General features: G+C 32.6%; 44 protein-coding genes and 1 tRNA gene. 29 read left to right on the top strand and 16 right to left on the bottom strand.

Translation table 11 applies throughout. The features are described 5' to 3' along the window. Positions 1-128 precede the first annotated feature (128 nt). Positions 129-629 (bottom strand): DUF456 domain-containing protein, encoded by a 501-nt coding sequence (locus ACNQGO_RS13385; RefSeq protein ID WP_417985569.1) that lies wholly within the window; start codon positions 627-629, stop codon positions 129-131. A gap of 52 nt (positions 630-681) precedes the next feature. Here ACNQGO_RS13385 and ACNQGO_RS13380 point away from each other — a divergent pair, with 52 nt between their 5' ends. Both ACNQGO_RS13380 and ACNQGO_RS13375 read left to right on the top strand, forming a co-directional pair. Further along, positions 682-1,071 (top strand): hypothetical protein, encoded by a 390-nt coding sequence (locus ACNQGO_RS13380; protein ID WP_417985568.1) that lies wholly within the window; start codon positions 682-684, stop codon positions 1,069-1,071. Between the two features lie 42 nt (positions 1,072-1,113). Next, a complete protein-coding gene (locus ACNQGO_RS13375) occupies positions 1,114-1,590 on the top strand; it encodes a hypothetical protein (protein WP_417946464.1) in 477 nt (158 codons plus the stop codon). 121 nt (positions 1,591-1,711) lie between these two features. On the opposite strand, the gene ACNQGO_RS13370 is transcribed toward ACNQGO_RS13375, so the two are convergent. After that, positions 1,712-2,812: a glycosyltransferase family 2 protein gene (locus ACNQGO_RS13370; protein WP_417985567.1), complete on the bottom strand. Its 1,101-nt coding sequence runs from the start codon at positions 2,810-2,812 to the stop codon at positions 1,712-1,714. Between the two features lie 7 nt (positions 2,813-2,819). Continuing rightward, the gene (locus ACNQGO_RS13365) at positions 2,820-3,794 is read right to left on the bottom strand and encodes a hypothetical protein (RefSeq protein WP_417985566.1); all 975 of its coding nucleotides are present in this window, start codon (positions 3,792-3,794) and stop codon (positions 2,820-2,822) included. A gap of 55 nt (positions 3,795-3,849) precedes the next feature. Here ACNQGO_RS13365 and ruvC point away from each other — a divergent pair, with 55 nt between their 5' ends. The 15 genes from ruvC (at position 3,850) to ACNQGO_RS13290 (ending at position 18,881) form a co-directional block, all read left to right on the top strand. Further along, positions 3,850-4,404, top strand: coding sequence for a crossover junction endodeoxyribonuclease RuvC (ruvC, locus tag ACNQGO_RS13360; protein ID WP_417985565.1), 555 nt, complete (start codon positions 3,850-3,852; stop codon positions 4,402-4,404). Positions 4,405-4,444: 40 nt separating this feature from the next. Continuing rightward, positions 4,445-5,323 carry a hypothetical protein gene (locus tag ACNQGO_RS13355; protein ID WP_417947838.1) on the top strand — a complete coding sequence of 293 codons (879 nt, stop codon included), beginning with the start codon at positions 4,445-4,447 and terminating at the stop codon, positions 5,321-5,323. Positions 5,324-5,379: 56 nt separating this feature from the next. Then, positions 5,380-6,516 carry a radical SAM family heme chaperone HemW gene (hemW, locus tag ACNQGO_RS13350; RefSeq protein WP_417985564.1) on the top strand — a complete coding sequence of 379 codons (1,137 nt, stop codon included), beginning with the start codon at positions 5,380-5,382 and terminating at the stop codon, positions 6,514-6,516. 53 nt (positions 6,517-6,569) lie between these two features. Next, the gene (locus ACNQGO_RS13345) at positions 6,570-6,947 is read left to right on the top strand and encodes a GxxExxY protein (protein ID WP_417947769.1); all 378 of its coding nucleotides are present in this window, start codon (positions 6,570-6,572) and stop codon (positions 6,945-6,947) included. 55 nt (positions 6,948-7,002) lie between these two features. Continuing rightward, the gene (locus tag ACNQGO_RS13340) at positions 7,003-7,785 is read left to right on the top strand and encodes a cyclase family protein (RefSeq protein ID WP_417947767.1); all 783 of its coding nucleotides are present in this window, start codon (positions 7,003-7,005) and stop codon (positions 7,783-7,785) included. Between the two features lie 26 nt (positions 7,786-7,811). Then, on the top strand, positions 7,812-8,177 hold the full coding sequence (locus ACNQGO_RS13335; protein WP_417947766.1) for an MmcQ/YjbR family DNA-binding protein: 366 nt from the start codon (positions 7,812-7,814) through the stop codon (positions 8,175-8,177). 112 nt (positions 8,178-8,289) lie between these two features. Beyond that, positions 8,290-8,703 (top strand): response regulator, encoded by a 414-nt coding sequence (locus tag ACNQGO_RS13330; RefSeq protein ID WP_417947765.1) that lies wholly within the window; start codon positions 8,290-8,292, stop codon positions 8,701-8,703. 4 nt (positions 8,704-8,707) lie between these two features. Continuing rightward, complete coding sequence (locus ACNQGO_RS13325; RefSeq protein WP_417985563.1) at positions 8,708-9,250, top strand: heme NO-binding domain-containing protein; 543 nt, start codon at positions 8,708-8,710, stop codon at positions 9,248-9,250. Between the two features lie 4 nt (positions 9,251-9,254). Then, the gene (locus ACNQGO_RS13320) at positions 9,255-12,239 is read left to right on the top strand and encodes a PAS domain S-box protein (protein ID WP_417947427.1); all 2,985 of its coding nucleotides are present in this window, start codon (positions 9,255-9,257) and stop codon (positions 12,237-12,239) included. Next, positions 12,236-13,369, top strand: coding sequence for an FIST signal transduction protein (locus ACNQGO_RS13315; RefSeq protein ID WP_417985562.1), 1,134 nt, complete (start codon positions 12,236-12,238; stop codon positions 13,367-13,369). The genes ACNQGO_RS13320 and ACNQGO_RS13315 overlap by 4 nt, the downstream gene beginning before the upstream one ends. Continuing rightward, complete coding sequence (locus tag ACNQGO_RS13310) at positions 13,369-14,406, top strand: sensor histidine kinase (RefSeq protein WP_417985561.1); 1,038 nt, start codon at positions 13,369-13,371, stop codon at positions 14,404-14,406. The genes ACNQGO_RS13315 and ACNQGO_RS13310 overlap by 1 nt, the downstream gene beginning before the upstream one ends. Next, a complete protein-coding gene (locus tag ACNQGO_RS13305) occupies positions 14,393-14,710 on the top strand; it encodes an Hpt domain-containing protein (RefSeq protein ID WP_309760621.1) in 318 nt (105 codons plus the stop codon). Before ACNQGO_RS13310 ends, ACNQGO_RS13305 begins: the two co-directional genes overlap by 14 nt. 13 nt (positions 14,711-14,723) lie before the next feature. Beyond that, complete coding sequence (locus ACNQGO_RS13300; protein WP_417947730.1) at positions 14,724-15,431, top strand: LytR/AlgR family response regulator transcription factor; 708 nt, start codon at positions 14,724-14,726, stop codon at positions 15,429-15,431. A gap of 115 nt (positions 15,432-15,546) precedes the next feature. Then, a complete protein-coding gene (locus tag ACNQGO_RS13295) occupies positions 15,547-18,321 on the top strand; it encodes a T9SS type A sorting domain-containing protein (protein WP_417985560.1) in 2,775 nt (924 codons plus the stop codon). Positions 18,322-18,524: 203 nt separating this feature from the next. Next, the gene (locus tag ACNQGO_RS13290) at positions 18,525-18,881 is read left to right on the top strand and encodes a hypothetical protein (RefSeq protein ID WP_417947778.1); all 357 of its coding nucleotides are present in this window, start codon (positions 18,525-18,527) and stop codon (positions 18,879-18,881) included. Positions 18,882-19,011: 130 nt separating this feature from the next. Here the strand turns inward: ACNQGO_RS13290 and ACNQGO_RS13285 are convergent, their stop codons facing one another. Next, positions 19,012-21,072, bottom strand: coding sequence for a tetratricopeptide repeat protein (locus tag ACNQGO_RS13285; RefSeq protein ID WP_417985559.1), 2,061 nt, complete (start codon positions 21,070-21,072; stop codon positions 19,012-19,014). 151 nt (positions 21,073-21,223) lie between these two features. On the opposite strand from ACNQGO_RS13285, the gene ACNQGO_RS13280 reads away from it, so the two are divergent. From ACNQGO_RS13280 to ACNQGO_RS13270, 3 genes are all read left to right on the top strand, one after another. Beyond that, on the top strand, positions 21,224-21,514 hold the full coding sequence (locus tag ACNQGO_RS13280) for an STAS domain-containing protein (RefSeq protein ID WP_309760627.1): 291 nt from the start codon (positions 21,224-21,226) through the stop codon (positions 21,512-21,514). A gap of 19 nt (positions 21,515-21,533) precedes the next feature. Then, positions 21,534-22,817, top strand: coding sequence for an oligosaccharide flippase family protein (locus tag ACNQGO_RS13275; protein WP_417985558.1), 1,284 nt, complete (start codon positions 21,534-21,536; stop codon positions 22,815-22,817). Between the two features lie 71 nt (positions 22,818-22,888). Further along, on the top strand, positions 22,889-24,085 hold the full coding sequence (locus tag ACNQGO_RS13270; RefSeq protein ID WP_417947511.1) for a glycosyltransferase: 1,197 nt from the start codon (positions 22,889-22,891) through the stop codon (positions 24,083-24,085). On the opposite strand, the gene ACNQGO_RS13265 is transcribed toward ACNQGO_RS13270, so the two are convergent. From ACNQGO_RS13265 to ACNQGO_RS13255, 3 genes are read right to left on the bottom strand one after another with little or no spacing between them, the layout of a single operon-like run. Next, positions 24,075-25,628, bottom strand: a complete 1,554-nt coding sequence (locus ACNQGO_RS13265) for a glycoside hydrolase family 2 TIM barrel-domain containing protein (protein ID WP_417985557.1) — start codon at positions 25,626-25,628, stop codon at positions 24,075-24,077. The genes ACNQGO_RS13270 and ACNQGO_RS13265 overlap by 11 nt on opposite strands. After that, on the bottom strand, positions 25,609-26,847 hold the full coding sequence (locus ACNQGO_RS13260; RefSeq protein WP_417985556.1) for a hypothetical protein: 1,239 nt from the start codon (positions 26,845-26,847) through the stop codon (positions 25,609-25,611). Before ACNQGO_RS13260 ends, ACNQGO_RS13265 begins: the two co-directional genes overlap by 20 nt. Further along, positions 26,847-29,936 (bottom strand): hypothetical protein, encoded by a 3,090-nt coding sequence (locus ACNQGO_RS13255; protein ID WP_417985555.1) that lies wholly within the window; start codon positions 29,934-29,936, stop codon positions 26,847-26,849. The genes ACNQGO_RS13260 and ACNQGO_RS13255 overlap by 1 nt, the downstream gene beginning before the upstream one ends. Before the next feature lie 180 nt (positions 29,937-30,116). Between ACNQGO_RS13255 and ACNQGO_RS13250 the strand changes: the two genes are divergently transcribed. Together ACNQGO_RS13250 and ACNQGO_RS13245 are read left to right on the top strand one after the other, a co-directional pair. After that, positions 30,117-31,295 (top strand): glycosyltransferase, encoded by a 1,179-nt coding sequence (locus ACNQGO_RS13250; protein ID WP_417985554.1) that lies wholly within the window; start codon positions 30,117-30,119, stop codon positions 31,293-31,295. Positions 31,296-31,489: 194 nt separating this feature from the next. Further along, positions 31,490-32,203: a PH domain-containing protein gene (locus tag ACNQGO_RS13245; RefSeq protein ID WP_417985553.1), complete on the top strand. Its 714-nt coding sequence runs from the start codon at positions 31,490-31,492 to the stop codon at positions 32,201-32,203. Between the two features lie 92 nt (positions 32,204-32,295). Here the strand turns inward: ACNQGO_RS13245 and ACNQGO_RS13240 are convergent, their stop codons facing one another. The 3 genes from ACNQGO_RS13240 to ACNQGO_RS13230 form a co-directional block, all read right to left on the bottom strand. Beyond that, entirely contained in the window at positions 32,296-33,396 is a 1,101-nt protein-coding gene (locus tag ACNQGO_RS13240) for a DUF4407 domain-containing protein (protein ID WP_417985552.1), read from the bottom strand. Positions 33,397-33,548: 152 nt separating this feature from the next. Continuing rightward, positions 33,549-35,150: a phosphoenolpyruvate carboxykinase (ATP) gene (gene pckA / locus ACNQGO_RS13235; protein WP_417985551.1), complete on the bottom strand. Its 1,602-nt coding sequence runs from the start codon at positions 35,148-35,150 to the stop codon at positions 33,549-33,551. A gap of 58 nt (positions 35,151-35,208) precedes the next feature. Further along, on the bottom strand, positions 35,209-35,616 hold the full coding sequence (locus tag ACNQGO_RS13230; RefSeq protein ID WP_417985550.1) for a DUF423 domain-containing protein: 408 nt from the start codon (positions 35,614-35,616) through the stop codon (positions 35,209-35,211). Between the two features lie 176 nt (positions 35,617-35,792). Here ACNQGO_RS13230 and ACNQGO_RS13225 point away from each other — a divergent pair, with 176 nt between their 5' ends. The 4 genes from ACNQGO_RS13225 (at position 35,793) to ACNQGO_RS13210 (ending at position 40,867) form a co-directional block, all read left to right on the top strand. After that, positions 35,793-37,163: a saccharopine dehydrogenase family protein gene (locus tag ACNQGO_RS13225; protein ID WP_417985549.1), complete on the top strand. Its 1,371-nt coding sequence runs from the start codon at positions 35,793-35,795 to the stop codon at positions 37,161-37,163. Between the two features lie 820 nt (positions 37,164-37,983). After that, the gene (locus ACNQGO_RS13220; RefSeq protein WP_417945023.1) at positions 37,984-38,511 is read left to right on the top strand and encodes a hypothetical protein; all 528 of its coding nucleotides are present in this window, start codon (positions 37,984-37,986) and stop codon (positions 38,509-38,511) included. A 4-nt stretch (positions 38,512-38,515) separates the two neighbouring features. After that, the gene (locus tag ACNQGO_RS13215; RefSeq protein WP_417945021.1) at positions 38,516-38,680 is read left to right on the top strand and encodes a hypothetical protein; all 165 of its coding nucleotides are present in this window, start codon (positions 38,516-38,518) and stop codon (positions 38,678-38,680) included. Positions 38,681-39,178: 498 nt separating this feature from the next. Next, positions 39,179-40,867 carry an ATP-dependent nuclease gene (locus ACNQGO_RS13210; RefSeq protein WP_417945019.1) on the top strand — a complete coding sequence of 563 codons (1,689 nt, stop codon included), beginning with the start codon at positions 39,179-39,181 and terminating at the stop codon, positions 40,865-40,867. Positions 40,868-41,043: 176 nt separating this feature from the next. Here the strand turns inward: ACNQGO_RS13210 and ACNQGO_RS13205 are convergent, their stop codons facing one another. From ACNQGO_RS13205 to ACNQGO_RS13185, 5 genes are all read right to left on the bottom strand, one after another. Beyond that, positions 41,044-42,753 (bottom strand): M56 family metallopeptidase, encoded by a 1,710-nt coding sequence (locus ACNQGO_RS13205; RefSeq protein ID WP_417985548.1) that lies wholly within the window; start codon positions 42,751-42,753, stop codon positions 41,044-41,046. 28 nt (positions 42,754-42,781) lie between these two features. Beyond that, the gene (locus tag ACNQGO_RS13200) at positions 42,782-44,146 is read right to left on the bottom strand and encodes a M56 family metallopeptidase (protein ID WP_417985547.1); all 1,365 of its coding nucleotides are present in this window, start codon (positions 44,144-44,146) and stop codon (positions 42,782-42,784) included. Further along, complete coding sequence (locus ACNQGO_RS13195; RefSeq protein ID WP_417985546.1) at positions 44,143-44,517, bottom strand: BlaI/MecI/CopY family transcriptional regulator; 375 nt, start codon at positions 44,515-44,517, stop codon at positions 44,143-44,145. The genes ACNQGO_RS13200 and ACNQGO_RS13195 overlap by 4 nt, the downstream gene beginning before the upstream one ends. Positions 44,518-44,526: 9 nt before the next feature. Next, entirely contained in the window at positions 44,527-44,952 is a 426-nt protein-coding gene (locus tag ACNQGO_RS13190) for a toxin-antitoxin system YwqK family antitoxin (RefSeq protein ID WP_417985545.1), read from the bottom strand. A 355-nt stretch (positions 44,953-45,307) separates the two neighbouring features. Next, positions 45,308-47,797, bottom strand: a complete 2,490-nt coding sequence (locus ACNQGO_RS13185; RefSeq protein WP_417985544.1) for an erythromycin esterase family protein — start codon at positions 47,795-47,797, stop codon at positions 45,308-45,310. A gap of 527 nt (positions 47,798-48,324) precedes the next feature. Here ACNQGO_RS13185 and ACNQGO_RS13180 point away from each other — a divergent pair. Continuing rightward, positions 48,325-49,395 carry a type I restriction endonuclease gene (locus ACNQGO_RS13180; protein ID WP_417971978.1) on the top strand — a complete coding sequence of 357 codons (1,071 nt, stop codon included), beginning with the start codon at positions 48,325-48,327 and terminating at the stop codon, positions 49,393-49,395. Positions 49,396-49,730: 335 nt separating this feature from the next. Further along, positions 49,731-50,156, top strand: coding sequence for a hypothetical protein (locus ACNQGO_RS13175; protein WP_417985543.1), 426 nt, complete (start codon positions 49,731-49,733; stop codon positions 50,154-50,156). Between the two features lie 224 nt (positions 50,157-50,380). Here the strand turns inward: ACNQGO_RS13175 and ACNQGO_RS13170 are convergent, their stop codons facing one another. Continuing rightward, complete coding sequence (locus ACNQGO_RS13170) at positions 50,381-51,769, bottom strand: dipeptidase (protein ID WP_417985542.1); 1,389 nt, start codon at positions 51,767-51,769, stop codon at positions 50,381-50,383. A gap of 108 nt (positions 51,770-51,877) precedes the next feature. On the opposite strand from ACNQGO_RS13170, the gene ACNQGO_RS13165 reads away from it, so the two are divergent. Next, positions 51,878-51,959 (top strand) — tRNA-Leu (locus ACNQGO_RS13165). Positions 51,960-52,142 lie beyond the last annotated feature (183 nt).

The following is a 52,142-nucleotide window of genomic DNA, read 5'->3' as shown; positions in this document are numbered from 1 at the left end:
AACAATTTCAGGTAATAATAATTTGATTAGCTCACTAAAAGAATCTTGCATTTGTATCTATTTTTAAAATACAAATATCGAAATTTAATATTTCCCCACAGGTTTTAGACTTGATCCCAAAAACTCCTCTAAAATAGCTCGGATTTATGTTGCCAAACAATCCACAAAAACAATCCCAAATACAGTACACAAAGTACAAATTTCATGAAGCTTGATGCTAGAAAGCCTATGAACGAACCTACGGCTGCTTTCAAAGCCCGTTTGTGATCATTGAGATCAAATATAAGCTCACCTATCAATGCGCCAATAAAAGGTCCAATAAGGAAGCCAAAAGGGATTGGAGCAAGAATACCGACGATTAATCCAATAGTAGTTCCCCATACCCCATAAGAGCTGCCGCCAAATTTTTTAGTGCCTTTGGCTGGGATTACAAAATCTAAAACGGAAATAATTATTGTAATTAACAATGTAGCGCCTAAAACCCAATAATTGGCTGGTACAGCAACTGTAAAGTACAAGAGCAGTAATCCAATCCAACTTAATGTTGGTCCAGGCAAAACGGGTAAAAAACTACCCAAAACCCCTAAAATCATACAAATAAAACCAAGAGCAAAAAGCAGTACATCCATACATTTATTTTTAGTAATTTTGAAAATACAAAATCAGCATTGTATTTAACTCATGAAACAGGTTCAATTTAATATAGCATTATCGATTATCGTCTTTTTTACTTGTTCGTGTTGGACTATACATGCCCAAGAAATAATAGTTACGGACAAGGATATGTATGTAAAAGAAATTATTTACAATGAAAATAGAGTAAAAGTATTAAATTATTCTTTGAAAGAGTTTGATGCGCTTTTTTTTGAATTTTTTGATAAAAAATCAAATCCATCGCTATTGTTGACAAAACAGGAATTCTATACCTATACCATACAAATCGCTATTTTTTCAGATCGTTTGGCGGCATTGTATCCAGATCAAAAAGAAATTGCTGCTACAAACAAAAAGAAATGGTTTGCAGAAGCCTATGAAGATTATTTAGTTTTGAAAGCATCTCAAAAAAAATAAGTGTAATTTTAGATCCTATTAGTTCCATTCAAAAACAAAACCTTGAAGCAGTATTATCTCTTTTTCGTATTTCTCATTTTTAATTCCTGTCAATACTTTGACAAGCAAATCCCTTCGGAAAAGGAATTGTTACAAAAGGAACTGAAATCCATCAACTGGAAAGAAGTCGATGAATACCCATCGGTAGTAGATTGTGAAAAAATAGAAGATAAAAAGCAACGTCAACAGTGTTTTTTTGAAGTTTTAACGCAGCTGATTCAAGATAAGTTACGTGTTGATACACTTTCAATTCTTTATCCTGAACTGGACACAATAGAGGTCAAGGTCACTATTTTTCCTAATGCTACAATGCAATTCGAGCCTCAATTTCCTAAAGATTCGGTTGCCTATGACAAAACTAAAATCGACAGTATACTTAAAGTCCGTTTAGTTGATTTTCCAAAAATTAATCCAGCCATCAAACGTGGAATCCCCGTGAAAACACAATTTATACTTCCGGTAATTTTAAAAGTAGAGTAGTTTTATTGTTCTTAGCGAAGTTTAATGAGGAGCTATTTCCAGCTGTTCACTGTATCTTTTTCTTTTTAAAGAAAAAAGAAAAAGGATGCCGCTACCATCTGGGCTATGGTTGTAGTGCAAATTAGAATTTTCTCCCTTTCCATTCGTATTTTCCAAACAAAGAATAAAGAGCCACGCTAGTACTAAAAAAAGGATAGAACAAACTGCTCAAAATCAAATACCGGATTTTGTTTTTGGTTAAAAAACGATTGGTTTTATAAATCAAAATGGTGTCTACAGTAAACTTTGATGCGATGATCAAAATGATAATCGAAATAGGTACTACACCAAAGAACCAAAGCCCAATACCCAACACCCAACACAAATTCCCTGCAAATACTAGCAGACCCAATCCTTTCCCGAAAGCACTCTGATACGAACTTGTTTTTGAGGCCCATCGAACGCGCTGATAGCACAATGATTTCCAATTATCCAATGGTTTTGTAATGACAATGTTATTTGGACTTTTTAGATAACTTACTTTGTCAGGGAATTTAGCAATTGCTTTTTGCAAAAGGAAAACATCATCGCCACTAGCAATTGTATCGTTTCCATGAAAGCCATTCAATTCCTGGAAAAAGGATTTGGTATACGCAAAGTTGGCGCCATTGCACATAAATCCTTTATTAATACCAAAACTCCCAATGGTAGCGCCTTGTAAACTTGCTATATCCAATTGCTGGAAATGATGTAAAAATGAATTTCCACAAGTATACGTTACCGCTCCGGCAATCATGGCAACATCATGAAGCTGAATGTAATTATCCAAGGTCAATAACCATTTTTTATTAACTACACAATCGGCATCGGTGGTGATAATCCAGTCCGTATTTATAATTTGCATTGCGGTTACAATGGCATCTTTTTTAGGTGAATTTGAAACCCGATTATTAGCTACGATTGAAACCTTAAACTTTAACCGTTGTACTTTAAACTTTTCCTTAGAATCATCATCAACTAGAATCACTTTGAATAAATCTATTGGATAATTCAAACTCGAAAAACTGTCTAATAGAAGCGGCAAGTTTTCATTTTCATCCCGAAATGGAATGATAATGGAGAATTTTGTTTTTGGCGTTAAGCCGTTACTTTCGGTTGTATTCACCTTGGTAAAACCATAAATCAGTACTAGTATCGCCAAGCAATAGATGAGGATTATGAGGAATAAAACAATTGGAATCATAATTATTTTATATAGTTTCGTCTTCCTCTACTTTGGAGAGGGTTGGGGAGAGGGTTTTAAAATTCAAGACAAAATAACTACCAATTACAACTGGTAATACCACATTGAGAAACCACATCAAAGTAGAAATGAAAATTACAATCCATTCGTTGACGCCTAAAATCCCGAAGAAATAAACAGCAACACTTCCTTTAACGGCAAAGTCCAAAAATTGAAAAGTAGGCAGCGAAGACGCTAGAAAATAAACAGATGAAATCGTAGCAATCATCGTGAGGTATGGCAAATCAACATCAAAAGCCAAAAATAAAAAGTAGTACTGATGCGAGAAAACCAAATAACGACAAATACCCAAAAAGATGTTTTTTTGATGAATGGATTTTGGAATTTCATTAATCTTATGAATCAGTTTTTCGATAGAATACCCTTTAATTGTGATTTTTTTGACTAAAAATAAAACTAGGAAAAGCAGTAGTAGCACTGCAAGAAGCAGCACTGCCGTTTTTGTCGCAATCACATGGTATTGCGCATTAAAAACAAGCAGCCCAATAAATCCAAAAATAACGGTCAGTATCATTTGGATTCCGTTGCAAATCAGGTTCAGGAAAATTACTTTTTTTGTATTAGATTTTTCGAAAAACAATGCTTTTCCAGCATATTCGCCTATTCCATTTGGTGTAAAAAGACCTGCAGTTAGCGCGCCAAGAACTTGTTTGGTAGCTTCACTCAAAGAGATTTTGTGGATAAATGCTACCAAGTTTTGCCATTTCAATATTTCAAAAAACCGATTTAAAACACTTAGCAATAAAAGAAACGCAATTCCAGTAATAGATTGATTTTTTTGAAATAAAACAATGAATTTTTGCCAGTCGAGTTTGTCGTTATTTGCCAATTGATTGTAAATAAAATAAAACGCACCGCCAACGATCAAAAGTTTGATTAGAACTACGAGTAATTGTTTAGTTTTGTGTGGAATTGAAATCATTGTTACAAAGAAACGAAAACTTTGAACTTCGAACTTTAAACTTTAAACAAATCTTTTGTCAAACGAACGCATCATATTAGGAATTGATCCTGGAACCACAATTATGGGTTTTGGATTGATAAAAATTGTCAATAAAAAAATGGAATTTTTGCAATTAAATGAGTTGCAATTGTCCAAATACGACAATCATTATCAAAAACTAAAAATCATTTTTGAGCGAACCATTGAATTAATCGACACACACAATCCGGATGAAATTGCAATTGAAGCCCCTTTCTTTGGCAAGAACGTGCAATCGATGTTGAAGTTAGGTCGCGCGCAAGGTGTGGCCATGGCGGCTGGACTTTCTAGAGACATACCAATTACAGAATACGAACCCAAGAAAATAAAAATGGCAATCACCGGAAACGGAAATGCTACAAAAGAGCAGGTTGCCAAAATGCTACAGCAACTTTTAGGGCTGAAAGAATTACCTAAAAACCTTGATAGTACAGACGGATTGGCAGCAGCAGTTTGTCATTTTTTCAATTCTGGAAAAGTAATTGGTGAAAAGAGTTATACTGGGTGGGATGCTTTTGTGAAGAATAATGAAAATAGAATTAAAAAATAGATTATGTTTGTAGGAATTTTAAATTAAAAAAAATACAAATATGAAGTTTATTAGAGTCTTTGCCGTTTTATTAGTTATTTCTATTTTTTCTTCTTGTTCGTCTGATGAGTCTAGCAGTAGTTCGAATCCAAAAGAATCCTTTACTTACAAATTGAATAATCTAAATGTTCCTATTGTAAGTTGGACAGCAGTAAGAACAGAGAATTTTATCGAAGTCTTAGGAATAGCTTCGGATGGTAGTAGCATTTACGCTTCTTTTGATAAATTTGGACATTTTGAAAGAATTGGTTCAACGAGTCCTGTAAGTTCGTCTATACCATGGAGAGATAGCTTTTATGAGTTTAGTTCTAATTATTTTAATTTTGAATTAGTGTCTTTAGACGAGACAAATAAAACAGTTAAAGTTACTTTTTCGGGGAAACTTTATGAGGATATGTTTGACTTAAGTTCTAGTTCTTCCTCAGTTGAAGGTAATTTTTATGTTAAGTATGTCGATCAACCTGCACCAGAAGTGACTGGTTTAGGAACGTCATTAAAAATTAATGGAACGAATTGGAGATCAATTAAAGAAAGTCAAACCGATGGTTTCTTTTCGGGTTCCGATATTACGTTAACAGCACAAAGTGACGATGCGTATGCCTTCGGCTTAACAATAAATCACAACAATACTCAAAAAGGAACGTACAATTTTACACCTTCTACCACTGTCAATAAAGTAGTGCTTTCTAAATATGATCCTTTAACGAATTCATATGTAGATTATGCTGGAACTGGTAACCTTATTATCACCGATAAAATTGTAGGTAGTCGATATACAATCATAAAAGGCACTTATGTATTCAATGCAAAAGATCCTAAAACCAATATCTCTACAACTATCACCGAAGGTGCTTTCAAAACTATTTACGAAAACTATTAATTTTTTTACTTTTTAACGTATTAATTCAAGAGCAAGATTTATCTTGCTCTTTTATTATGTCAGGAATCTACATTCATATCCCTTTTTGCAAGCAGGCATGTCATTACTGTGATTTTCATTTTTCGACTTCGATGAAGAAGAAAGAGGAGATGGTTATGTCTATTGCCAAAGAATTGCGAATGCGTAAAAGCGAATTTGAAAAGGAACAAGTTGAAACCATTTATTTTGGCGGTGGAACGCCAAGTGTTTTAACATCTGAAGAAATTAATTTCTTGATAGAAGAAGTTTATAAAAACTATTCTGTTTCAGAAAACCCCGAAATCACGCTCGAAGCCAATCCGGATGATTTGTCTAGCGAACGAATAATTGCATTGTCTAAAAGTAAAATAAATCGTTTAAGCATAGGGATTCAGTCGTTTTTTGAAGATGATTTACAACTAATGAATCGCGCTCATAATTCGGCGGAAGCCAAAAAATGTTTAGAAGAAGCGACCCAATATTTTGATAATATTTCACTGGATTTAATTTATGGAATTCCTGGCATGAGCAATGAGAAATGGAAACAAAATATAGAAACTGCACTGTCTTTTGGAATACCGCACATTTCAAGTTATGCTTTGACAGTAGAGCCTAAAACGGCGTTGAATAAACTGATACAAACAGGAAAAATTGCTGCTCCTAAAGATGAAGTTGCGCAACAACATTTTGCTATTTTAGTAGAAACGCTCGAAGCCAATGACTTTATACACTATGAATTGTCAAATTTTGGCAAAGCCAATTATTTTTCAAACAATAATTCGGCGTATTGGTTGGGGAAAAAATACCTTGGAATTGGTCCTTCGGCCCACAGTTATGATGGTGTTTCAAGAAGTTGGAATGTTTCGAACAATGCACTTTATTTAAAATCTATTCAAGAGAATAAATTGCCAAATGAAATAGAAATTCTTTCGATTACGGACCGGTATAATGAATATATTATGACTGGTTTGCGGACTATTTGGGGCGTTTCTTTGGATAGAATTGAGCAGGAATTTGGAACCGTATACCTTGAATATTTGAATAAACAATCTCAGAAATTCCTTGATGATGACTTGGTGTTTATCGAAAACAATATCTTAAAACCTACCGCAAAAGGAAAGTTTTTGACCGATGGAATTGCAAGTGATTTGTTTTACTTAAATTTGGAAGAGTAACGTAACCGCAAAGGTCGCAAAGTTTTACGCAAAGTTCACAAAGATATATTAGTATGACTGAAAATGAATTATCTAGAATTGTATTTGATTGTGCTTTGAAAGTTCATAAGGGACTTGGTCCGGGCTTATTAGAGAGTTCCTACGAGGCGTGCTTATTCTATGAGCTAAAGAAATTGGGTTTGAATGTTGTAAAACAAAAATCCTTGCCTTTGGTTTATGAAGAGGTCAAATTAGATATTGGTTACCGAATTGATATTATTGTTGAGGATAAATTGATTTTAGAAATAAAATCAGTAGATGCTTTAAATGATATTCATTTTGCTCAATTATTAACGTATCTGAAATTGACGAATTGTAAGTTAGGTTTACTCATGAATTTTAATGTTGTTTTGATAAAAGATGGAATAAAAAGAATTGTAAATAATCTTTAATCATCACTTTGCGTGCCTTGCGTAAACCTTTGCGCCCTTTGCGGTAAAAAATATTATGAAAGCAAAAATCAACAATTTCGAAGTAGATTTATCAAAACCCATTGATATTTCGATTCCGTTAACGAATACCGATGAAAATCCAATTGCTTGGTATATCGAGAAGCCGGTCATTGAACCTGTAGTTTTTGGGGATTGGATCGGGAAAGTGTCAGAAGGGAAATCATCGACAAACTTCAATAATATTTTTTTCAATCCGCATGGACACGGGACGCATACGGAATGCTTGGGTCATATTACACGGGAATTTTACAGCATCAATCAATCATTGAAACAGTTTTTCTTTATGGCTGAATTAATTTCGGTTCAACCAGAATTACAAGGGGAAGATTTGGTGGTTACGTTAAATAGTATTTATACTGCGCTCGATGTGACATTAAAGTTGGGTGTTCCAAAAGAAGCACTAATTATTAGAACATTACCTAATTTAGAAGGAAAAAAGCATTTAAAATATTCGAATACCAATCCGCCTTATCTGGAGGAAGATTCTGCGCGTTTCATTTGTGAAAGCGGAATAAAACATCTACTGATTGATTTGCCAAGTGTTGATAAAGAAAAAGATGATGGAAAATTAGTAGCGCACAAAGCTTTTTGGAATGTAACTGATGTTGATAATCTGAATGCTGATGCACGATTGGACTGTACGATTACGGAGATGATTTTTGTTTCAAATGAAGTGAAAGATGGTACTTATTTGCTGAATTTACAAATTGCTTCTTTTGAGAATGATGCAAGTCCTAGTAAGCCGGTTTTGTACGCTATTTTGAAAGATGAATTATAAATTTTGAATGTAAATAATTTCAAAAAATGAACTTAGAGACCTACTACGAATATTGCTTGTCTAAAAAAGGAGTGACCGAACATTTTCCTTTTGATGAAGATACTTTAGTTTTTAAAGTGGGCGGAAAAATGTTTGCATTGGCCTCTTTAAGTCAATGGGAAAAAGGACAACCATCTGTTAATTTGAAATGTGATCCGGAGCGCTCTGAGGAATTACGCGCCGAATATGATGACATTCAGCCAGGTTTTCACATGAGTAAAACCCATTGGAACACCATTGCTCTGAATGAATCAGTTTCGGATGCGCTTGTTAAAGAGTTGATAGATCATTCCTATGAATTGATTTGTAAAAGTTTGCCCAAAAAAGTTCAACTTGAATTAAAATTGGTATAACCAGTTATCGATACTTAATGCATTTTGGTCTATATCAAATTCAGTATTATCGATAAAGCGTAAGAGCAGGATATAACTTTAGTATTTTTAGTTTTTAAAACATCCAAATACCATGACAAAAGCACTAAATATTTTGCTAATAGAAGACGATGAAATTGAAGTGATGAAGTTCAATAGGGTTTTAAGTAAGCTAAAAATAGCTCACAAGATTGTTGAGGCAAATAATGGCGAAGAAGCCATTACAATACTTAAGGAAAAAGAAATTGTTCCTGACATTATTGTTTTAGATTTAAACATGCCCAAAATAAACGGAATAGAGTTTTTAGGAATATTAAAATCAGACGATTATTTAAAATACATTCCTGCAATTATATTGACAACATCTAGCAATAGGTCAGATTTGTTAGAGTGTTATAGAATAGGGATTGCGGGTTATTTACTAAAACCCTTAAAATATGATGAATATGTGGATAGAGTGACAAAATTGGTTGAATATTGGAGTACAAATGAGTTAATCACAAATTAGGATCATGTACGGCATTGTAAATAAATCAATAGAAGACTTAGTTGTTGCTAATTTTGGTAGAGAAATATGGGAGACTGTACATGAAAAAAGCGGTATTGATGTTGATTTTTTTCTAAGCAATGAAGTGTATGATGATGCTATTACCTATCAAATTGCTACCACACTTTCAGAAGAAATGAACATGACCTTGAGTCAAGTATTAATTGCCTTTGGAGAATGGTGGGTGGTACATACTACATCTGAGAAATATCCCGGTCTAATGGAGTCTGGAGGGAAAAGTTTGAGTGATTTTTTAATCAATTTACCTAATTTTCACAATAGGGTTATGGTTGTGTACCCTAAACTTACTCCCCCAGAGTTTAAAGTAAGTGATGTTAGCTTATCTGGGCTTCATTTACATTATCATTCTAAGAGAGTAGGGCTTCAAGATTTTGTGAAGGGAATCATTCAAGGACTAGGTATTTTATATAAAACTCCAGTGACGATAACTTTACTGCAATCAAGAAACGAAGGGAGCACTCACGAAATATTCAAAATTAATTGGTAATTCCATGAAGGATCTAGAACTTTGTTTTGATGCAAACAGTTTGAATAGATTATTCCCATTTTATCTTTTTCTGACTCCAGATTTTGAAATCATAAATTTTGGTTCAAGTCTGGGTAAAATATGTCAAGATTTAAGTAATAATGCACTGTTTACAACTGTTTTTAAAATTACCAGACCACAACTAGATTTAATTTCCTTTCAGGAAATTGTTGCGCATTGCAATAAACATATTGTTATTCAGCACAATACATCTGGTATTACACTTCGAGGGCAGTTTGAGTTAGTGGGCGCGAATATATTGTTTGTGGGCTCGCCGTGGTTTACCACAATGGTAGAACTTATGAACAAAGGCTTGACGTTTGAAGATTTTGCTCCAAATGATCCTTCAATTGATTTGTTGCACGTTCTTAACAATGCTGATAATACCTCTAAGGAATTAAAAGAATTGTTGACAACCATCAATGATCAAAAAAACAAACTGAAACAGGCCAATAAAGAAATCCAAGATATTGCGCTTTTCCCTACCCAAAATCCAGATCCTTTAATACGAATTGATACGAAAGGGAATCTACTAAGACGAAATCCAACTGCAGAGCAATTAAAAACATTTGTTCATAACGAAATTGAATATAGTACAGAGGATTTTTTTAAGTACATTGCTACACAAATAGATTTTGACAAAGAGCGCTGGATTTTTGAAACCCAAACTAATGGCAAAGAGTATTCCTTTGTATGTAAAACTATTAAGGATTTTGGTTATGTAAACATTTATGGACGTGATGTAACAGAACAGAAAAAAAGCCAAGCAGAGTTAAATAGATTGTCTCTTGTAGCTAGTACTAATGTTAATGCGGTAATTTTTACAGCACTTGATGGCACTATCAATTGGGCCAATGAAGGTTTTGTGAAACTTACGGGATACTCCTTGCAAGAGGCAATTGGTCGTACCACTCAGGATTTATTTTATGGAGCCTTAGCGGATCAAGTTGCATTTGATGCTATTAACAAAGCAAAAGAAGCAGGAGAACATTTTAGTCAAGAATTAATTCATTATAAAAAAGATAGTACATGGTTTTGGGCAAAGGCTGAGGGCCAACCTTTATTTGATAGTAAAGGAAAAGTGAAAGAATATTTTGCATTAATTGAGGATATATCGACTAAAAAGCGAGACGAAGAGGAGCTTAAAAGGCTGTCACTTGTAGCAAGTTTAAACAATAATGGTATTGTTTTTACTAAGCCTAGCGGTAAAATATTTTGGTGTAATGATGCGTATACTACCTATACAGGCTATAGCAAAGAAGAAATTATAGGAAAAACACCAGTGCAAATAGGTAGGACTTTGGATATTGACGATTCGCAGTTGGATATTATGGTAAGTTCTTTTTATAATGGATTTCCATTTGATGTTGAATTAAAACATGGTAGGAAAGATGGTAGTTCTTTTTGGGCAAAGGTCAAAGGGCAGCCCATACTTGATGAAAACGGTGAGGTTACCCAATTTTTTGCTATGGTTGATGATATTTCTCTCAAAAAAAGGTACGATGAAAGTTTACAAATTGAAAAAGAAAAGTACAGAGGAATCATTGCAAATATGAATCTTGGATTACTTGAAGTTGATCTTGATAACAATATTACCATGGCTAATCACGGTTTTACAACTATGAGTGGCTATACACAGCAAGAGCTTTTGGGAAATAATGCAATAGAAATTTTTGTTAATGAAATTGGTAAGGATGTAATAAAAACTAAAGATATATTAAGGTCTGAAGGATTAACAGATTCCTATGAGTTGCGTGTTTTTGATAAAAATAATCAAGAAAGAATATGGCTTATTAGCGGAGCGCCAAACTATGACTTACAAGGAAATTTAATAGGTTCAATAGGCATACACCTTGATATTACAGATCAAAAAAATCAAGAGCAGCAACTGTATTTATTGTCATTGATTGCAGATAAAAATTTGAATTCTGTTATCATTGCAGACAAGAAGGGGCGGATAGAATGGGCTAATACAAGTTTTTTAAAGATGTCAGGATATTCTAAAGAAGAAATTATAGGGCGTGCTCCTGGTGAATTGCTACAAGGGCCAGAATCTAATCCTGAAGTAATTCTGTATCTAAGAAATCAAATTAAAAAAGGCCTCCCTTTTAATTGTGAGATTATCAATTATTCAAAAAACAAAGAGAAATACTGGGTGCGTATTCAAGGACAGGCCCTATATGACAAAAAGGGTAAAATAATCAAATATTTTGCTATTGAGGAAGATGTTACCGCTCAAAAAGATTTAGAATCACAAAAAGAGGATTTGATATCGGATTTAGCAAAAACTAATAAAGAACTTGAGGATTATGCGCAAATAGTATCACATGATTTAAAATCACCTTTACGCAGCATTAATTCGTTGATTACCTGGATTAAAGAAGAGAATATAGATAGCTTTGACGCACAAACTCAAAAATATTTTTCATTAATTGAGCACAAAGTTGAGAAAATGGATCATCTTATCGAGGGCATTTTAACATATTCTAAAATTGATAAGGAGATAGCAAAATTAGAAATTATAGACACACATGAAATTGTACAGAGTATTATAGACATTATTCATCTTCCAAATCATATTACGGTATCTATTATAAGTACGCTACCTAGAATTAAAGCAGATAAATTTAGAATACAGCAATTGTTTCAAAACTTGATTGGTAACGCAGTAAATTATATAGATAAAAGTCAAGGTTTAGTCGAAATTAGTGCCGTTGCAGATGGGCATAGTTATATTTTTTCTATAAAAGATAATGGCATTGGAATGCCAAAAGAAATTCATTCAAAAATATTTGAAACTTTTAAGTCTTTTACAACTAGTAAACATTCAACAGGTTTAGGCCTTTCAATCGTAAAAAAAATTATAACTTTCTATAACGGTGAAATTTGGTTAGAAAGTCAAGAAGGTGTGGGTACCACATTTTTTGTAAAATTAAATAAAGAATCATGAAAATTATTCAAGCAAGTAAGTTAGCTCATACAGGTTGGAGATACATACAAGAAAAAGTATCATTGAAAAAACCACTGGTTTTGGTTTTTGGTAATCGATATTTATTAGAAAAGAGTGAAGTTTTACAGGATATTCGTAAGGAGTTTCCGTATGAACATCTTGTTTTTGGGTCTACATCTGGTGAAATTTCAGGCTCTAGTGTAAATGATGATTCTATTTCGGTAGTAGCTATAGAGTTTGAAAAATCAACTTTTGTTGTAAAAAGAGAAAATATTTTAGATCATAACACTGATGCTAAACAACTTGGTGAGCACTTGTATAACCAGATGCCTAAAGAAGATTTGAAACATTTATTTGTGCTCTCAGAAGGAAGTTTTGTAAACGGAAGTTCTTTAATTGCAGGACTTGAGTCTAATCTACTTTCTGGATTATCCATAACAGGCGGGATGTGTGGTGATGATGCGCGTTTTGAAAAAACACTAGCCTCTTATCAGGAAGATCCAAAAGAAGGCGAAGTGGTTCTTATTGGATTTTATGGTTCTACATTGGAGATTTCTTACGCAAGTTACGGTGGTTGGATTCCCTTTGGCCCTGAACGAGTCATCACGAAAGCAGAGGGAAATATTTTATATGAAATTGATGGACAACCAGCATTAGATCTTTATAAAAAATACTTAGGTGATAAATCTATTGAGCTGCCGCAAGCCTCTTTATTGTATCCGCTGAATGTAACTCCACATGGCAAGAAAGAGCCAGTAGTGCGCACTATTTTAAACATCGACAATGATGCTCAATCTATGATTCTCGCTGGTGATGCTCCCGTAAATTCACGAGTTCAACTTATGATGGCATCTGTTGATGGGATTGCGCAAGGAGCTTTTTCTGCTGCAAAATACGGTATTAAAAATAGAACCACCGCACCTGAATTAGCGCTATTGGTAAGCTGTATCGGTAGGAAATTAGTAATGAATCAACGTGTTGAAGAAGAAATAGAGCATGTTCGAGAGGTTATTGGTTTACAAGTTCCTATTGCAGGATTTTATTCCTACGGAGAAATGGCACCATTTAATGGGGAGACTGCCTGTGAGTTACACAATCAAACAATGACACTAACTTTAATTAGCGAATAATGCATTCATTATTAAAAAGGCAAATAGATAAAAAACTTGTAGGAGGCTTAAATGATTTAGATGTTTTTTTGGTTGCTATAAATGATTCCTATCAAAATTATGAGAGTCAAATAGAAATGTTACAAAGGGCTATGAAAATTAGTTCCGATGAATTATTCGAGGCAAATCAAAAATTACGTGATGAAGCAAAAAGTTTAAAAGGGCTTAATAAAAACCTACAATCTATACTTGATTCTATGAGTTTAGGTGAAGTACTTGCATCTAACACAGAGGTTTTTGATTCTTCTGAATATATCAAACAACAATCTATAGAAATAGTAAAAATTAATAAACAAAGAGAAGAATTATTGTTTAATCTTGAAAAACAAAATACCGCTTTAAACGAATATGCGCATATGGTTTCACATGATTTAAAAGCACCTTTGCGTAGCATTGACACTTTGATAAACTGGTTTATTCAAGACAACGAATCCTTAATGAATGAAGCAAATTTAAAGTCATTGAATAGGATTCTATTAAATGTTGAGAAAATGGACTCCCTTATCAAAGGCATATTAAATTACTCGTCTATAGAAAATCATACCCATGAAGAACGTATAATTGATGTAAATGTAGTGCTAAATGATTTTTTGAAAACAATAGATATCCCCAAAAACGCTTCCGTTAAGGTGATAAATAAGCTCCCAATATTGAAAGGGAATGATTTTAGGTTGAAACAACTTTTTCAAAACTTAATTCAAAATGCGCTTAAATACAATGATAAAGAACACATTGAAATTGAGATCTCAAGTACCGAAAAGGATCAAGAATATTTATTTCAAATAAAAGATAATGGAATAGGAATTCCAAAAGCCTATCAACAAAAGATTTTTGATATTTTTTCTAAATTACAAAATGACGATAATTCCTCAGGCATAGGATTATCAATTGTAAAAAAAATTATAGAATTTTACAACGGACAAATTTGGCTGGAAAGTCAAGAAGGTATTGGTACAACTTTTTATTTTACAATTGCAAAAGACAATGGAACAGCCTAATCTAAATTATATCAATGAATTGTCAGGAGATAATCTTGAATTCAGAACTAAATTAATTGGGATTCTTAAAAAAGAACTCCCAAAGGAAATAATAGGCTACTCTGGAGAAATGGAAAATACTAATTTTTTAGAGGCCGCTCAATCTGTTCATAAACTAAAACATAAAATATCTATACTAGGTTTAGAAAAAAGTTATTATATTGCTGAGGAATACGAAAGTGATCTAAAAAATAACTCGACAAACTTGGCTGTAGATTTTGAAAATATTTTAAAAATTATGCAAGAGTTTGTAAATCGTTTGTAATACCTCTTACTGTATGAATTGCATTATTATTGATGATGAAGAGATGGCTCGAGCAATTATCACTAAGCTGATTGTTGTATGTTCAGAACTCAAACTTGTCCAAGAATTCCCTAATGCCATTCAGGCAATAAAATTTTTAAATCATACTGAGGTTGATTTAATTTTTTTAGATATCCATATGCCTGATTTTACAGGATTTGATTTTATTCAAAGTTTAAAAAATCCACCTAAAGTAATCTTAGTCACTTCAGATAAAAATTTTGCTATCGAAGCTTTTGAATACGAGTGTGTAATAGATTATTTGGTAAAGCCAATCACTGAAGATCGTTTTCAAAAAGCAATTCAAAAAGCAAACTCTTACAAAATAGCGCCAAAGACATTGGAAGTAAAACCAACTGTGGAGGACAATGCAAATGAATTTTATGTTAATATCGATCGAAGATTGATAAAAATTGAAATGGCATCTGTAAATATTGTTGAAGCAAAGGGGGATTATATCCATATCAAAACGGAGAACAAAAATTATGTAGTTCATTCTACCCTAAAGAAAATAGAAGATAAGTTACCTAAAGATTTATTTTTAAAAGTGCATCGCTCCTTTATTATCAATACTAAAAAAATTATTGATATTGAAGACAATAGTGTCTTGATTGCCAAAGATGTAATTCCAGTAAGCCGGGCCAATAGACCGGAGTTAATGAAAAGACTAAATCTTTTATAAGCTGTTCGTCCCTAACAAATTGTATTTCAACTATAGTAAGTCTTGACTAATCTAAGGTTTTATTTTCTCTTTAATTGGTTAGTTATCTTTGATTAGTAATTTCAAAACTACGATCATGAAAAAGAAATACTTTTCAGTTAATTTACTTTTTTTAATACTATTCTTTCAGTTAGGATTTTCACAAAGTACAAGTACAGTTGGTAACGCCTCGGGTAGCTGGGTAACACTTATGAAAGGTGATAAGTTCGATCCAAACGACGATCAGCAGTCAGTAGCCGATACTGATTTCGTGGGTAATGCTACTTATGCTATGGTTGAAACTCAAAAAGTGAGCATCAATTTTACTGACGGATTGACTGATGATGTTTACTTTTTTAGAGTTAGAATGGGACAAAGTAACCCATCAACTTCTTTTTATTTAGGTATTGATGTTTCAGGTGATTTGATCGCAGATCTTTTTATTGAAGCGAATATGAAAAGTCAAACGCCTTATGTTTCCTTTCATAAGAGAGATTTTGCGAAAACAGGTTTTTCTCCCTCACAAACTTCTTGGTTAAACGGAACTAGAAACAATGAATTATTTCTGGACATGCGTAATGCTAATATTTCGACTTACAGTGCAGGAACAAATATCGACGGAGGAAACAGTGGTACGGATACCTGGATAGAATTTGGGTTTACAGAAGAAAGTTTAAAGGCATATATTTTAAGTAATTTTGGGGTTACAATTACAGGAAATTCTGCAATTGCATTGTATGGTTTTACCTCAACAAGTCAAACTTCTAATGGGGATGTAGCAGGTGTAAATGATAAACTGCCCGGGGTATTAGATAAGAGCTGGGAAGAATTAGGAGTTATTATTAACGGAACATTAGACAACATTGCATCTGGAGAAATTTTAAAGCCAACAGTAAATTTACAAACAACCACAGATACTACTCCTGTTATTTCGGGTACTTGGGGAGGAGAAATGCTAGGCGATGATACTTTAACAGTAATTATAAATGGGATTACTTATTCCCAAGAAATTTATATCAATAATACAAATTGGAGTGTTACAATTTTATATCCCGAAATGTTACCTGGAACCTATGGAGTAGTAGCTAAAACTACCAGAGCCTCCAATAATATAACAAGTACTGATATAACCACTAACGAATTAATTATAACAAGTTCTACAGAATTAACAACTGTAACATCTGCAAATGATGGAGGGCTAGAAAGTAACGGAGATCTAGCCACGCTTATTGCTAAAAGAAATTTTAACAGAACTAAAACAAATAGTTATGCCAATAAAAAAGGAGCACAAAAAAAGTTTATTGCCTCTTCTCTTTTGGCTAAAGCAACCAATTCAAGTACTAATTTTTCTGATATAATTCCTAATACAGCAATGCTTGGTACTGAAACCACTTATGTTTCCAGTCCGATAGATTTAATTGGAATCACAAATGCAAAAGAAGTCTACTCTGTGGATTATTATCAAGGAGACAAGCGTGTGGGGGCAGTTTTGGCTACTGTTACTAAAGGGGCTGTTTACAGTCATTCTAAAGTGATTTGTGATCGTTTGAATAACTCTTCGCTTGAGAACATAGTAACGATTAATTTGAACGGCTACGAAATCATCTTGGTCGAAATAAAAAGAGCTAATGGATTGACCGAATATGCTGTAAATTTCTCTGTACAGCAGTTACTCACAGCAAACATGCTCCATAGCTATTGGAATATAGAACAATATCCTGCAGGGGATTATCTAAATTTTCAGGTTTGGGGATCTTCAACAGCTCAGGTTTGTCATATTGCAAAAGGAATTATTTCTAATATCCAACAACAAAAAATGTTATCTACCGAAGTTGTTGCTAATAGAATTCCTAGCGTATTTGTAAAAAATGGATTCTATAAAAACGGAAAATTAAATTTGGCCATAATTAATAAATCAAGAGCATTTAATTTAACTTTTGAAGGAAATAAAAAAATAACGGAGTTAGCTGCTCCAGAATTAGTTTCTCTGAATTTAAGTTTGTCTGGAGCTTATCAACAAAATATAGTGTTGGATTTAGGCGGAATGTTTGATATTGGACTTTCAATTATTGGAGATAAGTCAAAACAATTGGATGGGTTGTATTTAGCAGACGGTCCTTGGGGCCTAGATTATTCTAAAACAGAAACAACCATTTCTTCATTTATGATAGATAATATTCCAAATACTAGCATTACAAACGATCAATATGCGATTGAAAGAAATGCCACAGTTAGCGGTAATGTTTACGGGACGATGAATTTATTTAGAAATATTCTTCCGGGAGAGTTAGCATTTGATGCAGGGGATTACTCAGCTATAAGTTTTGCAATTCAAAATTCATTATCTGTTGAGGCAGTTCTGGTAACAGATAGCACAACAGACTGGAATGACAGATTGCGTTTTCAACTTCCAGCAAATGCAACTACAGCAGATGTGAATGTGCTTTTTGACCAGTTTACAAATCCAAAAGGACAAAAATACAACAAGGAAAAAATTAAAGGAATTGTCTTCTCTGTCCAAGGAAATTATAATGCTTTTCAAACATTTGAAATTAAAGTTTCCCAATTAGTTTTTAAAAATGCAAGTTCTTTAGGTACGGCTGATTTTGCAAATAGATTGACAAAAAATCTCTATAATTATCCTAATCCATGCCAACTTTCGACTACGCTTGTTTTGCCTAAAATAACCGAAAGTGCTACCGTAGAAGTGTTAGATATCTCTGGAAAATATTTGTTTACAAAACAATATAAGAACATACCTTCAAATAATGAAGTAAAAATACCATTAGATAATTTAAGCAAAGGGACTTATTTGTTTATTGTTACAACAAAAGAAAATGAAAAATTACAAACCAAATTTATCATAGAATAGTAAAATAAATAGTGTTTAAAAGACTGCCGCCACGGGCAGTTTTTTTTTATTTCGAAATTTACTTTTTTGCTTTGGGTTTTACAATAACTGACATATTTGTAGTTTAAGTATTATAATTTATAAAATAAAATGTACTTAGTCGATTTTTTATACATCTTTAGCGATAATTTTATAAATTTGATATGAAAGTTAAATTATCAAAAATGAAAGTAAAATTACACCATACACAACCATTTCTAGAAACAAATAATTTTGAGGATCGTCCTGGATACTATTTGATTTCTTTAAAATGGTCATTGATAAATGAAGAATACATTACTTTTGTTCGGAAGGATGCTTTTGCTTATTGTTATAATTTGGATTGGGCTGGACCTGTAAGTAAATCTGATGCAGAAAAAAAAGTGGTAAAGGATAAAATAGTAATGGTTCATCAATCAAGAATAAAATCTTTTGTCATTAAGGTACTTATAGATGACATAGAACGGTTTGTATTACCTAATACCGAAGAGGTTAGAAAAATAATTGGTTTTGAAGATATTAATTTACAACTTGTAGTTTAAGTTAGTTTTTAAACCAAAATAATAGTGTACTGCTATTTTCTGCGTTACTAACTAAAAGAATATGTTTAAAAAAAAAGAGGCTGTTGTTTAAACAGCCTCTTTTTTGGTTTAAATCGGTTTGGCAATGTGTTTATTTTAAATCGAAAATTGGTTTATCAAATAAATTCCATTTTAATCGCAATCCAACTTCATTAAAAGTGAATCCAGCAGCTGTGGTTGATGCAATATTACTTCGAGTACCATAAACATTAACTAATAAACGATCAGAGAATTTATAACCAAATTTTGTCTGCACTCTATAGGTCCATTGTTTAGAATTATCTTCTATAAATTGAAAACCAGTTGCCACATTAGCATTGTAAAACCAAGATTTAGCTTCCACAATTTTCTCATCTTTTAGTATTTCTAAAAATAATTCGACAGCATTAAATCTCTTTGGACTAAAATAGTCAGTTGGTACTTGATTTTTAAAAGCAATGTATTGATAGTTAAGCCCGCCTTTTAAAACAGGATTCGACATGAAGTTATAATAAAAAGAGGTAAATAACAGGTTTCGAGAATTGTTGTCGGTTTGAGCCGTGTAAAAGTATTGTGTAAACCACCCAAAATTAAAATTGGTACCCATATTGTAATTTAAATAATAATTATTGGTTGCAATTTGTTTGTCAATTAAATCCGAGTTGAAATTTTGTACTTCCCTTTTATATCCAATTTCTAAATCCTGCAATTTAAATGGTTTTGCTTTAAAATAGGTATTAATCAATAATTGATTGTATTGTGTTGTGTTCGAATTTGCTGAGGTAACTCCCACATCTAGGGTGTAACTTATTTTAGGATGAAACTTATAATCAATGCCTAATAAAAAATCATTGGTTTTTGCACTTACGTTTGTAACGTTGTTTTCAGTTTTTCGATATTGATAAGTTGTGTTAACGGTCCATTTTGTTGATAATGGTATCGAAATAAGGGAACGTGTAGACATCGCCGTATTGTTACCATTGTCAAAAGAATAGCTTAATTTTTCTTCTAGATACGGAGTGAATTCCGATTTTATTTTTTTCAAGAAATTTTCGGCATCATTTTGATTTTTGAAAATTTCTAAAGTTTTTGCAACAGCACCCAATGAATTAGTTACTTCTCCTGAGGCATAGTAGGCATTTGCAATTCCGAGGTTTCCATCAAATGATTTTGCATCATTTCCTAAAATAGCCGAATAGTATTGGATGCTTTCTTTAAAATCACTGCGATAAATGGCTAAAGTTGCGGATAGAGCCAACAGCCAGTTTTCATTAGCATATTTGGTATTTAACTCGGATATTTTAAGTTCTGCCAGTTTGAATTTTTTATTCCAAATCAATGCTTGTACATGCCGTTCCTGAGTTTGTTTGTTTATGTTTTCATCGGTGTTATTTTTTACTTTTTGGATGGCTTCTTCAGCTAACACCAAAGCTTTTTTGTCTTTTCCGTCAATATGCTCAATTAATGACAGTCCGTTTAAGGCAATTATTGGATCGTTTTTTGCAATAACGGAATAGGTTTCTTTGCCTTTAGTTATATTTTTAGTTATTAAATATAGATTGGCTTTGTTTAATAGCGTTTCCTTATCATCAGGGAAATCAATTAATATTTCATTATAAAAAGTCTCCGCTTCGGTATAGCTTTTTTCATTTACCTTTTGATTGGCATATCCTAATTTTATGTATTTTCTGGAAATCAACGGTCCAGGATTACCTGGAGATATTTCTAACGCTTTATTGACTTGAAAAAGCGCCTCTTTAAATTCTTTTAAATTAGATAAGGTATTCGCAAAGCCAAGATGACCAACAAAATTATCAGGGTTTCTCTCAACAAGTCCGCTGTAAAAGACTTTAGCTTCATCAAATTTTTTGTTCCAAAGTAAAGCTTCAGCATAATTCAATTCAATTTCTAAATCACCTGGGTATTCTTTTTTTAAATCTATAAAAAGATCCAATGCTTTTTCGGATTGTTTATTAAGACCGATAGCTCTAGCATAACACAAACGTGCCGTTTTGTTTTTAGGATAGTCCTTTAAAATATTTTCGAAGAACACTTCGGCCTTTTCAAATTCTCCTTTTTCCAAATTACTGAATCCTTTACTCATATCTTGAGCAATTCCAAAATTACTTACAATAATGAATAGAAAAAAGATAGTTTTTTTTAATAGTTTCATCCGCTTAAATTCTTAATTTATATGGATGCAAGTTAAGTATAAAGCTGTGATATTTCACCTACAGCAAATGGCTATTCGTCGAAGAATTATAAAACTTCATACTAATACTGCTGATATTTGTATCAATAGTAATAACCAAAATTCAACAATTATGTCAATTCAAATCACATATAATGGGGGAGTTTATGAAGTTAATGGCTTGTTAAACGCCCAGAATGGAAAATCTTTAAAAAATCATTTTGAAGTGCTGATGAATCATTCAAAAGGTATGGTTCTTTCTTTGAATAAAGTGGTAGATATTGATAGTAGTTCGGTGAATATTATTTCGGATTTGTATAGAAAAGCGCAGAAAAACGATACGTTATTTTACATTATTGGAAAGGAAAACCAAAAAGTAAAAGAACTATTTAGCGCATTAAATTATTACGACATTCTACTTTAATTTTTTTAAACATCATCCTATGAAAATAGCTTCGTATACTATTCCTTCGATACCAAAAAAATTTAGTCCTGAGCAGTTATTTATGGTTACCATACTTTTTGTAAATGGAGGTAATTATTTGTATAATTTATTGTTGGGACGCATATTGGGACCGGCTGAGTTTTCGGATGCAGCTATTTTAATTACATTTTTGTTGATTTTGTCATTTGTAGGAATGACTTTCCAGATCGTATCAGCCAAATATGCCGTTTTATTCGATGAAATAAAATTATCCATTTTTACGAGGATGATTACAAAATATGCCTTGTTGATGGGTTTTGTAACAGGAGTGGCAATTTTATTTTTCAACCAGGAATTACAAAATATATTTCACACAAAAACTGCATCAATGTTTATGATTTTTGGTTTTGGAATACCATTTTACTTTATCATGAGTATCAATCGAGGTTTGTATCAGGGAAAGAATATGATGAATAAATTAGCGTTTACCTATCAAACGGAAATGGCGAGCAGGCTATTGCTTACCATCACTGCCGTATTAATACTTCCTATGGTACCTCCTTCAATAATTGTTGCAATAGGAATAATGGTGTCATTTATCTTTGGATTAATTCCTGTTCAAAAAAAAATTATAACGTCAGTAAAAATCTCAAATAGGTTAGAGTCTCCATACGATTTAATAGATAAAAAAGGTATTGTTACTTTTTTCATGTTGACTGCCTTTTATGAGTTAACTCAAATTATTATAAACAATAGTGATATAATTTTAGTAAAGCATTATTTTAATAATGAGCAAGCTGGCTTGTATGCGTCGTTAGCATTAATAGGCCGTGTGGTTTATTTTGTTGCTTGGATGTTTGTGATGCTTTTGTTACCTAAAGTAATTCAGCTAAAAAAAGAAGGACAGGAAACACAGCCAATTTTAATGAAATACGTGGCTTATATTGCTATTTTATCTACGATCATAGTTTTAGTCACGTTCATTTTTCCAGAAACGGTTGTTCATTTGATGTTTGGAAAAGCCTATTTACCAATCGCTTTTTTATTGTGGAAATATGCTTTGGTTACTTCGATTTTTGCTATTGCAAATATTTTTGCCTATTATTTTTTATCAATAAATGAATACATTCCGGTTGTGGTCTCAGCACTAATAGGATTGACCCAAATAGTTTTAATTGTATTATTTCATAACTCCTTGCAACAAGTGGTAGAAATGCAGCTAATTGCAATGGTAGCATTATTGTTTTTTCAATTGTTATTCTTCTTTTATCATAATAAAAAGAATGTTCGTCTTAACAAATAAACCACTCATCGAAAAGCAATTAAATACGATCCAATGAATGAAGATATTTGTAGTATCAAAAATGAACAACCATGAAATTAGCCGTAGTAACATCATTTCCCCCTAGTACAGTAACCTTAAATGAATATGGGTATCATTTGGTAAAAAATTTCGTGCAAAGAGCAGAAATTTCAGAGCTACTTTTGATTACTGATATAACAAAGGAACCAAAACAACTTGACTTTGAAAACAGTAATAAAGTTTCGGTTAAAGAGTGCTGGGAGTTTAACAGCTACGCAAATATATTCACCATTTGCAGAACTATTTTGAAAGAGAAGCCAGATGCTGTTTTGTTCAATTTGCAATTTGTGAAATTTGGAGATAAAAAAGTTCCGGCTGCTTTGGGCTTATTGATACCAATGATTTTGCGTTTTTTAGGATGCAACACAATTGTTTTATTGCACAACATATTAGAACAAGTAGATCTTGAAAGTGCGGGGTTTACTAGTAACAAATTGGCACAAAAAGCTTATAATTTTATTGGTACCTGTTTAACAAAATGTATTCTTAAAGCGGATAAAGTTGCGGTAACTATCAGTAAATATGTAGTTGTTTTAAATGAAAAATATAAGACAGATAATATTATATTAATACCTCATGGGACTTTTGAGCTGCCAAAAAACCCCAATTTTGATTTACCTCAAGGTCCCAAAAAGGTATTGGCATTTGGTAAATTTGGCACTTATAAAAAAGTTGAAATTTTAATTGATGCTGTTGAGATAATTAGAAAATCCAGTGATGAAGCAATAGAAATTGTAATTGCCGGAACAGATAGTCCTAATACTCCTGGTTATTTACAACAGGTTAAAGAAAAATATGCACATATTCCTGGAATTATATTCACCGGTTATGTTGAGGAAAATCAAGTCGCAACTATTTTTAACGAAAGTACGATGGTTGTATTTCCATATACTTCTACTACAGGAAGCTCTGGAGTTTTGCATCAGGCTGGAAGTTACGGTAAAGCAGTAGTAATGCCAGATTTAGGGGATTTAAGTATTTTAGTTAAGGAAGAAGGGTATAAAGGAGAATTTTTCAATCCTGAAAGTACAGAGTCTCTGGCAAAAGCCATAAAAGCAATTTTAAATGACGATGATTACCGCAGAGAACTAGCGATGACGAATTATAAGGCAGCTTGTGAACTATCGATGGATAAAATAGTACAAATGTACATAGGCAATTTTAAACAAGTCAATTATAATAAATTATTAAGATGGGTTAATGATTAATAAATAGAAAAGAGGGCTTCTGTTTTCCATTAATATTAATAAATCCAAAGCGTTTCTGTCTCTTTTTTTGCCAGGGCCATTTACCTGCAACCTGATCGGGAACATGAGGAAAATCATATAACGTCCAGGACATAAAGGCAAAATTATTTTTTTTGAATACGGCTTGCATTTTTTTGTGATATTGTGCTTGGTCTTCTTCATTCGAACCTCTCAAATTCCATATCCCTTTGTATGATGGCACGCCAAATTCTTGAATTACGATAGGTTTTTTTGTACTTTCTCCCAGATTTTTAGTTTCTTTTTCCAAATCTTCAATTGCATTGTAAAAATGATACGAAACAAAGTCAACTTTATTAGCTAAATGAATCGCTGCTGTAGAATTTGACCAGCCTATAGTCACTAAATGATTTGGAGCATTTTCTTTCACCACAGTAATCATCTGTTCCAACCAACTTAGGACATTAGTTTCATCTCTGTTTTCAAAATCTAAATTGGGTTCGTTCTTTAAATCCCAAGCTAAAATGGCTTTGTGATCCTTAAAGGTAGAAACAATTTTTTCAGCGTGTCTGTGCGTTAAAGTCCAGTTTTCTAAAGTATAATCGCTATAAAAATCAAAAAGAGTAATGATGACAAATAGGTTTTTAGTTGCGGCTAAGTCTAATATTTTTTTGAGTTTATCTAATTTTTCTTGTTTGACATCAGCTCTGCCAAAATCATCGTATTGAATAAAAATCCGGATAGTATTTAGCTTTGCATTTTTTATAATATCAAAATCTTTACCGATGGTATTTAGGTTAAAAGCATTTCCAAAGGTGTCCCAAGCTGAATTTTTCGGGTAGTAATTGATTCCTCTTACAGTGAAATCACTATTGTTTTTTGTGATTTTATCTCCTTTTATTTTAAACACAGGATGAGATTTTACTGTATCTATAGGAAAGGTGTTTTTTTCTATTTTTTGCAAATGGCGCACCCGCCAAAAACCATCTTCTAAAAGCATCATTACTTTATACGATGCCGTGTCCTGAACTGCTGCAATGAGTTTTTTCTTTTGATATATTTTTTGATATTCAACTACATTTTGATCAGTAAAAACTACTAATTGGCCATCGGCACTGTAAAAGTCTAATTTTGGATTGTGTTTTAAGGTTGTGCTTTCAATATTGATTTCATGCTTTGCATTTTGTTTTATAGTATTGTATAAATTTTGACGTGTGTTTTGCGTATAATAATCTTCAATGCCGGTTTTTGTATTGTCTTGCAACGATTTATTCTTAACGTACCACGAAAACAGATAATCTTTTTCGATTGTTTTTAAAGTAGTAAGCTCCATAACTCTTCCAGGATTTGTAACGCTTTCCCAAACAACTTTTGGTAAATAAGTATTAAAGGTTTCTTTCTCTAAATGTAGCATAGAAGTTCTGTCAGCACCCGAATTTAAGAAATCAAGTACTTTACTAATACCCAAGAGTAACAATACATTTATAAGAATGAATGATAAAATGAGAACTGCTCTGGTTATATTTCTATTGTTGATGAGGGTCATAGTATTTTGTTTCAGATTTTTGAGTAGTGCCTAAAGTAGTGATTTCAAATTGATACTTTTTTTCTTTATAAAAATCAAGTGGAAAATGAAATTTTGCAATTCCATTTGACGTGTCTTCTTGTAATGTCGCTACAACTTTGTTTTTATGAATGATTTTCACAGTAACTTTTATTCCATTAGGAACCGATTGGTTCATAAAGCTTTTTAATGGACCTACGATAAGTGTTCTGTTTCCATCATAAAAAGTATAATTGAAGGTGGATAGGATAGGTTTGTATGCAATGTTCAAAGAGTTACTCTCTGCAATTCCTGTAATATATCCTTTTACAGTATAAAAATCGGGATGATCTGGATGCAATAATTGACCTGTAGCGATTCCTTTTATTGTGGTGCCAAAAGTTTTCAATATTGTGTTGTTTTGAGTCGTGATAATAAATGACACCAAAGTTCCGTCACTCACTACATTGTCAAAATAGTCTTTAATTATCGAGGTTGATAAAGTTGTTATTTGATTGCCGTCTGCAAAGTCATGATTTCGAGTGTAATTGATACTGAAATTAGTTGCTATATTGGGGTAGACTTCAGCTTCTATTTCTTTTGTGGCAATGTTTTTACATTCTGTTGATACTAAAATTTTACCGGATGGTCTGCTGGAAAATATGTTTTTCCAAGCAATGAAATCTTTGGTTTTTTCGGTATCAATTGTAATTTTGTTTAAAAATTGATTTTTTATTAAAACGGGAGTGTTTTTTATTACTGGATTGTCAAATCCGTCAGTCGGAACTGCAACCATCATCGTGAATTCTTTACCGCCTGCCAATATGCTAGGTGGTCCTAAATAATTTTCAATTTGAGTTTGCGTGTTTTTATTAGGAATGATTTCAAAAATGCCTTTTGCCACCGTTTCTTCATCAACAATTAAAAACCAAGATACTGTACCTGTTTTTTTAGAGTAAACTTCGGGAAGTATAAAGGATAATTTTCCGTAATTATAAGTTCCTTCTAGTAGCGTTTTTCCATAGGAATGAATAATATAAAGTTGGGGATTTGTGGTTTTAGAGTCAGATGAAAATTGAATTTTTATCTCATTTCCTGCGACAAAATATTTAGTTTTTGTACTTAGAGTCAAAATTTCCCTTTGAGTTGTTTCCAATGAAGTTCCAAACGCCAAAAGAAGCACGACAGTTAGTAAAAAACCGATGTAAATTGTTTTTCTCATTATCTTGGATTTCCAATATAATTGTTAATTTCTACTTTGATGAAATCATAACCTTTCCCTTTTGCTTTTTGTAGTTGTTCTTTTTCACTGTTATTATTTCTATTTGGGACAACATCTTTTGCAATTGATTCGTTAGATAATCCGTTTACAAAACAGTTTTTCAAGGAGGATTGTAAAAGTTTTATTTTGCTTAAATCCAGTAATAAATAATCAAAATATTGTTTGCGTTGTACTCGTACTCCCGCTCGAACAAAGAAATGATCCACATAAATTAAATTTTTATCACGGTCAAAATACGAAACTAATAACTCTGGAATGGTTACTTCCTGTATACCAAAATTAAATAAGGTTCCTTTTAGATGCTGATCGATTATCTCTAAATCGGATAATGCAACTTGTGAATATAAATCGGTTATAGCAACGTTTCCAGCACATTGAATATCAAATGCTACTGGAATGTTAGCAATTTCTAATGGAGTAAATTCATTTGGATTAAACGTAGTTGGTTTTGTATCGGTATTTTTTAACCAAGCAATATCCTCAAAGTTTACTTTGAAGCTCGTAATTTCTTTGGGCATTAATTTGTGTTTTATCACATATTTAGCATTATGAGTAGCTAGTTTTTTATTGTTATTGTCATATAAAGTTGCTTTCAATGTAACATCTGCGGGAACATTATCTACGTTCTGTAATTCGCCAATAATAATGTATTCTTTATTAAGTTTGATTAGTTGTGCCGAAAGAATTTCAAGGACAGGTTGTTTTAATACATCATCATGATAGGTCTGTTGGGTAGAAATTGCTCTTCGACCATGTTTGAAAAACCCGGTACCATTATTAGAGATAAACTGATCCGGAGGAATATCTAAATCAAGTTTTACGGGTGTAATAAACCACTTTCCATTTATTTTAGTCACGTTGTGAATGTATTCCTTAGTTATTATTTCCAGTGGAGTGACCCATTTTGTTTTGGCTACTATTTTGGCGTTATCTTTCGTTTGGTCTAAAATAGTAATATCAATGGCATCTAGTTTAGCATAGGAATTTAATATCCCATCAGCCACGGATGTTTCAAGCATAAATTGAGAAATTGATAATTTGCTTTGCGGATTCATAAACGAATATGCTTTTTCGAATTCTTTAAAATCTATAGCGTCATAGTAGGATTTGACAACGTTTTTTGGGCTGATTTGCGTTGCATTGTTGAGGTAAAGTTTATAAACGAAACTCGTAATAATCAGCAGTAAAATGACAGCCCAAATATGTAAAATTAGGATTAGTTTTCTTGAAAAGGTAGTGTACGAAACATTAAAATTGAAAAAAACTGGAGAAACTGTTGTTTTTAACTTTAGTGCTTGATACAGAATCATTTGAATGTTTAGCACAAATGCAATAACGACCGTTAATAAAGGAATAATTCCCCACATTAATTTTTGATAAACGGGGACATCCTCTGCGGGAAGGATTTTAGACAATGGTGGAATATTTAGCTTTTCCCAGACCATGATTCCATTTTCAAGCAGCGTTAATCGGTGCCAACCACAGAAATATAAAATAGGATCATAAAACTTATCATTCGAAAGAACATATTTCAAGTTATATTTTTCAGGAACAGTAAGAAACTGTTGCAAAGATCCGATTCCTTCCAAGCCTCTAAATTTTGAGTTCTCCAAGCGTTCTACCGCTCTAGAAGTCAATTCAGGAAGTCTTCTGGCAGAATGGTAATTGCCATCTACTGTGAGTGCCTTAGTTTGATACGATAAAGTAGCCATTTGATCTCCAAAACCCAGCGGTAAATAACGCCATTGGTCGTGCTGATCCTGATTAAGGAAATTTATGATGGGTAATGTATTTATTTTTTGAGGTTGAAACGGTCTGAAATAGCCCATTGTAATGGTGAAAACCGCCATTAATAAAAAGGCTCCTGCCATTAATCCTCCTACGATTTTATAATACACAGATCCAAATTTATTTTGTACCGCTTCTTTTAAATCTCCTTCAACAAAACGATAAACAAATTCTCCAAACATGGGTAAGCTCATAATAGATGCCCATAAAGTGAAACGGTCTAAAGTAAGTATGTTAAAAGCATTTTTCCCCAAAACCATTAAGGGAATGGGTGTAGTACCTCCTGTTCCTAAGATTATTAATAAAGTTATAGAAAATCCAAAAAACAAATAGCGTTTGCTGTAATATCGATATAAAATGTAGGGTAAAAAGAATAGTAAAATTCCCCATGGAATCAAAAAAAACATCAGTCCAGATGAGGTGACTTCAATAAAATTATCTCGGCTTCCGTGCGGAATAGGAACTTGTGTTATAGGGTTTTTCTTTGAGTTTATCCAATACGGTAAAATACAAACAACAATTAAAAATACAGAAGTGGCGCCAAATAGTACAATTCTTTTGAATAAGGAAAGGAACGATTTAAAGAAAATTTTAAAAGTGACCTCTTTGTAATTCGTTACTTTTTCTCTCGAAGTATCCATAATTACCATTCCAATGAGCGGAAAGACGAAAAAAATCATACCGAAAAGTGGAGTTACATGATGGGAGCAAACTGTAACTGCCAATAATGATATCGAAGAAAAAAAGTATTTGTATTTGCCGGTTTTAATCCAAAAATAAATTTCGGGCATCGAATGCATCAAAACAGAGATTCCTATAATACTGGGCAGTTGCCCAAAAATATGAAGCGTTTCTACAAACGAAGAAGAAAAAACAGCCAAAAGTGCAGTGTAACCAGCCACAGTTCTATTACCTGTTAATAGTAAAGAAAAGCGATAGGCGCCTGTAATAAATAGTAAAATACCAATTATGGCTACCGAGAACAATCCAAATTTTAGTCCACCAACTAATGACAAAATACCGATGGACTGATGAACCAATGGAGGATATCCCATTACTGTAAAGCCGGTATACCAGCTATAGTTCCACGGTTCAAACCAGCTATTTGCATAATGATTAGCAAAAAACAAATGAATTAAAGCATCATAAGTATTCTCTAAAGTAAAAAAGATTGCGCTAGAGTGAAATACAAGTCCTATTAAAATAGCCGTTATTAAATATTTATTAGATTTTTCTTTCACTAAAATTTAGTATTATCAATGATGTAAATATAGGGAATTAACAATATATTAGTATAATTTTAAAAGGTAAGTGATTTAATCCATTCATCTATACTTTTAGCGCATTCGTCTAATAACTTGATACAATTTTCGCTATTGAAATAACTTTGTTTACTAGTACTATTTTAAAACCCCAAACTAATGAAAATACTTATTGTAGATGACCAGGAATTGGTGTTGCTTTCTTTAGAGAAATGTTTAACAGATTTGGGTTATGAAGTGAAAAGTTCTAATAATGTTTTTGATGCTATAGCTAAATATGATGAATTTCTGCCAAGTCTTGTTATCGCGGATATTAATATGCCCGTATTTAGCAGTATAAGTGATACCGATCAGACAATTGATAACAGTGCAAAAGCAGCAGGTTTAGAGATTGTTAAACATATAAAAGTGATTAAAAAACATGACATACCTGTTATGATTTTGTCCGGTAATAATGATGAAGATGTAATTTTAAAAGGGTTTGAATTAGGAGTTTCAGATTACATGAAAAAACCTTTAAGCCTTAATGAGATAGGGGCAAGAGTCAAAAGACTTATCGGTGTAAATAAAGAAGGTTCTATTGACAATAATAATAGATTAATTCAAAATAACTGCATTGGAGTTGTGATTCCTTGTTACAATGAAGAATCTCGTTTGTCAGGCGCTGAATTTAAAAAATTTGTACATAAAAATTTAGGATATCATTTGTGTTTTGTAAATGATGGCAGTAAAGACAAGACACTTGAAGTTTTGCAAGAGTTGCGAAAAGGAAAAGAAGAGTATATCAGTATCTACGACTGCGAAAAAAACGGAGGAAAAGCCGAAGCGGTAAGACTAGGAATGTTGCATTTAGCAAAGCAAACGCAATTTGATTATATCGGTTTCTTAGATGCAGATTTGTCTACTAATTTTGAAGATTTTGATGATCTTGTACAAACGATATCCAATTCAAATTATAAAATTGTAAGCGGATCCCGTATCAATAGAATGGGAGCTGATATTGCTAAAGAATCAGCTAGAGCTATAATTAGTAAGACGATCAATCTAATTATTAGAAAAACTTTAGGAATGGATTTTAAAGACACACAGTGTGGTGCTAAAATAATGAGTAAAGAGGTTATAGAAAAAACGTTTCAAAAAAAGTTTCTGACTAAATGGTTGTTTGATGTTGAAATATTTATGAGAATGAGGAATATATACGGTCTCGAGGAAACTAAAAAAATGGTGTGCGAAAAGCCATTGAATAGATGGGTTCATATGGATGGTTCAAAACTATCATTTAGAGATTCATTTAAAATTATTTTCCAAATAGGTCAAATAGCGATTCATTATAAATAAAAGTACTTAAAAAAATAAGTGTTAAAGAGATTATGTAATTTGCATAGTCTCTTTTTTTGTAGATTTCAATTGGTTTTCATAAGTTTAACTAAGAAAAATGCAAAACGAAATCCAAGAATTACACAATTAGGCATTACTTTTGCGATTAAATGTCTAATAAAACTATAAACACTGATATAAATTCAGCTTATCATATGAAAGAACAATTTAAGAAGTTTTTAAACGAGGAACAAGACCCAAAAGCTATTGAAAAAATCGCTGTAAAATTGAGTGATTTATTAATGAAAAATGAAGAGATAGGGTATATCGCAGTGCAAAAAAAACCGGCTTTAACGGTTTTACCCGATGGTATTGTGATGACCAATAAAAGAATTATTATTTGTCAGCCTAAAAACCTTGGACTTTCAATGAATTTTATTGATTATACTTGGGATGAAATTGAAGGTACTTTTGTAAAAGAGAACATTCTGGGTTCTGAATTTTCTTTTACAACCAAAACTAATATGGAAGTTTCTATCGATTATATTCCTAAAATTCAGGCGCGTAAAATTTTTACTTATGCAAAAGAGCAATTGGATGTTTTGAAAAGTGGTTTGGCATTACATGCGACAGTTATTAATGAAGTTACTGAAATTTCGATAGAAGACGAAGTGGAGGTTATTGAAGAAATGGACACGGAAGAAGTAACTAGTTTTGTTGAAATAATGCCTGTTTCTCAGCCTCATTTCACTGCTGAAAATCACGATTTTGAATCGATTGCAACAAGTCCAAAAGACAAATCTTTAAGCGATTTATCACAAGACGAACTGTTTGAAAAACTACAGAATTATAAAAAATTACTAGACAACGGATTGATTCTACAAGGCGAATACGACGCTTTCAAAAAAGAGATTTTGAGTTTTATGTAAGTTCTCTTAAAGGTCGAAAGTCTTAAAATCAAAAGTCTTAAAGTTAGAAGGTTATTCTTGACTTTAAGACTTTTGACTTTTTAACTTGAGGATTATAGTGTTCTTTTTTGCTTTTCTACAAAATTATTAGATTGTAATTCGAGTAAATCAGTAGCGTTTTTTCGCTGTAAATCATACAGTTTTTTATCGTCAGCTATATCACCGTAGACTTTGTCGTGCATCGTGGCGCTAGTTTTTACAAGCAGAGTACGTTGGTATTTATCTTGTTCAATAGTTGCTTTCAACGCGGTTTCAAGATCTTCCAGTTTATAATCGTATTCCCCTTTTGGAGATAAAAGTTTAGCGATAATTGGAGACGTTTCAATGGCTAAAAACAAGAGCATGATAAAAAACGAAGGCAGCCATGGTAATTTATCCAAGGCATTAATTCGTGCCATTAAACCGTCAAATCCATCAATAATAGGCTGCGATTCGGTAACTTTCTTATCTAAATCGGTTTGCAGTGTTTTAGTGTTTTTCTCCATAACAGCAATTTTAGCCAAGTTGGTTTTCTGCAAGGTGTCCAGTTCTTGTTTTGCTAAATCATGTTTGGCTATTTTTTCTTTAAAAACGGGGCCTTTACCTAGCTTTTTGGTTCCTGCGGTTCCTTCGGCTTCGGTGATGTACGTTTCATAAAGCGTATTGACTTCTTTTTCCTTATTGGTAATTTCCGATTTTAGTTTATCGATTTCTGTTTTATTTTTATCCAAATCCGATTTGAAATAATTCGCTACTTCCTTTTTATTATTTAGAGCCATCGCATTTTTCTCTTTCAACAAAACGGTATTGATTTCTTTCTCGAAAATTTTAATTTCTAATGGTTTCGAAATGACAATCGCAATGATGATGGCCAAAATAATTCGTGGAGTAGCTTGTAAAAATTCAGCACCAAACTGGTCTCTTTTTCGAATAGTAGAAACAATAAAACGATCTAAGTTAAAAATTAGCAGACTCCAAACAATACCAAAAGCGATAGCGGGATAGATGCTGTCAAATACGGTGAATAAGGCATACGCACTAGCTAAAAAAGCCATTACTGCAGTAAAAAAAACAGTGGCGCCAATACCTACATATTTGGTTTGTTCGCCTTCTGAGCAGCCGTCAAGTAGATCTTTGTCTGCGCCAGAGCAAAGGATGAAAAATGATTTAAACATGATTGATTATTTTTTGATGATTGTTTACAAATTTAACGCCAAAAAATGAATCATGGTATAAATACTTGATTTGTTTTTGATTACGATAGTTTTTATAAAAAAATAGAGCTGCTCTTTACGAACGGCTCTACTGGATTTGAATTAATAGTAACTTAAGCGTTTGGTGCTCCTTCCATGATTTCGGCATTAGCATATTCTTCAAATTTGGCAAAGTTTGCCTTGAATTTTGCGGCAAGCTCTGCTGCTTTAATATCGTATAATGCTGGATCTTCCCAGGTGTTTCTTGGATTCAATATTTCACTTGGTACATCTGGACAGCTTTGTGGTTTTGCAATTCCAAATACTTTGTGGTTTTCATAAGCCACGTCGTCTAATTCCCCGTTTAATGCTGCGGTAATCATGGCGCGTGTATATTTCAACTTCATTCTGCTTCCTATTCCGTAAGGTCCGCCAGTCCATCCTGTATTGATTAGCCATACTTTTACATTGGCATCTTTCATTTTTTTACTCAACATTTCAGCATATTTTGTTGGGTGAAGTGGCATAAAAGGTGCTCCAAAACAAGCAGAAAAATTAGGTTGCGGTTCCGTTACTCCTGCTTCAGTTCCTGCCACTTTTGCGGTGTAACCAGAGATAAAGTGGTACGCAGCTTGGCCTGGAGTCAGTCTAGAAATTGGAGGTAATATTCCAAAAGAATCAGCAGTTAGGAAAAAGATATTTTTTGGGTTTTTACCAATAGATCCTTCTTGAATATTGTCAATATGATAAATTGGGTAACTAACGCGAGTGTTTTGTGTTATGGAAACATCTTCAAAATCAACTGCTTTTGTTTCTTTGTCTAAAACTACATTTTCTAATATGGCGCCTTTTTTTATCGCTCTAAAAATATCTGGTTCATTCTCTTCAGTAAGGTTTATGACTTTAGCATAACAACCTCCTTCAAAATTAAAAACGGTGTTTTCATTGGTCCATCCGTGTTCATCATCACCTATTAATTTACGGTTTGGATCTGCAGATAAAGTTGTTTTTCCAGTTCCTGATAATCCAAAGAAAATAGCCGTATCACCATCTTTCCCTACATTGGCGCTACAGTGCATAGGTAATGTATTTTTGAAAACAGGTAAAATGAAATTTAAAGCAGAGAAAATTCCTTTTTTCATTTCTCCAGTATATCCGGTTCCGCCTATTAACACTACTTTTTTGGTGAAATCTAAAATAGCAAAATTGCTTTGGCGCGTTCCATCAATAGCAGGATCAGCCATAAAACTTGGAACGCAAAGTACAGTCCATTCTGGTGCAAAATTGGCAAGTTCAGCTGCTTCAGGTCGTAGGAACATATTGTAGCAAAATAAATTTGCCCATGGCGTTTCAGTGATTACGCGAACATTTAATCTATAATTTGGGTCAGAGCAAACGTATGCATCTCTTACAAAAACTTCTTTGTCAGCTAAATAAGTGGTTACTTTATTGCACAAAGCTTCAAAAGCAGCAGGTTCAAACGGAATATTTACTTTCCCCCACCAAACTAAATCTTCACTAATACTATCTCTTACGATAAAACGATCTTGAGGAGAGCGACCGGTATATTCACCTGTGTTAACCGCTAAAGCGCCTGTGGAGCTTTCTACTCCTTGATTAGTTTGTATGGTAATGTTGTGTAATTCTTCTGGAGATAACTGGTAGTGAATTTTGGTACTTTCAATTCCTAAATCTTTTAACGAAATCGATTGCGTGAAAAGGGTGTTGTTGTCCATAAATTTATTGTGTATAGTTACTTTTTTATAGAGTGCAAAAGTAGAAATTATATTTCAGTTAGTCTTTAATTCTTCTGATTTTGTGATTTTTATTTAACAGTGTTACTAATAAAAGTCCCCAAGCCATTATTAATAGTAGCCCGCCAATGGGTGTTACAAATCCGATGCGTTTAAAATCAAATGCCATAAGGTCATTTGTAGCCAATAAATAAATCGAACCAGAGAATAAAATCACGCCACTTAGTACTAAATAATAGATTGTTTTTTTAACCGCATCAGTTAATTCATTATATAAACCGATAAACAATAAAAACAACGCATGATACATTTGGTAGCGTACACCAGTTTCAAAAGTGGCCAACTGCTCTACCGCTAGGAATTTTTTTAAGCCATGAGCTCCAAAAGCGCCTAAAATAATGGCGATGATTCCCAAGATAGTGGCTGTTGTTACAATTTTTGATTTCATAGTGTTGTCTTTAATACAAAAGTATTTTATATCCCATACATATAAAAGGATTTGCGGGCTTAGTTTTACTCTACAAAGAAAAAATCGGCACTGTAATTTTGAATTTTAGAAATAAAACCGACTTCATTTGTTATAAATACAACAATTATGTATGTTTGTGTTACAAATATTTCAAAATGAGACAAATTTTAATCATCGGTGCGGGAAGATCAGCTTCATCTCTTATTCAATATCTTTTAGACAAATCCGAAAAAGAGAAGTTGCACCTTGTTATTGGTGATTTATCATTGGCTTTAGCCCAGCGTAAAACAAACGATCACAAAAACGCAACTGCAATAGCTTTAGATATTTATGATAATGAGCAACGAAAAAAAGCGATTGAAAATGCCGATATTGTCATCTCGATGTTGCCCGCTCATTTGCATATTGAAGTAGCAAGAGATTGTATTGTGTACAAAAAAAGTTTAGTTACTGCCTCCTATGTTAGTGATGCCATGCAGGAATTAGATGAAGCTGCCAAAGCAAATAATCTAATTTTCATGAATGAGATTGGACTTGATCCTGGAATTGATCACATGAGTGCGATGAAAGTGATAGATGCCATCAAGGAGAAAGGTGGCGAAATGATTCTTTTTGAGTCGTTTTGTGGCGGATTAGTTGCACCCGAATCGGATACGAATCTTTGGAATTATAAATTTACTTGGGCGCCGCGCAATGTGGTGCTTGCCGGTCAAGGTGGCGCTGCCAAGTTTATACAGGAAGGAACTTATAAATACATTCCGTACTGTAATTTGTTTCGCAGAACCGAGTTTTTACAAGTAGAAGGGTATGGTCGTTTTGAAGCATATTCTAACAGGGATTCGCTCAAATACCGCAGTGTGTATGGTTTAGATAATGTGCTTACGTTGTACAGAGGAACAATCCGAAGAGTAGGTTTCTCTAAAGCGTGGACCATGTTTGTGCAGTTAGGCATGACCGATGACAGTTACATAATGGAAAACTCAGAAAACATGAGTTACCGTGATTTTGTAAATTCATTTTTGCCGTATCACCCCACAGATTCTGTCGAAATCAAAACCCGTTTAATCTTAAAAATTGACCAAGATGACATTATGTGGGACAAGTTGCTAGAACTCGACTTGTTTAATCCTAATAAAATAGTGGGTTTGAAAGATGCTACACCCGCTAAAATTTTAGAAAAAATATTAACCGACAGTTGGACGCTCGAAGAAGACGACAAAGATATGATTGTCATGTACCATAAATTTGGTTATGAATTAAATGGCAACAAAGAGCAAATAGATTCAAAAATGGTTTGTATTGGCGACGATCAAACCTATACCGCCATGGCAAAAACAGTAGGATTACCCGTAGCGATGGCCACATTATTGATTTTGAATGGCAAAATTACCACGCCAGGCGTTCAATTGCCCATCCGCAAAGAAGTATATGAACCTATTTTAAAAGAATTAGAGGATTATGGCGTTATTTTCAAAGAAATTGCCATGCCGTATTTAGGATATAATCCAGATAAAGAGTTTAGTTAGAAGTAGTAATTATTAGTTTTTTTAGATTTTAGTTTGCTAAATCCGCTCCTTCTGATGTAAATCTACAGTTGCGGATTTTTTATGAATTTCAGCGAGTTTGTATTGGGATTTGGGCGTGACCCTGTAGTTGGCTTCGTCGTTCCTCCTAGCCACTTTGGGTCGGGCTGTTCGCTGCAATCTTTATGTTTCTTTAGAACCTGAAATAAATTCAGGTTAAAAAACACAAAGGATTTTCGCTGCCATCCCTCACGCAAGACATAGCAATGACGCGTCTTTTTTTTAATGACTTGTAAGAAAATCTTAATATATTTGAAAAATACGAAGTGAGGCAAACCTTTGTCAATATACATTGGTTTAGGTGTAAATATGAAGGTTTGTTTTGCTTATGAACTAGTTGTACGTCAGCTTAAAAAAAATCGTACTAAATAAAAGCCAAAAATGAAAGAAAAGCTAATTCAACTAAATAAGTCAAATAAAATTGAGAAATTTTCAATGTTCTTAATTTTACTTTTAATTCTACTTTTAGTTGCGATTTTCGCACAATACCATTTTACAAAATTAAATCTTACGAATCCGTTAATACCAAAATACATCGATTTTGAATTTTTTGAACCATATGCAAAAAAAGGTTTTATAATTTCAATTGGATTATTTATTGCTCTAACATTAAAATTCTTGAAACAAAATCTCTTGTCTTTAATCGTTTGTTCAATAATCATATGTGTTTATATTTTTACAGATTTCAATCCTGATTTTAGTAATTACACAAAATAAAAACTGAAAAATTCTATATCGTAATGAAAATTCGTAAATTTGAGATATGGAAAAAAAGAAATTTATAGAGCAACATTTTATTATAGATAGTTTGACTAATTCTATCTTAAATACAATCTCTGGCGACAGTTTCCAAACCGAAGTTATTCTACTTACAAAATCAGACTTAAAAGATATTATTAAAAAAAATGGTTGGAATTTTGATTGGAAATCTGAATTTAACGACATTAAAAAAGAAGTCTATAAATTAACCATTGAACATAATACAAATATTATTCAAGGATTATTAAGTATAACGATTGAAGCTGACCATATTTATATGGATTTATTAGAAAGTTCTCCATTCAACATTGGCGAAAACAAATTGTATGAAGGAGTTGCAGGAAATTTAGTTGCTTATGCTTGTAAGCTTTCTTTTCAGAAAGGATTTGACGGATTTGTTGCATTTACAGCAAAAACGCAATTAATTGAGCATTATGAAAAAACTTTAGGTGCATTTCATTTTAAAAATCAAAGAATGATTATTGATACTGATGCTTCAAAATTTTTGGTAGAAAAATATTTTAAAAACTAAAAATATGGGATTAATTAAAGAACCGAAAGGAATTGATTTTATTATTAAAAGCAAACCTTTGACAGATATAGAGCGAAAAGAAATTAGTGAATACATAAAATCGAAAAAAGAGCAATCTAAGACTCTTGAAGCGAAAAAAACTTTTATGAAACCGAAAATTAAGGTGTAAAATTTTGCCAATCGCCCAACAGCGAGAGATTCGTTGTGCGCGCTGCAGGAGCAATGAAACTCTGTTTGAATCCTCCATGGCGGACAAGCTGGAACCGGTCACTGGCAGGAACTATGGAGTTCTCTAAAATTTTTTAGAGATAATATAAAAAGGATTTAGCATCCTCTTTTTTTTGAAAAAGGATTTTTTGGGCGTGACCCTGCAAATTGCTTCGTCGTTCCTCCTCGCCACTATGGGTCGGGCAGTTCGCTGCAATCTTTGTTTTTTTTTAGAACCTGAAATAAATTCAGGTTAAAAAACACAAAGGATTTTCGCTGCCATCCGTCACGCAACGCATTTCAATGACGCGCCGTTTTTTACTAAATTTTAAGAAAATTTTAATATATTTGGGTAGCGCATTGCGAAACAACTTTTGCTAATCTACCCATGTTTAGGTGTATAAGAAGGTTTGTTACGCTTACATATCAGTTACCTGCAACCTTAACGCAACAGAATACTATGATAGACAAAATTGAATTAAAATCTGGATCATCTACAGGTCAGAAAAATCTAAATATTGACATTACACCTATAACTGTATTTGTAGGTCCGAATAATTCAGGAAAAAGCAGAATTTTAATTGAAATAGAAAACGCAATTAGAAATGGACAAGAACAAACTGGAGATTTAATTCTAAACAAAATAACATATACTTCTTTAATTGAAAATGAAATAGAAGAGGAAATTAACAACATAGAAGAATATCCCACATTAAATGACAATATTCAAAAAGGAAATAAAATTATTGGAAAACTTAATCCTCAAGATAATCAAGCTAAACGATTTGAAATAAATCCGCAAGATTTAATTAGAGAATCCTTAAACCCAAATTCACAAAGAAATTGGACTTTTCCAAAGTTCTTAAGTTTATACACTATTAGATTAGATGGAAGTAATAGATTAAATCTTTTAAGAGAACAAAGTGCTGGCGATTTACAATTAACACCTACAAATCATTTAGCTCATTTATTTTTAAATAACTCACTTCGGTCTGAAGTTAGAAGAATTATTTACGATGCATTTGAAAAGTATTATGTGATTGACCCAACTAAATCAGGATATCTAAGAGTTAGATTATCCGATACAGCACCAAAAACAGAACAACAAGAAAGAGGTTGGGATCAAGATGCTATTGATTTTCACAAGAAAGGTTTATTAATTGAAAACACTAGTGATGGCGTAAAAGCCTTTACAGGTATAATCACAACTATTTTAGCAGGAGATCCAAAAATAAGTTTAATTGATGAACCAGAAGCTTTTTTACACCCAGCATTGTCAAATAAACTTGGAAAAGAAATAGGACAATCATTACGGAATACAAATAAAAGACTTATTGCCGCTACACACAGTTCGTCTTTTTTAATGGGCTGTATTCAGTCAGGTTCTCCATTAAACATAGTCAGGCTAACTTATAAAAATGGAGTTGCAACATCTAGAATTTTAGAAAAGGAAAAAATTCTTTATTTAATGCGCCACCCTTTACTTCGTTCTACTGGTGTCTTAAATGGTCTTTTTTATGAAGCTGTAATTGTTACTGAAGCTGATTCAGACCGAGCTTTTTATCAAGAAATTAATGAAAGGTTAATAACAAAGAATGACCGTCGAGGTATTTCTAATTGTTTATTTCTGAACGCACAAAATAAGCAAACAGTATGGGATATTGTAAAACCTTTGAGAGAGTTAGGTATTCCTGCTGTAGGTATTGTAGATATTGATGTATTTAAAGAGGGTGGTCAAGTATTTACTAAATTACTTGAAGGAGCATATTTACCATCATTAAACCATAAATCTTTTCATAACCAAAGAAAAGAAATTTATGATAAGTTAAATGAAACAGAAAAAAGATGGAAAATTGAAGGTGGAATTGAGGTATTAGAGGGCGAAAATAAAGAAGCCTGTGAAAATTTTTTGAATCAACTAGATGAATATGGAGTTTTCATAGTTCGTAACGGAGAATTAGAAAGTTGGTTAAAGCATATGAAAATTGCTGGACACGGCTCTAAATGGTTAATTGATATTTTTTCTAAAATGGGCGAAAATCCTGATTCAAAAGATTACTTACAACCAGCAGGCAATGATGTATGGGAATTTATAGGTAAAATAAAAGAATGGATAGAACTTCCAACTAGAAAAGGTATTCCGAAATAAAAAAGGTAGCAGGTAACCGCCAATTTGAGTTATCTGGTATTTAGTGGTATTACCGTTTCGCATAAAGTTTTCGTTAAGCCGAAAATTGAGAGTTTACGAACTTCCAGCCATCTCAAAGCAGCAAAACGTTTAGTTTGATAAATCCGCTTCAAAAGAAGCGGATTTCTTTTTTACGATTATGATTTAGATTGAATCGTTATTGGTAAGCTGTACATTACTCTAACAGGGACGCCGTTCAGTTTTCCGGGAATCCAGTTCGGGCATGTTTTCAAAACACGTATGGCTTCTTCACCGGTTCCAAAACCAATATCACGTATGTTTTTTATGTCGCTTAAACTGCCGTCTTTTTCTATAACAAAGGTGATGTATACTTTTCCTTTTAAGTTAGGCTGCTTTGGAGTTTTAAAATTATTGCCAACAAATTTGTAAAATTCCATTATTCCTCCTGGGAAATCAGGTTTGGTAGTTATTCCTGCAGTATTGTAAATGTCAGTTTTGGTTGTCGCTTTAGCTTTATTTGGTTGCATTTTGATTGCTACTTCTTTGACCTTTTTTTTGCCCATTACTGTAATGTTAATTTCTTTACCTGGAAATTTCTTGTAGGCATTTTTTAAATTACTATTAAAATAGTTGTGTGTGTATAAATTATATTGATATTCTTGTGGATGTTTTTTTGTTCGTGCATTTTTGTAAATAAAACTTTTGGAGAATGATGCTATGTCATCAGCTTTGTATCTGTTTAATGTTGAGTTTGGGATATTTTTTCCGTCAATCCAAAAGGCACCATTTTTTTCGTTTTTCCAACTTTCAAATTCTTTTTTTGATGGTGACTTTTTTTGAGAAGGAGTTGGAAGATAGAATAGGAATCGTTTTTTTTCTTCTAAAGATAATTCTTCATATTTTTTATCAATTAGGATCTTTTTATTCTTGTCTTTAACAATTAATCGGACTCCGCTATAGTAAGAATCTCTTTTTTGTTTATCGGAAATGGTATTTTGCGCATTGCTTTTTGCATTGTTAACTTGTTTTTCTTGGGCAATACTTTCAACACATAAAAGTAAAATTAGACCAGTAAAACAAGGTAGCAAGATAATTTTTTTAAGTATTGCTTTTGATTTTGATGTGGTTTTTGTCATCATAAGTAATCGTTTTTTAGTTATTAAATAATTCAAATTACTGGCCAAGTAAAAAGTTTGGTTCTCGTTCGCTTTCGATAGCAATAAAGATTGATAGAACGGAACATTGTTATAGGATTTCACTACTTTCTCGTCAGCAAGAAATTCGTGGTTGAGTTGTATGGCTTTTTTGTAAAAAATAAAAATAGGGTTGAACCAAAAAACGGTTTTCAATAGTTCGATTAATAAAATATCCAACGTGTGTTTTTGATTCACATGCGTGAGTTCGTGTGTGTATAATTCGGCTTCAATTTCACGGTTGTTGTATTCTGTTTCGTTGATGAAAATCGTATTCAAGAAAGTGTGTGGCAGTGTTTTTTCGGGGACCAAAATCAATTTGGCATTCTTATAATTAATTGGTGTATTCATCTTCATTTTAGACGAAATCTTGATGATATTACTGAAAAAACGAATCGCCAAAACGAGTGTTACTACAGCATACAAACTCCATAATCCTATAGCCAAATAGTTTGTTTCCTCCAGTATTACAGCGCTTCCTTGCAATATATGGATATTTCCCGGATTGACTGTAGGTTGTGCTATTTCCTGAATGACCTCAATAGTTATGAATGGAAGTACCATCGAAAAAACAAGGCTGAACAACAAGTAAAACCTATTGAAAACGTGTATTTTTTCTTTTTCCAAAAACAAATAATACACCGCCAGTAGTACGAATAAAGTAATTGTCGATTTGATTAGAAAGTCGGTCATTTTTTCTTTTTTAGAATTTCACTGTCAATTAGATGTTTCTTACAACCATGCTAATAAAAACTGGCTTTGAAAATGTTCCTGCTTTTATGGTTTTTTCAATTACTTTATAAGAAACACTCTTTCTTTGTTTTTTTATAAGCATCTCACGTTCAGAGTTAGTGAATAAAGCATAATGATTGAGATTAGCACCATAAGGTTTACCGTTTCGTTCTGGACTGTAAAATCTTAGATAACCAGCAATTTCTTTTACACTATGTTTTTTTAAATCAATATTGTTTAATTTTTTTCCTTTAAATAGTCCAGAAAATTTAGAATCATTGGTCCAACTATCAAATTCTTTTTGTGTTGGTTTATTCATTGAGGTTTCTGTTGGAACATTGCTAATGTAGAGACGCTTTTCATTTGGCGTTAGTGCTTCGTATTTTTTGTCTAATAGAATTTTTTTCGAATTATCCTTCACAATCAATCGAACTCCTTTGTAATAAGCGTCTCTTTTTTTAATTTCAGACTGTTCGGTAGTTTTGTTGTTTGTGCTGGTTTGAGCAATTGTTTGTATGCACATTAAATTTATTAGTCCAGTTAAAAGCGGAATCAGAATAATTTTTTTTGTGATTGATTTTGAATTTGATGTGGTTTTTGTCATCATGAGTAATCGTTTTTTAGTTATTAAATAATTCAAATTACTGGTCAAGTAAAAAGTTGGGTTCGCGTTTGCCTTTGAGAGCAACAAAGATTGATAAAACGGAACATTGTTATAGGAGGTCACTACTTTCTCATCGGCAAGAAATTCGTGGTTGAGTTGAATGGCTTTTTTGTAAAAAATAAAAATAGGGTTGAACCAAAAAACAGTTTTCAATAGTTCGATGAATAAAATATCCAACGTGTGTTTTTGATTCACATGCGTGAGTTCGTGTGTGTACAATTCGGCTTCAATTTCACGGTTGTTGTATTCTGTTTCGTTGATGAAAATCGTACTCAGGAAAGTGTGCGGCAATATTTTTTCGGGAACCAAAATCAATTTGGCATTCTTATAATTAATTGGTGTATTTATCTTCATTTTAGACGAAATGGTGATGATATTACTGAAAAAACGAATCGCCAAAACGAGTGTTACTACAGCATACAAACTCCATATTCCTATAACCAAATAGTTTGTTTCCTCCAGTATTACAGCGCTTCCTTGCAGTATCTGGATATTTCCCGGATTGACTGTAGGCTGTGCTATTTCCTCAATGACTTCAATAGTTATAAATGGAATCACCATCGAAAAAACAAGACTGAACAACAGGTAAAACCTATTGAAAACGTGTATTTTTTCTTTTTCCAAAAACAAATAATACACTGCCAGTAGCACCAATAAAGTAATTGTCGATTTAATTAGAAAGTCGGTCATTTTTTCTTTTTTAGAATTTCACTGTCTATTATTTTCTTTAGATCTTCCAGTTCCGTTTGAGATAAATTGGTTTCAGTGGTAAAGAAAGAAGCAAATTGTGACGCCGAATTATTAAAGAAATTACTAATCAATCCGTTGACGTGTTTCGAGAAATAATCGGTTTTTTTGACCAAAGGATAATATTCCCGAGAGTTTCCAAATTCATTGTAGGCCACAAATTGCTTGTCGATCATTCTTTTTAATAAAGTAGCGATGGTTGTGGTTGCTGGTTTTGGTTTTGGGTAGGCTTCAAGCAAGTCTTTCATGAAGGCTTTCCCGAGTTTCCAAAGGTGTTCCATTACTTGTTCTTCGGCGTTCGTGAGTTGTTGCATGTTTATTTTTTAATTGGTGTAAATTTCTTGAATGGGTATTCCCTTTTCGTAGATTTTGGTTCCTAGCAAAACTCCTTCGGAGTCGTAAAATATCCATTCTCCTGTGGGTAGCCATTCTATTTTTGACTCGATTACCTCTTTTTTTGAAAATCCTATTTGTTGAATTTTTCCTGTATTGTGATATTTAATCACATGGCAACTGTTTTTTTTATATTTTTCTTTTGAAAGTAATCTATCGTTCATAAACTCTTTCCAAGTTCCAATTTTTTCTCCTTTTTTGTATCTTCCTGTTCCGACAGATACGATGTTCATGAAGTTTTCGGTTTGAATCCATTTACCTGTTTTTAATCCGTTTTTGGTTTGATTTATTTTGCAACTAGTCAAGCTTATGCAAAAAAGAATGATGATGATTATATACTGATTTTGGATTTTCATTTCTACAGATTAAAACATTGCTCTACAAATGTAGAATAAAAAATGAAATAAACAAATTTTTAAGAAAAATTATTTGGTGGTCAGGGATTTACAAGAGGATTTGGTGTTTAAGTCCTGTTAACTCCTTAGATCGATTTAATAATAGGCTCTAATGTAGCCATAAGAATTTTGTTTATATTTAAAAAAGGCAAACGAAACATACACTCGATATGTTGACCAAGTATTTTAGTACTTAATAAGTTCGGTGTGAAATTTTAAATTTCAAATAGTGCATTTGAGATATGAAATATAGGAAATGGAGTTTAGAAAACCACTTAAATATCAAAAAGTGGAAAAAAGCGAAAGAAAATTAAAGTTAATCACACAAATCAAATATTACCTTATCATCTTGAAGTATAAAATTGTTGTTATTCCAAAACTTAGAATCTTCTTTAAGTGTAATATTCTGATTTATTTTTTGAAGATGGCGCTCAATTTTTTCTACATTGGAATATTTAACATCAATAGACATTACATTATTCACTAAAAAGTTTTCACTTAAAATTACATTATCGGCTTTTGATATAATTATTGATTTATTTATGACATTACAATAATTTATAAAATATTTACCCTCATGTATTTTATATGTAAAAATTATTTTATGCAGCATTTGAGCCATTTTGGCTTTTTGATTCTTGATTTCAGAAGGCTCTCTTACAACGCAATGTTCATATTTTAGTACCGCAAAAGTTTCAGTATCTATATATAATATTCCAGATGATTTTTTTGGAGCAGGATAACCATATCCGGTAGAATATGATCCAGGCGAATTATTGACGAAACTAATTTTATAAACTTTTCTATCGTTATATAGCAAGACTTCCTCTTTTTTTAAATTGTAAGAAGACGTTTTATATAGTACATTAGATTTACTCAATATTACATCTCTGTCAAAAATAAATGCAAAATTAGTTATTTTACCATACTGATTATTAACATTATCTTCAACTAATGTACGCATTTGTTGTATTTCACCATATAATTCTTCGTCAGGTGTATTTACTCCTTTCATTCCATTAGAATTGTATGTATTAATAACCGCTTCTATGTTGGATGTAATTTTATTTTTTTTGATGATTTGAGTTCGGAAATAAAATTTTTGATTGTATGAATCTTGGTAATAGTTAAGTTCAATATTATTTCTTGCTTTTGTAACAATATCCTCGGCGGTCAATGATTTTCTTGCGGAATTAACAACAACTTCATCTAAAAATATCCCTTCAAATTTGTGTGATCTTAGTCTGATGTTTATCTGGTTTTTATTAGTTCGTATTAAGCTCGAAATATTGATTGTGTCCGAGGCGTATCCCATTGCGGAAATTATCAATTTGTCTTGAAAATCCTTTTTTTGAATAGTAAAACTAAAAGCACCATCTTTATTGGCAACAATACTTCTTTCAGTTTTCACTAGGGATACTTCTGCATTAGGTATTACTTTTCTATTTTTAGAATCTGTTATTATTCCAACAATAGAAAACACTTCTTCTTTAGAGTTGTTAATGACTGGTTTTGGATAACTTCTTATCTCTGGTTGGTATGATTTTTTAATAAACAGTAATCCATCAAATATAAAACTCCATTTTGCCTTGAAAGGAATATTTCCTAATGCAGAACAATAATAGCTATTATTTTCATTTTTATTAAACTCAAAAAAAGTTTTTGAATTAGGTTTGTCGTTTAACTGTTGCTCTATGCTATTAAATGGTGGTTTCAATATAGGAACTGGTTTTTCATCTACAATACCATATTCTCCCTCATAAGATGAAAAAGCAATGCTGTAAATTTGCTCGCCAAAGTGCTTTTTTAATAACTCGCCCATGGGAATTGCCCCTTCAAGTAATTTTGAGCCGTCACCTGTTTTGTAATCAGTATATCCAGTGTTTTTTATTTCATTATTTGCATATTGTTTGAAGTAATCTTCTGTCTGGTCAGTATATTCAATTTGGTTGATGTTTTTAGAAAAATGGTAAGAAGCTCCCCAACAAATCATCTTTTCGTTTGGGTAAATTTCAGATAAAAAAATAAGATTTTTTGCCATTTGCTCATCTCTAGGATTTTGAACAGCAATTTTTTGTTTTTGTAATTGCATAATATCAAATGACACATCGGCAATTTTACTAATAAAAACTTGTTTCATTATTTTTTCATCAAAATTTATATTTTCAATTTTATTGAACGAATCCATTATTAAATCAAAATTTTTATAAAGTTCAAGAGAATCTTTTTTATTAGATGCTACATCTTCTAAATCCCTTGAAACAAATGATTTTTCTATACTTGTGATTACGCTTTCAGAAAAAGTAATTTTTCTATTTTGAAATAATTTTATTAAATCATCCATATAATGATTCTTAAATATAGACCCTTCTTGGGAATCAAAACCTAGAATCTTTATAGGATCATTTTGTTTTGCTCGTTCGTTTACATAATCCATTAAATTTTGGAATGCTTTTGTGTCAGACCATATTCCAAAAACAGCTTCACTGAAAATTGAAATGTTTGATTTATTTTCAGAATACTGTTTAAATGCTTTATAATGGTCATAAAAACCACTTTCAAAAACAATTGTATTGTATCCCATTTTTTCGTGAAGGTATTTTACAATTTCAACTTTTTCGTCAAATGTAGCTCCGTCTCCATGTGATTGTTCTCCTAATAAAACTATCTTTTTTGATTTAATTACATTTTCTAAAAAAGAGTAATCATTCGCAGTGTTTATTATGATAGACTTCCCTTCAATTGGAGTTTGAGGAAAAACAAGGTTGTAAAACAAGCTTATAAGAACAGTTGTGAATATTTTCATATTATTTTTGAATCATTTTAAGATACTATTTCGCAAATCGAAAGATACCGCCTTTCATTACGCTATTGTTTTGTAAATTTAATGATTATATTTGAAAGAAAATAAAGATAAAAAATGATTTCAAAAAACCATCAATCCTAAATAGCTTGGATATGCATAAGGTGTACCTGATGGCGCAGAATTAATACGTCAGTTCGGATGAAGACTCGGATGCATTCCGTGCCCACTCCTATTGGCAACAACAAATCAAAAAAAACATTTCTTTATTAAACAAGAAAGACTACACCTTTTTACAAAATATAGCTTTTTGACTTGTTTTGTTTGTTCAACTTTGCGGGTAGGGATTTAACAGCAATAGTAATTAGATACGTAAGAAAATTTGCTTATATTTGAAAAACTCAAAACGAAACAGACTTTTGATAATTAACCAGATTTCGATTTCTTGGCTAAATTCAGTAGTGAGCTGTAACTTGAAGAAAAAAGTTCGTCTTAAAAAACATAAATACAAAACAAAAACGCCAACATAAATGGAAGATTTAAAATTAAAATTGCAACAGCTGCACCAAAGAGTTGATTCTTTAAAAGATCAGATTAATACAGAAGAAGCAACAAAAAATGCTTTTGTAATGCCTTTTATTCAAATTCTAGGGTATGATATTTTCAATCCAACAGAGGTGATACCTGAATTTGTTTGTGATATTGGAACTAAAAAGGGAGAAAAGATAGATTATGTAATCAAAAGAGATGGTGAGCCAATTTTAATAATTGAATGTAAGAATTGGAAAGAAAATGTTGATGCGCATAATTCGCAACTTCATAGATATTATCATGTTTCAAAATCGCGTTTTGGTGTTTTAACTAATGGACATATCTATAATTTTTATGCAGATTTAGAGAAACCAAATATAATGGATGAAAAACCATTTTTTACGTTAGATATTTCGAACTTAAAAGATACAAGTTTAAAAATTTTAGAAAACTTTTCTAAAAAAGGTTATAATCTTGAAGAAATTTTAGATTCGGCAGAAGGATTAAAATATATAAAAGCAATCCGAAACGAATTTGAAAAAGAAATACAAGAACCTTCAGATGAAATAGTTAAGCTTTTAGTTAATCGATTTTTCAATAAGCCATTGACAGCGAATAGATTAGCTACATTTAGAGAATATACTAAAAAAGCATTTTCTAGTTCGATCAATGAATCAATAAATTTCAGATTGAAAAATGCTCTAAATATTAATGAAACAGTTCCTTCAAAAGCCACTGAACATATTGCGGCAATAGATAATAATGCCGAAACACCAAAATTTATAACAACTGAAGAAGAAATTGAAGGCTCTCAGATAATTAAAGCAATTCTAAGAGAAATATTGCCCGCATCAAGAATTGCATTTAGAGATACACAATCGTATTTTGGGATATTATTAGACGATAACAATAGAAAACCTATTTGTCGTTTACATTTTAATTCATCTAATAAATATATTGAACTTTTCAACAACGGAAAAGATAATGGAGAGAAAAAACAAATATCTTCTATAGACGAAATTTATAATCATAAAGCTGAATTATTGGTAACAATTAAAAACTACGAATAAAACGTAAGAAAGGTAAAGCCAATTATTGCTTTAATCAAATAGGGTATTAGACTTAATATGTGTTTGGTTTTAAATTTGGGATGATTTGCTTCACCTTTTTTGCTATCGCTTTGGATGTATCTTAATACTATTCTTAATTTACTTCCGAAATTTTTGTAAGAAGAGAACGTCAAGCTTTGGAAAAACATCTATAAATTCATAAAAATCTTAAAATGGAGATTCTCAGGTGACTGATTTTAGTTTTTATCAACTAATGTTTTGTAGCCATCACTTAGAATTTCTCGAATCGATTGAGAAATTTTAAACATCCACCAAACATTACTAATATACTTTCTATGGATTTTAGATTTACAAAATATAGCTTTATTAATGCGCTATGGTCATTGATACCAATTTTTCCAACTTGGACATTGTTTCCTGGTCTTCTCGCGGCAATGGGCTTGGAAAAAATCACTAGTAACTGTGAAACTGGCTATTTAATTGTTCTTTGGTTTTCAGCAGTAACGGTAATTGGAATGATGGTTTTCTATGGCTATAGGTTGGACAATATTTTGCTAAAGACTGAGAGTGAAGTTAAACGTAATTTTAGATTTTATTCTTTGATCATATATACCTTATCAAATACTGTTTTATTAATTACTTTGCTTGGTGTGGATTTGGCATGTTACGGAGACGGCCAAACCTTGTTGATGTGCATCTTTTCAGGACCACTTGCAAGCTTAGTTCTTATTGCTTTTGGGTTTCTATTGGATTTAAAATAAAGTATTTCCACAATTTTTCTACAACTAAAACTATCTTGTCTCCTTTAAGAAATCTATCAACGAGCAATAGTTTGCGTTAAGGATGGAAGTGGAAATCCTTTTTATCCGCCTTTTCGGCGGATAAAAAGATTGAGAACGGACAGCCTGACCCGCTATTTTCGGCGGGGAACGCCCAAAAAAAATCCGCCCTGTTTAGAGCGGATTTAGTATGTAATGAAAGGAATTTATTTGGACAGCTCCACGAAATATTTGTAAAACAACGGGATGGTTTCGATTCCTTTGAGGTAATTGAAGATACCGAAGTGTTCGTTTGGCGAGTGAATGGCATCGCTGTCGAGACCAAATCCCATGAGGATAGTTTTGCTTTTTAGTTCTTTTTCGAATAACGCTACAATAGGAATACTTCCTCCGGAACGCACTGGAATGGCTGGTACGCCAAAAGTTTCGGTATACGCCATGTTTGCGGCTTTGTACCCAATGCTGTCTATTGGGGTTACGTAGCCTTGCCCGCCATGATGCGGTTTTACGAGTACGGTTACGCCTGCAGGGGCAATGCTGGTGAAATGTTTAGTGAACAATTCAGTGATGTGCTCCCAATCTTGATTCGGAACCAAACGCATCGAGATTTTGGCGAACGCTTTGCTCGCAATGACAGTTTTTGCGCCTTCGCCGGTGTAGCCACCCCAGATTCCGTTGACGTCTAAGGTAGGCCGAATGGAATTTCTTTCGTTCGTTACATAGCCTTTTTCGCCATAAATGTCGTTTAAGTCGAGTGCTTTCTTATAGTTTTCAAGGCTAAAAGGCGCTTTGGCCATTTCGGCTCTTTCCTCCGTAGATAGTTCTTCTACATTATCATAGAAACCAGGAATGGTAATGTGGTTGTTTTCATCATGAAGCGAAGCAATCATTTTGGCCAACACATTGATAGGATTCGCAACGGCGCCTCCGTACAATCCGGAATGTAAGTCGCGGTTTGGACCTGTAACTTCAACTTCTACGTAGCTTAATCCACGTAAACCAGTGGTGATAGACGGTTGCTGATTCGAAATCATTCCGGTATCTGAAATTAAAATTACATCGTTTTTTAGTTTTTCTTGGTTCCGTTCTACAAACCAGCTCAAACTTTTAGAGCCAATTTCTTCCTCGCCTTCAATCATAAACTTCACGTTGCAAGGTAAAGTGTTGGATTGAACCATATATTCTAATGCTTTTACGTGCATGTACATTTGACCCTTGTCATCACACGATCCACGGGCAAAAATAGCGCCTTCGGGATGAATGTCGGTTTTTTTGATTACGGGTTCAAATGGGGGTGAAGTCCAAAGTTCCAATGGATCTGGTGGTTGTACATCATAATGTCCGTACACTAAAACGGTAGGTAAGTTAGGGTCGATGATTTTTTCGGCATACACGATTGGGTAGCCTGGTGTGTCGCAAATTTCGACTAGATCGCAGCCGGCTTTCTCCAAACTGGCTTTTACGGCATCGGCAGTTTCAAAAACATCATGTGAGTAGGCGGTGTCGGCACTTACAGATGGAATTTTTAGTAATTCGATTAACTCGTTGATAAAGCGATCTTTGTGTTCTTGAACGTATGCTTTAATATTTTCCATTAGGTGAATTTTGTTTGTATGTTCAAAAGTACAAAAAGAGTATGAATATTTTTTATCAAAATTGTTTTGAAAATAAGAAGTTAAGTGTATCTTTGCACCCACAATTGCGCGGATATGGTGAAATTGGTAGACATGCCAGACTTAGGATCTGGTGCCGCAAGGCGTGTAGGTTCGAGTCCTATTATCCGCACAAAAAGCCCAAACGAAAGTTTGGGCTTTTTTTGTGGAGTTAGGGCGAGAAGTTTATCCCGATTTTAGGATCAATCCCAAAACCTGTGGGGAAGCAAAAATTAAGCATAAATATTAGTTAGTCTAAAAAGGAAGAATTCTATATTTCTAACTCCTCTGAATTGAGATCTAAATGCTTTTATTT

It is taken from the genome of Flavobacterium frigidum (genome assembly GCF_048286735.1).
Lineage (GTDB): Bacteria > Bacteroidota > Bacteroidia > Flavobacteriales > Flavobacteriaceae > Flavobacterium.
Note: the sequence above shows the minus strand (reverse complement) of the source record. Positions and strands in the feature narration are given on the sequence as shown.

What these genes read in the sequence shown, in the direction of transcription:
- ACNQGO_RS13180 (WP_417971978.1), top strand. Translation starts at nt 48,325, where the DNA reads ATGGAAGATTTAAAATTAAAATTGCAACAGCTGCACCAAAGAGTTGAT.
- ACNQGO_RS13365 (WP_417985566.1), bottom strand. Translation starts at nt 3,794, where the DNA reads ATGATTTCAATTCCACACAAAACTAAACAATTACTCGTAGTTCTAATC.
- ACNQGO_RS13215 (WP_417945021.1), top strand. Translation starts at nt 38,516, where the DNA reads ATGGGATTAATTAAAGAACCGAAAGGAATTGATTTTATTATTAAAAGC.
- ACNQGO_RS13210 (WP_417945019.1), top strand. Translation starts at nt 39,179, where the DNA reads ATGATAGACAAAATTGAATTAAAATCTGGATCATCTACAGGTCAGAAA.
- ACNQGO_RS13275 (WP_417985558.1), top strand. Translation starts at nt 21,534, where the DNA reads ATGAAAATAGCTTCGTATACTATTCCTTCGATACCAAAAAAATTTAGT.
- ACNQGO_RS13380 (WP_417985568.1), top strand. Translation starts at nt 682, where the DNA reads ATGAAACAGGTTCAATTTAATATAGCATTATCGATTATCGTCTTTTTT.
- ACNQGO_RS13335 (WP_417947766.1), top strand. Translation starts at nt 7,812, where the DNA reads ATGAACTTAGAGACCTACTACGAATATTGCTTGTCTAAAAAAGGAGTG.
- ACNQGO_RS13190 (WP_417985545.1), bottom strand. Translation starts at nt 44,952, where the DNA reads ATGAAAATCCAAAATCAGTATATAATCATCATCATTCTTTTTTGCATA.
- ACNQGO_RS13185 (WP_417985544.1), bottom strand. Translation starts at nt 47,797, where the DNA reads ATGAAAATATTCACAACTGTTCTTATAAGCTTGTTTTACAACCTTGTT.
- ACNQGO_RS13370 (WP_417985567.1), bottom strand. Translation starts at nt 2,812, where the DNA reads ATGATTCCAATTGTTTTATTCCTCATAATCCTCATCTATTGCTTGGCG.
- ACNQGO_RS13280 (WP_309760627.1), top strand. Translation starts at nt 21,224, where the DNA reads ATGTCAATTCAAATCACATATAATGGGGGAGTTTATGAAGTTAATGGC.
- ACNQGO_RS13315 (WP_417985562.1), top strand. Translation starts at nt 12,236, where the DNA reads ATGAAAATTATTCAAGCAAGTAAGTTAGCTCATACAGGTTGGAGATAC.
- ACNQGO_RS13245 (WP_417985553.1), top strand. Translation starts at nt 31,490, where the DNA reads ATGAAAGAACAATTTAAGAAGTTTTTAAACGAGGAACAAGACCCAAAA.
- ACNQGO_RS13345 (WP_417947769.1), top strand. Translation starts at nt 6,570, where the DNA reads ATGACTGAAAATGAATTATCTAGAATTGTATTTGATTGTGCTTTGAAA.
- pckA (WP_417985551.1), bottom strand. Translation starts at nt 35,150, where the DNA reads ATGGACAACAACACCCTTTTCACGCAATCGATTTCGTTAAAAGATTTA.
- ACNQGO_RS13330 (WP_417947765.1), top strand. Translation starts at nt 8,290, where the DNA reads ATGACAAAAGCACTAAATATTTTGCTAATAGAAGACGATGAAATTGAA.
- ACNQGO_RS13265 (WP_417985557.1), bottom strand. Translation starts at nt 25,628, where the DNA reads ATGACCCTCATCAACAATAGAAATATAACCAGAGCAGTTCTCATTTTA.
- ACNQGO_RS13270 (WP_417947511.1), top strand. Translation starts at nt 22,889, where the DNA reads ATGAAATTAGCCGTAGTAACATCATTTCCCCCTAGTACAGTAACCTTA.
- ACNQGO_RS13305 (WP_309760621.1), top strand. Translation starts at nt 14,393, where the DNA reads ATGGAACAGCCTAATCTAAATTATATCAATGAATTGTCAGGAGATAAT.
- ACNQGO_RS13195 (WP_417985546.1), bottom strand. Translation starts at nt 44,517, where the DNA reads ATGCAACAACTCACGAACGCCGAAGAACAAGTAATGGAACACCTTTGG.
- ACNQGO_RS13285 (WP_417985559.1), bottom strand. Translation starts at nt 21,072, where the DNA reads ATGAAACTATTAAAAAAAACTATCTTTTTTCTATTCATTATTGTAAGT.
- ACNQGO_RS13170 (WP_417985542.1), bottom strand. Translation starts at nt 51,769, where the DNA reads ATGGAAAATATTAAAGCATACGTTCAAGAACACAAAGATCGCTTTATC.
- ACNQGO_RS13295 (WP_417985560.1), top strand. Translation starts at nt 15,547, where the DNA reads ATGAAAAAGAAATACTTTTCAGTTAATTTACTTTTTTTAATACTATTC.
- ACNQGO_RS13340 (WP_417947767.1), top strand. Translation starts at nt 7,003, where the DNA reads ATGAAAGCAAAAATCAACAATTTCGAAGTAGATTTATCAAAACCCATT.
- ACNQGO_RS13220 (WP_417945023.1), top strand. Translation starts at nt 37,984, where the DNA reads ATGGAAAAAAAGAAATTTATAGAGCAACATTTTATTATAGATAGTTTG.
- ACNQGO_RS13175 (WP_417985543.1), top strand. Translation starts at nt 49,731, where the DNA reads ATGGATTTTAGATTTACAAAATATAGCTTTATTAATGCGCTATGGTCA.
- ACNQGO_RS13325 (WP_417985563.1), top strand. Translation starts at nt 8,708, where the DNA reads ATGTACGGCATTGTAAATAAATCAATAGAAGACTTAGTTGTTGCTAAT.
- hemW (WP_417985564.1), top strand. Translation starts at nt 5,380, where the DNA reads ATGTCAGGAATCTACATTCATATCCCTTTTTGCAAGCAGGCATGTCAT.
- ACNQGO_RS13205 (WP_417985548.1), bottom strand. Translation starts at nt 42,753, where the DNA reads ATGACCGACTTTCTAATCAAATCGACAATTACTTTATTCGTACTACTG.
- ACNQGO_RS13290 (WP_417947778.1), top strand. Translation starts at nt 18,525, where the DNA reads ATGAAAGTAAAATTACACCATACACAACCATTTCTAGAAACAAATAAT.
- ACNQGO_RS13300 (WP_417947730.1), top strand. Translation starts at nt 14,724, where the DNA reads ATGAATTGCATTATTATTGATGATGAAGAGATGGCTCGAGCAATTATC.
- ACNQGO_RS13250 (WP_417985554.1), top strand. Translation starts at nt 30,117, where the DNA reads ATGAAAATACTTATTGTAGATGACCAGGAATTGGTGTTGCTTTCTTTA.
- ACNQGO_RS13320 (WP_417947427.1), top strand. Translation starts at nt 9,255, where the DNA reads ATGAAGGATCTAGAACTTTGTTTTGATGCAAACAGTTTGAATAGATTA.
- ACNQGO_RS13240 (WP_417985552.1), bottom strand. Translation starts at nt 33,396, where the DNA reads ATGTTTAAATCATTTTTCATCCTTTGCTCTGGCGCAGACAAAGATCTA.
- ACNQGO_RS13355 (WP_417947838.1), top strand. Translation starts at nt 4,445, where the DNA reads ATGAAGTTTATTAGAGTCTTTGCCGTTTTATTAGTTATTTCTATTTTT.
- ACNQGO_RS13260 (WP_417985556.1), bottom strand. Translation starts at nt 26,847, where the DNA reads ATGAGAAAAACAATTTACATCGGTTTTTTACTAACTGTCGTGCTTCTT.
- ACNQGO_RS13230 (WP_417985550.1), bottom strand. Translation starts at nt 35,616, where the DNA reads ATGAAATCAAAAATTGTAACAACAGCCACTATCTTGGGAATCATCGCC.
- ACNQGO_RS13310 (WP_417985561.1), top strand. Translation starts at nt 13,369, where the DNA reads ATGCATTCATTATTAAAAAGGCAAATAGATAAAAAACTTGTAGGAGGC.
- ACNQGO_RS13225 (WP_417985549.1), top strand. Translation starts at nt 35,793, where the DNA reads ATGAGACAAATTTTAATCATCGGTGCGGGAAGATCAGCTTCATCTCTT.
- ACNQGO_RS13200 (WP_417985547.1), bottom strand. Translation starts at nt 44,146, where the DNA reads ATGACCGACTTTCTAATTAAATCGACAATTACTTTATTGGTGCTACTG.
- ACNQGO_RS13385 (WP_417985569.1), bottom strand. Translation starts at nt 629, where the DNA reads ATGGATGTACTGCTTTTTGCTCTTGGTTTTATTTGTATGATTTTAGGG.